Genomic DNA, 56,055 nt, shown 5'->3' with positions numbered 1-56,055 from the left:
GGGTCGGACAACTGGCCTGTAATTTTGCCAAGATTTCCAAGAATCTCCTGGGTGCGACGGACGATGAAAACAGGTTGACCGCGCCATTCAGCAATCATCTGCTGTCCTGCTTCGATCTTGCTGATATTCACCTTGACCGGTGCACCCGCGGCTTTCGCCTTGGCACTGGGAAACCATGACCCCACGAACGGGACCGCAGCCCCCACCGCTCCTGCTGCGCCAACCACAGATGTGGCCGCCACGAGGAAGCGACGCCGGCCTGCATTCACGCCGTCATTGCTCATTCCGTCCTCTCCCATCAGCTTTGTGGCCTGTTAAATCAGGCGTCTACTTAAATAAAATTTAGCTGTTATAAATTTTGCCGAATGGTAATGAAAAACCCTTCATTACACAAGGGAATTGCGTTTAGACAAAAAGCCGCAGCCCTTGTATTTCGCGGCTTTCACGGATGAGTCACGTTGTCACACCTAATAGCCACCTACATAATAGCCGCCCATAAAAAAACGCCCAGCTCCGTGAGGAGGCTGGGCGTTCTTTTTGAACGAAGTGCGAATTAACGCTTCGAGTACTGCGGACGCTTACGCGCTTTACGCAGACCGACTTTCTTACGTTCAACTTCGCGAGCATCGCGAGTAACGAAGCCAGCTTTGCGCAGAGCGCCACGCAGGATTTCGTCATACTGCATCAGAGCGCGGGTGATACCGTGGCGGATTGCGCCAGCTTGACCACTCACACCACCGCCAATCACGGTGACGTAGATGTCGAACTTCTCGACAGTCTCAGTCAATTCCAGCGGCTGACGAACTACCATGCGGGCAGTTTCACGGCCGAAGAAATTTTCCAGCGAACGGTTGTTGATGGAGATATTGCCAGTACCCGGACGCAGGAAAACGCGTGCGGTTGCGGTCTTGCGACGGCCAGTGCCGTAATTTTGAGTCGCCGACATAATCAACTATTCCGTTAAAACTTCAGTTCTTGGGGCTGCTGAGCAGTATGAGGGTGTGCAGTGCCCGCATAGACTTTCAGCTTACGATACATGTCGCGACCCAGCGGGTTCTTAGGCAGCATGCCTTTGACCGCGGTCTCGATCACGCGCTCAGGAGCTTTGGCGATCAGCTTTTCAAAGTTGATCGACTTGATCCCGCCCGGAAAACCGGAGTGTGAGTAGTAGATCTTGTCGGTGGTTTTAGCACCAGTAACGCGGATTTGCTCAGCGTTGATAACGACGATGTAGTCGCCAGTGTCAACGTGCGGAGTGTATTCCGGTTTGTGTTTGCCACGCAGACGGCTGGCGATTTCAGTAGCCAGACGACCGAGGGTCTGGCCAGCAGCGTCGACGACGAACCAGTCGCGCTTAACTGTTTCCGGTTTAGCAGTATAAGTTTTCATTAATTAGCCTCAGGGGCCGCCCTGATAAATTGAGACGGCGGATCTTACTGAATAGTGCGTACTTTGACAAGGTCAAAGGCAGCCGAAAACAGTCGTTATCGAGGGCTCGGGTCGACACGTTCGGTTTACGGCAAGATTTCTCAGGCAAATGGCGCATCACTTCCACTGCAAAGAGCCGCGAAATTATGCAGATTGCGAAAAAAATTTCAACCTGCTTTTATGTTTCCCTTACCAAAGGAGACGCAAATGGATTATCGCCAGCTCGGCAGAACCGATCTCAACGTCAGCGCAATCTGCCTCGGCACCATGACCTGGGGCGAGCAAAACAGCGAAGCTGAAGCCTTTGCCCAGATCGAACGAGCCAAAACGGCGGGGATCAATTTCCTCGATACCGCCGAGATGTACCCCGTCCCGCCAAAACCGGAAACCTACGCCAGCACCGAGCGCATCATCGGCAACTGGTTCAAGAAACAGGGCGACCGCGCCGACTGGATCCTGGCCAGCAAGATCGCCGGCCCCGGCAACGCCATCGAACATATTCGCGGCGGCAATCTCAAGCACAACCGCGAACACATCGTTGCCGCCCTCGACGCCAGCCTGGCGCGCCTGCAAACGGATTACCTTGATCTGTACCAGCTGCACTGGCCGGAACGCAGCACCAATTTCTTCGGCAAGCTGGGCTACACCCATTCCGATGAAGACTTCACCCCTCTGGAAGAAACCCTCGAAGCGCTGGACGAACAGGTCAAGGCCGGCAAGATTCGCCACATCGGCCTGTCCAACGAAACGCCGTGGGGCACCATGAAGTTCCTGCAACTGGCCGAAAGCCGCAGCTGGCCTCGTGCGGTGTCGATCCAGAACCCGTACAACCTGCTCAACCGCAGCTTTGAAGTCGGTTTGGCGGAAGTCGCCATTCGCGAACAATGCGGCCTGCTGGCTTATTCGCCACTGGCGTTTGGCATGCTGTCAGGCAAGTACGAAGGTGGCGCGCGTCCGGCCAAGGCGCGGCTGAGCCTCTACAGCCGCTTCACGCGCTATTTCAACCCACAGTCCGAGGCAGCGTGCAGTCGTTACGTGGCTTTGGCCCGTGAGCACGGCCTGGAGCCGACGCAGATGGCGCTGGCATTCGTTACCCGCCAGCCTTTCGTGACCAGCAACATCATTGGCGCCACCACGCTTGAGCAACTGGACACCAACATCGCCAGTTTCGAGCTTGAGCTGTCCGAGGAAGTGCTGGCCGGGATCGAGGCGATCCATAAGGATCATCCGAATCCTGCGCCGTAAGTCAGTTTGAATTGTTGGAGCGACCGGGGTGGCGATCCACCTTGCCCGCGAACCAAGCGCCTCGGTGGGCCAGATCCACCGCGTTATCGTTCTTCGCGGGCAAGCCTCGCTCCAACGGCTATCTAGCCCTACAAACTGCGCGCCACAATCTCCTTCATGATTTCGTTCGTGCCCGCATAAATCCGCTGCACCCTCGCGTCCGCCCACGCCCTGGCGATCGGGTATTCCCACATGAAACCGTAGCCGCCATGCAACTGCACGCATTCGTCGAGCACCTTGCATTGCAGGTCGGTGGTCCAGTATTTCGCCATCGCCGCAGTTGGCACATCCAGTTTTCCCTCCAGATGCAGCTCCAGACAGCGATCGACAAATACCCGACCGATCTGCACCTCGGTGGCGATTTCCGCCAGCTTGAAGCGGGTGTTCTGGAAATCGGCAATCGCTTTACCGAAGGCCTTGCGCTCACGGGTGTATTCCAGCGTCCATTGCAGCGCAGCCTCGGCTGACGCCAGCGCGCCAACTGCCACGGTCAAACGCTCCTGGGGCAATTCCTGCATCAGGTAAGCAAAGCCCATTCCCGCCTGACCAAGCAGGTTTTCCCTGGGCACGCGAACATCCTGGAAGAACAATTCCGACGTGTCCTGAGCCTTCATCCCTACTTTCTCAAGGCGCTTGCCCTTGGCGAAACCCGGCGTGTCGGCTTCGACCAGAAACAGGCTGGTGCCCTTCGCGCCAGCCTTGGGGTCGGTCTTGGCGACGACGATGACCAGATCCGCCAGATAGCCGTTGGTGATGAAGGTTTTCGAGCCGTTGATCACGTATTCATCGCCATCCAGCACAGCGGTGGTTTTCACGCCTTGCAGGTCGGAGCCAGCGCCGGGCTCAGTCATGGCGATGGCCGTGACCATTTCGCCTGAAACCAGTTTCGGCAGATATTTCAGCTTCAGCGCTTCGCTGCCGTAATGCAGGATGTAAGGCGCGACGATGTCCGAATGCAGGGAAAATCCGATGCCGGTCAAACCCAGGCGCCCGATCTCCTCGATCACCACGGCACTGTAGAGAAAGTCCGCCGCCATGCCGCCGTACTCTTCCGGCAGATGCGAACACAGCATCCCCTGCTCGCCCGCCTTGCTCCAGAGCTGGCGGTCGATATAGCCCTGCTTTTCCCATTGAGCATGGAAAGGCACGGCCTCCTGCTCAAGAAATTTGCGCACGCTGTCGCGAAAAAGTTCGTGCTCTGAGCTGAACAGGGTTCTGGGAATCATGCGGCACCTGAAGGATGAGAAAGCCGGGATTGGCTTGCAGAGCCTATGCCCATGACGCGAGCGAGGACACTGGACACATCCGACAAAAAATAAGACGATCCAGCCGCTGCTTGACCACTTTCCCATATAAGAACAACAGAATATGTCGACCCAATCTTCCGCCCCGCTGCGGCGCGTCAGCATCCTGGCCATTGACGGGGTATTTGCCTCGACCTTGATGCAGGCCAAGGATTTTTTTCACCTCGCCAGCCTGCGCTACAGCAAACAGCTGGGCCTGGGCCGGACGCCTGCGTTCGAAACCCGCCTGGTCAGCCCGGATGGCAAATCCGTGCGCAGCTTCAGCGATGTCATCCTGCCCGTCGACGGCGATCTCGCCCAAAGCGATGTGATCGTGATCCCGGCCTTTTGGGATGACTTTGATGCGCTGCTTCAGCGTTATCCGCAAATCCTTCCCTGGCTGCGTGAGCAACATGCCAATGGCGCAGTCTTGTGCGGCGAAGCCAGCGGCGTGTTCTGGCTGGCGGAATCGGGCTTGCTGGATGGCAAGGAAGCGACCACTTACTGGCGTTTCTTCGAGCAATTCAGTCAGCGCTTTCCCACTGTTTTGCTCAATCAGGAGAAACACCTGACAGACGCCGACAACCTGTATTGCGCAGGCGGGACTACTTCGGCGTGTGATCTTTATATTTACCTGATCGAACGGTTCTGCGGCGCCAACGTCGCCCAGGCCGTGGCGCGGGACATTCTGTATGAAGTGCAGCGCAATTATTCGCCGGGACGTATGGGATTTGGCGGCCAGAAGCTGCACCAGGACGTGATGATCCTGCAGATCCAGCATTGGCTGGAAGAGCACTTCGCCGACAAGTTTCGTTTTGAGGATGTCGCCCGGGAACACGGCATGAGCATTCGCAACTTCATGCGCCGCTTCCAGAGCGCGACGGGAGACAAGCCCCTGCATTACTTGCAGCGCCTGCGCATCGAGACCGCCAAGGGCCTGCTCTCCGGAACCCGCAAGAGCATCAAGACCATCAGTTATGAGGTGGGCTACGACGATGCGAGCTTTTTTGCGCGCCTGTTTCGCCAGCACACTGAACTGTCACCGAATCAGTATCGGCAGCAGTTTCAGCAGGCTGCGTGAGCGGCTTGCTGAAACCATAGGAGCGGCCTGTAGGACTCGGCTCGTAGGACCGGCTTCAGCCGGGAGAGAGTTGGTATATTAGGCTCCCGGCTAAAGCCGGTCCTACGTGCCGGTCATAAGAACCGATCCCACAAACCAGCCATGCGATCCGTCAGGGCTTGTGCGCCCGCGACAGGAACTCGTGGGACTGCATTTCCAGCAGGCGACTTAGCGTGCGCTGAAATTCGAAGTTCAGGCGTCCGCCGGTGTACAGGTCCTTGAGTTCCACTTCAGCCGAGATGATCAGCTTGACGTTGCGGTCGTAGAACTCGTCGACCATGTTGATGAAGCGGCGGGCGATGTCGTCGGTGGTGACGTTCATCTGCTCGACGCCGCTGATCAGCACCGCATGGAAAATCTTGCCCAGTTCGATGTAATCGTTCTGGCTGCGCGGCCCGTCGCAGAGCTCGCGAAAATCAAACCAGGCCACGTCGTCACAGGTACGAACGGCGCGAATTTCGCGGTTCTCGATCATCAACACATCATTTTCGATGGCTTTGGTGCATTCCGGCGTCAGGGCGCGGAAGCTTTTGCGCAGGCTTTCCTGAGCAGCGTCATCAAGGGGAAAGTGGAACAACTCGGCTTGCTCAAGATGCCGCAACCGATAATCCACGCCGCTGTCGACGTTGACGATTTCGGTGTTCTGCTTGATCAGGGCAATCGCCGGCAGGAAACGCGCGCGTTGCAGGCCATCCTTGTAGAGGCCGTCCGGGACGATGTTCGAGGTGGCAACCAGAGTCACGCCGTTCTTGAACAGCTCTTCCATCAGCGTACCGAGGATCATGGCATCGGTGATATCCGAAACGAAAAACTCGTCGAAACAGATCACTCGCGCCTCGTCGGAAAAACGCTTGGCGATGATCGTCAGCGGATTTCTTTCGCCCTTGAGGGTGCGCATTTCTTCATGCACGCGCTTCATGAAGCGGTGGAAGTGGGTGCGGACCTTGTCTTCGAACGGCAAGGCTTCGAAGAAGGTGTCGACCAGATAAGTCTTGCCCCGCCCTACGCCGCCCCAGAAGTACAAACCCTTGACCGGAGCCTGCTCCTTCTTGCCGAACAACTTGCCGAACATACCCGGTTTGCTGGTGTGCGCGGCGACCAGGTCGTCGTACAAACGCTGCAAATGGCGCACGGCAGTTTCCTGCGCGGCGTCATGGAAAAAGTCGGGGCGCTTCAGATCTGCTTGATATCGTTCTAGGGGGGTCATATTCGTTAGCAAGGCAACAAAAACGGGCCGTCACTGTAGCGACGGCCCGACAGAATGGCAATCAGTCCTGTTGGGGGGTCAGGGCCGTTTTCAGGCTTTCGATGGCTGCATCCCGGGCCGTGGCATCGGCAAATGCCGGGCTGTCGGCCACACATTGGCCATCAAGCCACAAAGTGAAGCTCTCGCCCTCAGCGCGAATGTCGAGCGCGCCGCCCTGCTGCAACTGTTTGCTGGCAGCGCCTGCAGCCTTGCCGTCGGCAAAATTGCGCGACAACAACAGCTGTTCGCCATCGGCGGCGAGCAGACGGAAGCGGAAGCTGCCATCGTCTTCACGGAAGCTGACGAAGCGCGCGCCCTTGGCGGCTTTTTTCTTCTCGGCGGTCGCTACCTGAACGTTGCTGCGGAACGAGCGCAAGCCGACGGCTTCGCGCAATTCGCCAAGGAACGGCGTCGCAACACTGCGGGCCTTCTGGGCGCCTGCGAGCAGAATGTCTTCCAGATCGGCGGGACGCTCGATCAGACGATGGTAGTTTTCGCGCGCTTCGCCCAGCTGACTGTCCAGCAGGGTGAACAAGCGATTCTTCGCCTCGCCCCAGCCCAGGCCCTGCAACAACTCGGAACGGAACTCAGCGTTCTGCTCAGGCGTTGCGAAGGCCTGATAGAGGGTGAACAGGTGCGAGTTGTCCGGATCCTTGGCTTCACCCGGCGCGCGGGAGTCGGTGACGATGCGCGAAATCGCGTCTTTCAGCTCTTTGGCATTGCTGAACAACGGGATCGTGTTGTCGTAGCTTTTCGACATCTTGCGCCCGTCCAGACCCGGCAGCGTGGCAACGCTTTCCTCGATCAGGGCTTCGGGCATGACGAAAAACTCCTTGCCCTGGCCGAACAGGTGATTGAAGCGCTGGCCGATATCACGGGCCATTTCCACGTGCTGGATCTGGTCGCGACCGACCGGCACCTTGTGGGCGTTGAACATCAGAATGTCCGCCGCCATCAGCACCGGGTAGCTGTACAAGCCCATGGTGATGCCGGCGTCCGGGTCTTCGCCGGTCTCGACGTTCTTGTCCACCGACGCTTTGTAAGCGTGAGCGCGGTTGAGCAAGCCCTTGGCCGCCACGCAGGTCAACAGCCAGGTCAGCTCCGGGATTTCCGGGATGTCGGATTGGCGATAAAACGTCACGCGGTCCACATCGAGGCCCGCAGCCAGCCAGGTCGCGGCGATTTCCAGACGCGAGCGCTGGATGCGCAGCGGGTCATCGCATTTGATCAAGGCGTGGTAGTCAGCCAGAAAATAGAACGAATCAGCACCGCTCTCGCGGCTGGCAACGATGGCCGGGCGAATAGCGCCTGCGTAGTTGCCCAGGTGAGGTGTGCCGGTGGTGGTGATACCGGTCAGGATACGAGTGGTCATGGCGGGTCGCTTATCGGGCTGTCATCAATTCGAAAGGCGCGGCATGACCAGATCCTTGAGATCGGTCAGCTTGCCGTGAAAAAAGTGTCCGCATTCTGCCACTTTCAGCAGCTCATGTGGACGCGGCAGCGCTGCGGACCAGTCATACACCACTTGCGGATCGATGACTTCGTCGGTTTCCGGCTGGATCAGGGTCAGCGGGCAGTTCTGCGGCAGCAGATCCTGGTGGCGCAGGCGCATGACCGCAGGCGCGATCATGAACAGATGTTTCAGCTGTTCGCCACCGGCCTCAAGACGCCCACCCAGGGTTGCCGCGACGTAGCCGCCAAAGGAAAAGCCGAACAAGGTGATCGGCAGGTCGGGCTGCTGCTCGCGCAACCAGCGGGCCACGGCGACAGCATCTTCGACCTCGCCCGCACTGGCCTCGGAGGTGCCAGCACTGGCGCCGACACCGCGATAATTGAAGCGCAGGGTACTCAAACCCGCGTCGCGAGCCGTGCGTTGCAGGGTCGAGACGACTTTATTGAGCATGGTGCCGCCCTGTACCGGGTTAGGATGGCAAATCAGCGCCAGGCCTTTGGCGTCCGCCAGATCCAGGTAAAGCGCTTCGAGCTGGCCCACTGGGCCATCAATCAAAACAGGGGTTTCGCGCATGAGCAAAAATGAACTCCGTGACCTCGAATTGGGTCGACTCGTCTAGCTGATTGTCTGCCGGTTACGTATCCGTGAGCGTGTCGCGGTATACAGAGCAGGTTCGAGCCGTTAACGTAAAGCAAAGCCGTTTATAGAGGAAGGACTCGTGGAACACTCGCTCTTAGTTTGGTTGTTGCCGACCCTTGCGCTGGTCGCCGGTGTGGTTATCGGTTTCCTGGTCGCACGTCTGCTGCCCAACACCGCCCCCAACGGTACCCAGCGCCAGCTGGATGACGTTCAGGAGCGTTTCGATAATTATCAGAACGAGGTGGTCACTCACTTCAACAGTACGGCTAATCTGGTGCAAAAGCTGTCCCAGAGCTATCAGGAAGTTCAGGAACACCTCGCCGAGGGCGCCAATCGTCTGGCCCTCGATGAACAGACCCGCCAGCGCCTGCTCGCTGCGCTGCACCCGGAGGCCAATACAATCCAGCGTGATCGTCTGACGCCGCCACGTACCGCAGCAGAGCCGCCAAAGGACTACGCTCCGAAAATGCCGAATGCCCCAGGCATGCTGGATGAGCATTACGGTTTGAAAAAATAATTCGCGACACGCTGCACACAAAAACCCTGCCATTGAAATGAATGGCGGGGTTTTTTGTGTGTGGTCTGGCGTGGGAGCGAGCTTGCTCGCGAAGAGGCCGGAACATCCGCCACACTTTTCGAATCTGAAAAAGCTTCGCGGGCAAGCCTCGCTCCAACAGGATCAAGGCCACAAACAAAAAACCCGCCATCATCTGGCGGGTTTTTGGTTACAGCGTCAGATCAAGGATCAGATCGCGCCACGGCTGCGCAGCAGTTCCAGCACTTGCTTGACGCTTTCCTCAAGGTTCAGCGACTGCGTGTCGATGACCAGATCGGCGTTGAGCGGCACGTCGTACGGGAAGGACTCACCGGGAATGTTGTCGCCATCGGCGGCATACAGACCTTGTGGGTCGCGCTCGCGGCAGACACTTGGCGACGCCTGGACGTAAACGGTCAGCAGACGATCAGCACCGATCAGCGACCTGGCCTGCTCGCGACCTTCGGCATCCGGAGCGACGAATGCTGCCAGCGTCAGCAGGCCCGCTTCGTTGAACTGACGCGCCACGTGAGCGGCACGACGCCAGTTCTCGGTACGTCCGGCACGATCCTGCGGCAGACCCTTGTTCAGGTCGTGACGCAGGTTCTGGCCATCGAGCACGAACACCGCGCGCCCCATGTCGAACAGCTTGCGCTCGACCGCGTACGCCAAGGTGCTTTTGCCAGCGCCGGAAAGGCCGCTGAACAGCACGGTGGCCGGTTGCTGGCCGAAGCGCTGGGCACGCTCTTCGGTCGCTACATGGGCAAGCTTGCCGTGGTGATTGGCGCTGCTGCTGCCCACCGCTTTGGCGATGATCATGCCTGCCGCGACGGTGCCATTGGTCAAGCGATCAATGACGATGAACGAACCCGTGGTGCGGTTGCTGTCGTAGCCGTCCAGAGCGATAGGCGAATCAAGGCTGACCTTGACGCGACCAATCTCGTTGAGCTGCAACGAGCTGGCCGCGCCTTCCGCCAAGGTGTTCACATCCACGCGGTGCACGATGCTGGTGATCGAACCCGGCACGTAACTGGTCGCACGCTTGATGTCGTACTTCTTGCCCGGCAGCATTGGTTCTTCGGCCATCCACACCAACATGGCATCGAACGCGTCGGTAACCTGCGGCACGTTGTCGGCATGCACCAACAGGTCGCCACGGGAAATATCGATCTCGTCTTCCATGGTCAGGGTTACCGCCTGACCAGGACCTGCGTGCTCCAGCTCGCCTTCGAAGGTAACGATGGATTTCACGCGACTGCTCTTGCCCGACGGCAGCACGACGACTTCGTCGCCCTTGTGCACGATGCCGCTGGCCAGAGTGCCGGCGAAACCACGGAAGTTCAGGTTCGGACGATTGACGTACTGCACCGGGAAACGCAGGTCGGTGTAGTTGCGGTCGTTGGCGATCTCGACGGTTTCGAGGATTTCCATCAGCGACTGGCCGGTGTACCAGGGCGAACGCTCGCTCTTGTTCACCACGTTATCGCCCTTGAGCGCCGACATTGGCACGAAGGCCATGGTCGTCGGCTTGAAGGCGATACCTTCGGCGAACTTCAGGTAATCAGCCTTGATCGACTCGAAAACGCTTTCGTCGAAGCCGTTGAGGTCCATCTTGTTGATCGCCACAACGATGTGCTTGATGCCCAGCAGCGAGGCAATGAAGCTGTGACGCCGCGTCTGGGTCTGCACGCCGTAACGGGCGTCCACCAGAATGATCGCCAGGTCGCAGGTCGATGCGCCGGTGGCCATGTTGCGGGTGTACTGCTCGTGGCCCGGTGTATCAGCAATGATGAACTTGCGCTTGGCGGTGGAGAAATAGCGGTAAGCCACATCGATGGTGATGCCCTGCTCGCGCTCGGCCTGCAGGCCGTCGACCAGCAGCGCCAGATCCACGTCATCGCCGGTGGTGCCGGATTTCTTCGAGTCACGGGTGATGGCTTCCAGGTGATCTTCGTAGATCATCTTGGAGTCGTGCAGCAGACGGCCGATCAGCGTGCTCTTGCCGTCATCGACGTTGCCACAGGTCAGAAAACGCAGCATTTCCTTGCGTTCGTGCTGGCCCAGATAGGCGAGGATGTCCTCGCTGATCAAATCAGATACGTGCGACATGACAACCCCTTAGAAATAACCCTGACGTTTCTTTTCTTCCATCGACCCTGCGCCATCGTGATCGATGACCCGGCCCTGGCGTTCGGAAGTTCGCGTCAGGAGCATTTCCTGAATGATGTCGGTGAGGCTGGTGGCCTCGGACTCGACTGCGCCCGTCAACGGGTAGTCGCCAAGTGTGCGGAAACGGACTTTCTTCTTGACGATGCGTGCCTTGTCCTCATCGCTGAGGTGATTGAGCAGGCGCTCGTCGTCGATCATGATCCAGGTGCCGTTCATCTCGATAACGTCGCGCTCGGCGGCGAAATACAGCGGCACAATCGGGATGCCTTCGAGGTAGATGTACTGCCAGATATCCAGTTCGGTCCAGTTGGACAGCGGGAATACGCGGATCGACTCGCCTTTGTTGACGTTGCCGTTGTACACATTCCACAGCTCGGGACGCTGGTTTTTCGGGTCCCAGCGATGCTTGCTGTCACGGAACGAGTACACGCGCTCTTTGGCACGAGACTTTTCTTCGTCACGACGCGCGCCACCAAACGCGGCATCAAAGCCGTATTTATCCAGGGCCTGCTTGAGACCTTCGGTCTTCATGATGTCAGTGTGCTTGGAGCTGCCGTGGGTCAGCGGGTTGATACCCTGCGCGACGCCATCGGGATTGACGTGAACGATCAGGTCCAGGCCCAGTTCCTCGACCATGCGGTCGCGGAAACGATACATTTCCTGGAATTTCCACTGGGTATCCACGTGCATTACCGGAAACGGCAACTTGCCCGGGAAAAACGCCTTGCGCGCCAGGTGGAGCATGACGGCAGAGTCTTTACCGACGGAGTACAGCATCACCGGATTATCAAACTCGGCGGCGACCTCGCGGATGATGTGGATGCTTTCCGCCTCCAGCTGTTTCAGATGCGTCAGTTTGTCGACCATGGCTACTCACGGATTGCATTCGTTATTGACCGGGCAGACGCCCGGGACGGCCAGCGGGCCGTGTTCGAGGCGGCACTCTAGCACAGCGCCTGCTTCTATTCAGGAGACGGGATAGATCGAAACGATCTATGGATATACCGCCTCGTTTGGGTGATCAGATCGGATTGGGGCAGTCGATGAACAGATGCTCCAGTGCAAAGCGCCGGGCCAGATAATCGCCCAAAGCCTGGACACCGTAGCGCTCGGTCGCGTGATGCCCGGCGGCGATAAAACTGATGTTGTTCTCCTGGGCGCTGTGAAACGTCTGCTCCGAGGCTTCGCCGCTGAGGAACAGATCGACGCCAGCCAGCACCGCCTGATCGATGTAGCCCTGCCCGCCGCCAGTACACCAGCCAACCCGTCGAATCATCTCGCTGCCTTCGATCAGCAAGGGTTCGCGCCCCAGCGCCTCCTGAACGCGCCGGGAAAAATCCCGAGGCGTCATCGGCTCGGCCAAGGAGCCGACCAGGCCAATGACCTTAGAGTTTTCCGGATCGAGCGGCCCTTCGACGGTGATGTCCAACTGCCGCGCCAACTGCACGTTATTGCCCACGTCCGGATGCAGGTCCAGGGGCAAGTGATAAGCCAGCAGGCTGATGTCGTGCTTGAGCAGCGTTTTCAGGCGGCGCTGCTTCATGCCGGTCACGCAGGGATTTTCGCCTTTCCAGAAATAACCGTGGTGCACGAGGATCAGATCGGCCTGGGCATCTACCGCAGCATCCAGCAGCGCCTGACTGGCGGTGACGCCACTGACGATGCGCATGACTTGCGGGCGGCCCTCGACTTGCAGACCATTCGGGCAGTAGTCCTGGATGCGGGCGCTGTTCAGATAGCGATCGGCTTCTTCTACTAGGGTGCTCAGCGCAACAGCCATGAAAGACTCCTGAATATTCGGTTCAGAGCGGATAGTGTCCTGACTCGGGAAAACGTAGACTTTCGTACAGCTTATTTCCGAGACAGGACAGCAACTGCTCGTATAATGCCGCCCATTATGGCGCAGATGGGCGACCAGCCGCAGCGTCGAACCACTTTCAGGACTGCTCAATGTTCAAAGCACTGCGGTTTTTCGGCTGGCCGTTGCTGGCCGGTGTGCTCATCGCTCTACTGATTATTCAGCGCTACCCACAATTGGTCGGCTTGCCCAGCCTTGATGTGAATCTTCAACAGGCGCCACAGACCACCAAGGTTCAGCAAGGACCCGTGTCCTATGCCGACGCAGTGAGCATGGCTGCGCCTGCGGTGGTCAACCTGTACACGACCAAGATGGTTAACAAGACCAGTCATCCACTCTTCGAAGACCCACAATTCCGACGCTTCTTCGGCGATAACCTGCCCAAGCAGAAGCGCATGGAATCCAGCCTTGGCTCGGGCGTCATGATGAGTCCGGAAGGCTACATCCTGACCAACAACCACGTGACCACCGGCGCGGACCAGATCGTCGTGGCACTCAAGGACGGTCGGGAAACCATCGCCCGGGTGATCGGCAGCGATCCGGAGACCGACCTTGCGGTGCTCAAGATTGACCTGAAGAACGTGCCAGCAATCACCATTGGCCGCTCTGACAGCATTCGCATCGGCGATGTCGCGCTGGCTATCGGCAACCCGTTCGGCGTCGGCCAGACCGTGACCATGGGCATTATCAGCGCCACGGGCCGCAATCAGCTTGGCTTGAACACTTACGAAGATTTCATCCAGACCGACGCCGCCATCAATCCGGGCAACTCCGGCGGTGCACTGGTCGATGCCAATGGCAACCTGACCGGTATCAATACCGCGATCTTTTCCAAATCCGGCGGTTCACAGGGCATTGGCTTTGCCATTCCAACCAAGCTGGCGATGGACGTCATGAAGTCGATCATCGAACACGGTCAGGTGATTCGTGGCTGGCTGGGCATTGAAGTGCAACCCTTGACCCAGGAACTGGCAGAGTCGTTCGGTTTGAAGGATCGTCCAGGCATCGTTGTCGCGGGTATTTTCCGCGATGGACCTGCACAGAAAGCCGGCCTGCAACTGGGGGATGTAATCCTGAGCATCAATGGCGAGCCCGCCGGCGACGGACGACGCTCGATGAATCAGGTTGCCCGCACCAAACCCAGCGACAAGATCGACATTCAGGTCATGCGTAACGGCAAGGAAATGAAGCTCAGCGCCGAAGTGGGCATGCGCCCACCTCCGGCGGTGACGCCGGTTGAGCAGGACTAAGCTCTCGAATTAGCGCTTCATTGCGTAGGACCGGCTTTAGCCGGGAGCGCGTCCTCCCGGCTAAAGCCGGTCCTACAGATACTTCGCTTGCAACCTACAACCCCGCCAACCCGTCCAGCAGCGCCTGATTCTGCTCTGGCGTGCCAATGCTGATGCGCAGGAATTGCACGATGCGTTCCTGCTTGAAGTGCCGCACGATCACGCCTTGTTCACGTAACTGCGCCGCCAGCCCTGCTGCGTCGTGGTCGGGGTGACGGGCAAAGATGAAGTTCGCCGCCGAAGGCAATACCTCGAATCCTTTACCCTGCAACGCCACGATCAGCGCTTCACGGCTGGCGATCACTGCATTGCGGGTGGCGTCGAAGTGCTCACGGTCCTCGAACGCCGCCGTCGCGCCGACAATCGCCAGGCGATCCAGCGGGTAGGAGTTGAAGCTGTTCTTGACCCGCTCCAGCGCTTCGATGAGATCCGGATGGCCAACCGCCAGACCAACGCGCAAGCCCGCCAGCGAGCGCGACTTGGACAACGTCTGGGTCACCAGCAGGTTTGGATAACGCTGTACCAGACTGATCGCGGTTTCGCCGCCAAAGTCGATATACGCCTCGTCCACTACGACCACTGAATCCGGGCTGGATTTGAGCAGTTTTTCCACAGCCTCAAGGGCCAGCAGGCAACCCGTTGGCGCATTCGGATTAGGGAAAATGATGCCGCCGTTAGGCTTGGCATAATCCTCGACGCGAATCTGGAAATGTTCGTCCAGCGGCACGGCGTCGAAATCGATGCCGTAGAGTCCGCAATACACGGGATAGAAGCTGTAGCTGATGTCCGGGAACAACAGCGGTTTGTCGTGGCGGAAAAACGCGTTGAAGATATGCGCCAGCACTTCGTCGGAACCGTTACCGAGAAAAACGTGGCTGGCCGGCACGCTGTAATAACTGGCCACTGCCTGCTTGAGCAGATCGCTGTTTGGGTCGGGATACAGGCGCAGGTCATCGGTCAGCTCGGCACGCATCGCCGACAGGGCCTTTGGTGATGGACCGTACGGATTTTCATTGGTGTTGAGTTTGACCAGCTTGGTCAGCTTCGGCTGTTCGCCCGGCACATAAGGCACCAGATCATTGACGAACGCACTCCAGAATTTACTCATCTCAGTTCCCCTGCCCTTCAGTGCTGTCGATGATTCGATATTCGGCGCTGCGCGCGTGAGCGGTCAGAGACTCGCCTCGAGCCAGCACTGAAGCCGTCTTGCCCAGTTCAGACGCGCCCTGCTCCGAGCAATAAATGATCGAGGAGCGCTTCTGGAAATCGTACACGCCCAGCGGCGACGAAAAGCGCGCAGTGCCCGACGTTGGCAGGACGTGGTTCGGCCCTGCGCAATAATCGCCAAGGGCTTCGGACGTGTGACGGCCCATGAAGATCGCGCCCGCGTGGCGGATCAGCGGCAACCAGGTTTCCGGATCGGCTACCGACAACTCCAGGTGTTCTGGCGCAATACGGTTGGCGACTTCAATCGCCTGCTGCATATCCACCACTTTGATCAACGCACCACGGCCATTGATCGACTTGTCGATGATCTCGGCACGCTCCATGGTCGGCAGCAATTTAGCGATGCTGGCGGCGACTTTATCGAGGAACTCGCCATCCGGGCTGACCAGAATCGCCTGGGCGTCTTCATCGTGTTCGGCCTGGGAAAACAGGTCCATGGCAATCCAGTCCGGATCGGTCTGGCCATCGCAGACCACGAGAATTTCCGAAGGACCGGCGATCATGTCGATGCCGACCTGACCGAACACGTGGCGCTTGGCCGTTGCGACATAAATGTTGCCGGGGCCGACGACTTTATCGACCTTGGGCACGCTTTCCGTGCCATAGGCCAATGCGGCAACCGCTTGTGCGCCACCGATGGTAAACACCCGGTCAACGCCGGCAATACAGGCCGCGGCCAGCACCAACTCGTTGATTTCGCCACGCGGAGTCGGCACGACCATGACCACTTCGGTGACGCCCGCCACTTTCGCGGGAATGGCGTTCATCAGGACCGATGAAGGGTAAGACGCCTTGCCGCCCGGCACGTAGAGCCCGGCACGATCCAGCGGCGTGACTTTTTGGCCCAGCACCGTGCCATCGGCCTCGGTGTAGGTCCAGGAGTCCTGTTTCTGCTTTTCGTGGTACATGCGCACCCGATCCGCGGCCTTTTCCAGTGCTTCGCGCTGGGCCGGGGTGATGCGCGTCAATGCCAGTTCCAGACGCTCGCGAGGCAGGATCAGATCCGCCATCGAAGCGACCTGCAAACCATCAAAGCGCTGCGTGTACTCAACCAATGCGGCATCGCCACGTTCGCGCACAGCCTTGATGATTTCCAGCACGCGCTCGTTGACCGAATCATCGGACACACTTTCCCAGCTCAGCAGATGATCCAGATGATGTGCGAAATCAGGGTCAGCGGCGTTGAGTCGGCGAATTGCAGTCGGTGCGGTCATAGCGAGAGCCTCATAGGAATGGCAAAAACTCAGGCGCCCTAAACTAGCAGTCGATCCGCTTGGGCACCTGAGAATTCTGGCTATGAGGCGGATAGACGGGCGCGACTCAAGGTCGCGCGGGTAAGTCAGCCGCGGTGTCGTGACTCCACTGCGTTGCGCAGGGTGTCGATCAGCGCCTGGATGCGGGCGTGCTGCATTTTCATCGAAGCCTTGTTGACTACCAGACGCGAGCTGATCATGGCGATCAGTTCCTGCGGCTCCAGGCCATTGGCACGCAGCGTGTTGCCGGTGTCCACAACGTCGATGATCTTGTCAGCCAGGCCAATCAGCGGTGCCAGTTCCATCGAGCCGTAGAGCTTGATGATGTCAACCTGACGGCCCTGCTCGGCATAATAACGTTTGGCAACATTGACGAACTTGGTCGCCACGCGCAGACGCCCTTTGGGTTCAACGGCGCCAATGGCACCGGCCGTCATCAGCCTGCACTTGGCAATCTGCAGATCCAGCGGCTCGTATAAGCCCTGGCCGGTGTATTCCATCAGCACATCTTTACCGGCGACACCCAGGTCGGCAGCGCCATGCTCGACATACGTCGGCACATCAGTGGCGCGCACGATCAACAGGCGCACATCGGCCTGGGTCGTGGGGATGATCAGCTTGCGGCTCTTGTCCGGATTCTCGGTCGGCACGATGCCTGCTTCAGCGAGAAGCGGCAGCGTGTCGTCAAGGATACGGCCCTTGGACAGTGCGATGGTCAACATGGAAACGTCAGTCCTTATCAGGAAACTTTTGTCCGGACGCAAACGGCGCCGAACAACCCTCACGCGAAGAACACCAGGCATGAGGTGGAACGAATCAAAAATCACACAAGTGTCGAATTACAACCCTGATGCATAACCGAACTGATTCGGCCAGGCATCAGGGATGTCTGAAGTCTACTAGCCCGGAACGCGACGAATCTTGGCGCCCAGCATTTGCAGCTTCTCTTCGATGCACTCGTAACCACGATCTATGTGGTAGATGCGGTCGATCAGAGTGTCACCCTGGGCAACCAGAGCCGAGATCACCAGACTGGCCGATGCGCGCAGGTCGGTCGCCATGACTGGCGCGCCTTTGAGAATCTCGGTGCCGGTCACGATTGCGGTATTACCCTCAACCTGGATCTGCGCGCCCATGCGGTGCATTTCGTACACGTGCATGAAGCGGTTTTCGAAGATGGTTTCGATCACGGCGCCAGTGCCTTCAGCGATGGCATTAAGCGAAATGAACTGCGCCTGCATGTCAGTCGGGAACGCAGGATACGGCGCTGTCCGAATGTTGACGGCTTTGGGCCGCTTGCCGTGCATGTTCAGTTCGATCCAGTCGACGCCGGTGGTGACTTCGGCACCCGCTTCCTGAAGCTTGAGCAACACCGCTTCGAGGATCGTCGGATCGGTATCCTTGAGCTTGACGCGACCGCCAGTGGCCGCAGCAGCAACCAGGTAAGTACCGGTTTCGATGCGATCCGGCATGACCTTGTAAGTCGCCGAACCCAGGCGCTTCACGCCATCGATGGTGATGGTGTCAGTGCCGGCACCGTGAATCTTGGCACCCATGGCAATCAGGAAGTTGGCGAGGTCGACCACTTCAGGTTCGCGGGCAGCGTTCTGCAGAACGCTGCGACCGTTGGCCAGGCTGGCGGCCATCATGATGTTCTCGGTACCGGTCACACTGACGGTATCGAAGAAGAAATGGGCTCCGCGCAGGCCGCCTTCAGGCGCCTTGGCCTTGATGTAGCCGCCTTCCACGTCAATGATCGCGCCCATGGCTTCAAGACCACGGATGTGCAGGTCAACCGGACGCGAGCCAATGGCGCAACCGCCAGGCAACGCAACTTCGGCTTCACCGAAACGGGCAACCATCGGACCGAGCACCAGAATCGAGGCACGCATGGTTTTCACCAGTTCGTACGGCGCGATCAGGGTCTTGATGGTACGGGCGTCAATTTCAACGCTGAGCTTTTCGTCGATCACAGGCTCGATGCCCATGCGACCAAACAGCTCGATCATGGTGGTGATGTCGTGCAGGTGTGGCAGGTTCTGTACGGTGACCGGTCCGTCGGCCAGCAATGTAGCGGCAAGAATCGGCAGGGCAGAGTTCTTCGCCCCGGAGATGCGGATTTCGCCGTTAAGACGAACGCCGCCAGTAATAATCAGTTTATCCATAAGAATCTCGACGCCAATTGGCTCAGGTGCGCTCGGCCCATGCAGCGCGGCTGAAAAATTTCATAGTGACCGCGTGGATGCTGCCATCGGCGATCCAGGGGTTCAAATGAGCATAGATCTGCTGCTGACGCTTGACGGGGCTAAGTGTAGCCATCTCGTCACTGATCACGTTGAGCTGGAAGTTGCAGCCTTCGCCTTCAACTTCGACCTGGATCTCAGGCAACTTCCCTTCAAGGAAGCTCTTAACTTCTACGGCGTGCATGCTTAACCTCGATTGGCGACCTACGCGCGCGGGTCGGCCATCATACAAAAAAGCCCACTCAATGCGAACCCCGCAACGCGGGACCCGGACGAGGGGCTCATTCAATGGACATCATTCAATGGTTGCCGAGCAACTCGGTCAACTCTGACACCTGGGCAATCTTGCGCATGTCTTCAGGCATCGCGCGAACGGTGACCGACTTGCCTGCGTCCTTGGCGTCCCGCATGAATGCGAGCAACAAAGCGAGGCCGACACTGCTGGACTTCTCGACACCGGCGCAGTCGAGCACTACGGTTGGCAGCTCGCTCGACTTTATCAGTGCCGAACCCTGCTTGCGCAGGGCCGGACCGGAGCGATAGTCGAGCACACCGGTCAACTGCAGCTCACCCGGTGCGCCAAGTCGAATGGCGGACTCAGTCATTGCGCAGCCTGACCGGCAGCGTCAGGCGCCTTTTCCTTGGCCTTGGCCACTTCGCCAGCCCAATTATTGATGGTTTCATCAAGGTTGTTGCCGTTGCGCTGCATGGCGTCGGAGAACTGATCACGGAACAGCTTGCCGATGTTGATGCCGTTGATGATCACGTTGCGCACTTTCCACTCGCCGCCAAGCTTGACCAGAGTGTAGGACACCGGGTAGTTCGCCCCGTTGTTGCCCTTGACCAGCATGTCGACGCTGGTGCGGTCGTCACCTTCGGCTTTTTCCGGGGAAACGGTAATGCCTTGGTTGTTGTATTCCAGCAAGGCATTGCCATAGAACTGCATCAGGCTGCGCTTGAAGTTTTCCTGGAAGCGCTGCATCTGGGCCGGCGAAGCCTTGTGCGAATACTTGACGGTCATGATGCTTCTGGAAATGCCGTCGGCATCCACCACAGGCCCGACAATGCGATTGAGTGCATCGTAGAAGGCGCTGGGATTGGTTTTGTACTGTTCTTTGTTGGTCGCCAGGTCAGCGAGCAATTCCTTGGTGGTGCGATCCACCAGGTCATGCGCGGACGGTGTAGTAGCCGCATTGGCCAGCATCGGTAGCAACGCCAGTAATACCAGCAGGCCACGGCGCAAGGTTGAGATCATGTAAAAGCTCCTCATTTGGCGTCTTTACTCACGGTATTGAGCAGGAATTTTCCGATCAGGTCTTCCAGCACCAGCGACGACTGCGTGTCATGGATAGTACCGCCATCCTTGAGCAGGCTTTCATCGCCGCCCACGCTGATACCCACATATTTCTCACCCAGCAAGCCGGCAGTCAGGATCGACGCAGTGGAGTCCACCGGAAGGTTATTGACCTTCTTCTGGAGTTCCATGGTCACCCGACCGGTGAAGGTATCGCGATCAAGATCGATCGCTGTCACCTTGCCAATCGTGACGCCGGCCATGCTTACCTTGGCTCTGACAGTCAAACCGGCAATATTGTCGAAATTTGCATAAAGTTTATACGTTTCGCTGGTGGCGCTGCCGCTTAGACCGCTGACACGCAGGGCCAGCAATAGCAAAGCCAGTATCCCGGCCAGCAGGAACAGGCCGACACCGGTTTCGATGGTGCGGTTTTGCATCAGAAATCTCCAAACATCAAGGCGGTCAAGATAAAGTCCAGGCCCAGTATGGCCAACGAGGCGTATACGACTGTTTTGGTAGTGGCGCGACTGATCCCTTCTGAAGTGGGCTCGCAATCGTAACCCTGGAACACGGCGATCCAGGTCACCACAAACGCAAAAATCATGCTTTTAATGACACCGTTGACCACGTCACCGGTGAAAGAAACGCTGTTCTGCATGTTCGACCAGAACGAACCTTCATAAACGCCGAGCCAGTCGATGGCGACCCAGGAGCCGCCCCAGATGCCGACCACGCTGAAAATCATGGCCAGGATCGGCAGGGAGATGAACCCGGCCCACAAGCGCGGTGCAATGATGTACTTGAGTGGATCGACACCAATCATTTCCAGGCTGGATAGCTGCTCGGTGGACTTCATGTTGCCGATCTCGGCGGTCAGCGCGGAACCCGCACGACCGGCGAACAGCAACGCAGCCACTACCGGCCCAAGCTCACGCAGCAGGGTCAATGCAACCATCTGGCCAACGGCCTGTTCCGAGCCGTAGCTGGAGAGGATGCTGAAACCCTGCAGCGCCAGAACCATGCCGATGAACATGCCGGATACGACGATGATCGCCAGGGACATGACACCGACCGAATGCAGCTGTTTGACCAGCAATTGAAAGCTGCCACCGATCCCGCCACGGCCGAACAGGGCATGGACAAGAAAAATCCCTGATCGTCCCAATACGGTGACGATATCGATGGCGGAGCGCCCAAGCAGGCGTATCCGCTCTAGTAATGACTTGCTGCGCATCAGCGCTTCCCCAAAAGATCTTCGCGATAATCCGGCGCCGGATAATGAAACGGCACGGGGCCGTCTGGATCGCCGGTCATGAATTGACGGATACGAGGGTTGTCCGAGCCCATCAGCTCTTGCGGAGTCCCCTGCCCCAGCACCTGGCCATCGCCCACCACATACAGATAATCGGCAATGCTGGCGGTCTCGGCCAGATCATGGGAAACGACCACGCTGGTGATCCCCAGCGCATCGTTGAGCAGCTTGATCAGCCGCACCAGGACGCCCATTGCAATCGGGTCCTGGCCCACGAAAGGCTCGTCGTACATGAGGATCTGTGGATCCAGCGCGATTGCCCGCGCGAGCGCTACACGTCGCTTCATGCCGCCGGAAAGCTCGTCCGGCATCAATTCGATGGCGCCGCGCAGCCCCACTGCCTGCAATTTGAGCAAAACAATGTCACGAATCATTTCTTCCGGCAGTTCAGTATGAACACGCAAGGGAAATGCCACGTTTTCGAACACGTCGAGATCGGTGAACAAGGCGCCGCTTTGAAACAGCACACCCATGTGCTTGCGTGCGTCAAACAGATCGCTACGCGACAGCTTGGGCAGGTTCTGGCCGTTGACCCATATTTCGCCGGCAGTCGGACGCAGCTGTGCGCCCATCAGGCGCAGCAGGGTTGTCTTGCCACTGCCCGAAGGCCCCATGATGCCGGTGACTTTGCCACGGGGAATACGAATATCGACATTTTCGAAGATGCTGCGCGTACCGCGCTTGAAGGAAACGCCCTTCAGCTCGATCGCGTAGGCGTTATCGGCACTCATCAAAGCTCCTTGCGCTACAGACTCACTCTCAGCTGCCTGATCCCTTGGCGGGAGGCATGCTGTCTAGGTGGGCCGAACAGGCCGCGAACTATACCACTGCACTATCACACTGCCCAAGCGAGAACCGGAGGAATCAATATCACGACAAATAATTTGCGCCGTTTCCTACAAAGTTGTAGGCAGTTGCGGATGTGTTCACGGGTCTGACAACAAAGTGTGACGATCAAGCGTGAGGGAATTGCGCATTACCGTTATAATCGCCGCCTTTTAGAAGGCGGAACGATTTTCCCCATGAGCCAGTCCAGCGACCTGATCCAGTCAGCACAACGCACCATTCGCCTCGAACTAGAAGCCGTAGAAGGCTTGCTCAGTCATATCGATGCGGATTTCGTCCGCGCTTGCGAGATGATTCTTGCGAGTGAAGGGCGCGTTGTCGTGGTCGGCATGGGCAAGTCCGGGCACATCGGCAAGAAAATCGCAGCCACGCTGGCCAGTACCGGCACCACCTCGTTCTTTGTGCATCCGGCTGAAGCCAGCCATGGCGACATGGGCATGATCACCGCCAATGACATCATCCTGGCGCTCTCCAACTCCGGCACCACAGCCGAAATCGTGACCTTGCTGCCGCTGATCAAGCGCCTTGGCATCAAGATGATCAGCCTGACGGGCAATCCGGCATCGACGCTGGCCAAGGCCGCTGATATCAACCTGAACGCCCGCGTTGAGCACGAAGCCTGCCCGCTGAACCTGGCCCCGACGTCGTCGACGACGGCGGCATTGGTGATGGGAGACGCGCTGGCCGTTGCCTTGCTGGAAGCACGCGGCTTCACTGCCGAGGATTTTGCCTTCTCTCATCCGGGCGGCGCCCTGGGCCGACGGCTGCTGCTCAAGGTCGAGCATGTCATGCACACCGACGACGAGCTGCCCAAGGTGCTGCGTGGCACGCTACTGCGTGATTCATTGATGGAAATGACCCGCAAGGGCCTGGGCATGACCGCGATTCTCGAAGCCGATGGACGACTGGCGGGGATATTCACCGATGGCGATTTGCGCCGCACGCTGGATCGCCCGATCGACATCCGCCTGACCACCATTGATGAAGTCATGACACTCCATGGCAAGACTGCGCGCCCCGAGATGCTGGCGGCCGAAGCCTTGAAAATCATGGAAGACCACAAGATTGGCGCGTTGATCGTCGTCGACGAAAACGACCACCCCGTCGGCGCATTCAACTTGCAGGATCTTCTGCGCGCGGGCGTCATGTAATGGGAGACGTGACCATGACCACTGATTTGCTGCAACGCGGCAAGAACATCAAGCTGGCGATTTTCGACGTCGATGGCGTGCTGACTGACGGCCGTCTTTACTTCCTGGAAGACGGCAGCGAATTCAAGACTTTCAATACGCTGGACGGCCAGGGCATCAAGATGCTCATCGCCTCCGGCGTCACCACTGCTATCATCAGCGGCCGCAAGACTCCGATTGTCGAGCGTCGAGCCAACAGCCTGGGCATCGCGCACCTGTATCAGGGTCGTGAAGACAAGCTGGTTGTTCTGGATGAATTGCTCGGCCAACTCAATCTGAGTTACGAACAGGTCGCTTATCTGGGGGATGATCTGCCAGACTTGCCAGTCATCCGTCGTGTCGGACTGGGCATGGCAGTTGCCAATGCCAACGGTTTCGTACAGCAACATGCCCATGGCGTTACCAAGGCACGTGGTGGCGAAGGCGCGGCCCGCGAGTTCTGCGAACTGATTCTCAGCGCCCAGGGCAACCTTGAAGCAGCCCACGCCGCCTACTTATAGAAGCTATTTATGTTCAGTAAAAAAATTCGCTCGTTTCTGATCTTCGGTGTGCTGGCAGTACTGCTCGCCGCTGCCGGTTATTGGAATATCAGCCCTGAAAGCTTCATGGATCAACCCGTGACTTCGGTGGACGAAAGCGCCATCGATTTCTACGCGATCAACGCCCACAGCGTTCAGTACCTGCCGGATGGCAAGCTGCAGTACGAGATGACGGCAGACAAGGTCGAGCACCTGAAGGCCACCGACGTCACGCTACTGACCACGCCGGACCTGCAAATGTACCGCGGCACGCTTTATCCGTGGCACATCCAGAGCAAGCAAGGTGAAGTTTCCCCTGGCGGCACTCAGGTCGAATTGATCGATTCGGTTCGCGTAGCACGAACCGATGATAAAAACCGTACGACCATTATCACCAGTAGTCGAATGACCGTATTCCCACAGAAGCAATATGCGCAGACCGAGCAAGCCGTTAGAATCGACGGCGCGGGCGGTGTGACCACGGCCAAGGGAATGAAAGCGTATTTGAACGACGGCAGGATGGACCTGCTGTCCAACGTAAGAGGACAGTATGAGGCTCGTTAAAACCCTTCCTTTCTTGCTCGGCCTGGGCGCAGCACTGGGAAGCGCGAGCGCCTGGTCCCTGCCAACCGACCGCGATCAACCGATCCATATTCAGTCTGACGATGCGCAGCTTGATGACAAAAAAGGCGTGGCCACCTACAAGGGCAACGTCATCATCACGCAAGGCTCGATGAAGATCACCGGCAACACCGTGACCATTACCCGTAACGCTCAGGGCGAAGTCGACGTGTTCACCTCCGTTGGCAACCTGGCTTATTACGAGCAGAAGCCCTCGGTGGACAAGCCAATCGTTCAGGCCTACGCCATCACCATTCAATACTATGCGGCGCAGGATCGCATCGTATTGATCGACAAGGCCAAGGTCATCAATGACGGCAACACGTCCGAAGGCGAGAAAATTGTCTACGACACCGTGAAGCAGATCGTCAGCGCTGGCCGTGCCAATGGCAACAAGGTCACCGCACCTCGTCCGCGTATCGACATGGTTATCCAGCCGAAAAAGAAACCCGACCAGCAGAAGGCCCAGTAAATGGCGACGCTGAAAGCCCAGCATTTGGCTAAAAGCTACAAGGGCCGTCAGGTCGTACGCGATGTGAGCCTGTCGATCGAGAGCGGCCAGATCGTTGGCTTGCTCGGGCCTAACGGCGCCGGCAAGACCACCTGCTTCTACATGATCGTCGGCTTGGTGCAGGCGGATCAGGGCCGCGTCCTGATCGATGACCTGGACGTCAGCCATCAGCCCATGCACGGCCGCGCGCGCGCAGGTATCGGTTACCTTCCCCAGGAAGCATCGATCTTTCGCAAGCTTTCGGTAGCCGACAACATCATGGCAATCCTTGAGACCCGCAAGGAGCTGGACGGCCCGGCGCGTCGCAAGGAACTGGAAAACCTGCTGCAGGAATTCCACATCAGCCATATCCGCGACAACCTGGGCATGAGCCTGTCCGGTGGTGAACGTCGCCGGGTGGAAATCGCCCGCGCCCTGGCCACTTCGCCAAAATTCATCCTGCTCGACGAACCCTTCGCCGGCGTGGACCCGATTTCGGTAGGTGATATCAAGCAGATCATTCATCACCTGAAAGCCAAGGGTATCGGCGTTCTGATTACCGATCACAACGTTCGCGAAACCCTGGATATCTGCGAAACCGCTTACATCGTCAACGATGGGCAACTGATCGCCGAAGGCGATTCGGAAACCATTCTGGCTAACCAGCTGGTGAAAGAGGTTTACCTCGGTCACGAGTTCCGCCTGTAATTGCTGCGGTGTCTCGCTTCCCCAAGCGAGCAATGCCCGAGTGTTTTCAATGATGCAGCATTAATTGCCATCACACTCTAGGCAAACACTTCGGTTTCAGGCATATAATTTGCTTATGTAGGCGCCCCGGCGCCCTGATAGTGGATGGCGCATGTGCGCCGGCGAATAAGGTGTTAGCCCCAGCCATGAAACCATCGCTAGTCCTGAGAATGGGCCAGCAGCTGACGATGACGCCGCAGCTGCAACAGGCCATCCGCTTACTCCAGCTTTCGACTCTGGATCTCCAACAGGAGATTCAAGAGGCGCTGGAATCCAATCCTATGCTGGAACGCCAGGAAGAAGGCGACGATTTCGACAACGCCGATCCACTGGCTGACAATATCGAGCAAAAGCCCAATCCCGATGTTCAGGAGCCGACTTATCAGGAATCCGCCCCGACGGTAGACAACCTGGAAGAAGGCGAATGGAATGAGCGCATTCCCAACGAACTGCCGGTCGACACCGCCTGGGAAGACGTCTATCAGACCAGCGCCAGCAGCCTGCCCAGCAATGAGGACGACGAATGGGATTTCACCACCCGCACATCCGTCGGTGAAAGCCTGCAGAGCCATTTGCTCTGGCAGCTGAATCTGGCGCCGATGTCCGACACTGACCGCTTGATTGCCGTGACGCTGATCGACTGCATCAACAATCAGGGTTATCTGGACGAAACACTCGAAGAAATTCTCGACGCCTTTGATCCCGAACTCGACATCGAGCTCGACGAGATTGAAGCCGTTCTGCACCGCATTCAGCAATTCGAGCCCGCCGGTATCGGCGCGCGCAATCTCAGCGAATGCCTGATGCTGCAATTGCGTCAGTTGCCCGCCAAGACCCGCTGGCTCGCCGAGGCCCAGCGTCTGGTCAGCGACTTCATCGACCTGCTGGGAAGCCGCGATTACGGCCAGCTGATGCGCCGCATGAAGCTCAAGGAAGACGAGCTGCGCCAGGTCATCGAACTGGTGCAGAGCCTCAACCCACGGCCGGGCTCGCAAATCGAATCCGCCGAAGCCGAATATGTCGTCCCCGACGTTATTGTGCGCAAGGATAACGAACGCTGGCTGGTCGAGCTCAATCAAGAGTCGGTGCCTCGCCTGCGCGTCAACCCGCAATACGCCGGGTTCGTACGCCGCGCCGATACCAGTGCCGACAACACCTTCATGCGTAATCAGTTGCAGGAAGCCCGCTGGTTCATCAAGAGCCTGCAGAGCCGCAACGAAACGCTCATGAAGGTCGCCACGCAGATCGTCGAGCATCAGCGCGGCTTCCTGGAATACGGCGACGAAGCGATGAAGCCGCTGGTCCTGCATGACATCGCAGAAGCGGTCGGCATGCATGAATCGACAATTTCCCGTGTGACCACGCAAAAATTCATGCATACGCCACGTGGTATCTACGAACTGAAATATTTCTTTTCGAGCCACGTAAGCACGTCCGAGGGCGGTGAGTGTTCGTCCACAGCGATTCGCGCGATCATCAAAAAACTGGTTGCCGCTGAAAATCAGAAAAAGCCGTTGAGTGACAGCAAGATCGCTGGTTTACTGGAGGCACAAGGCATTCAGGTAGCTCGTCGCACAGTGGCTAAATACCGCGAATCACTTGGGATCGCGCCATCGAGCGAGCGCAAGCGACTGATGTGACGATCGAGGCCGTGTAAAACGCAGCGAGCGAAGCCCGCACTCGTTTTTATGCAGCCCCGCCTGAAGCCACAGCGTTCCAGTGGCAGGTATTTCAGCCTGCCTCTTTATGCACTGGCAACGAAGGAGAAGCTGTATGCAAGTCAACATCAGTGGACACCAGCTTGAGGTTACCAAACCCCTACGCGAATACATCGAGCTAAAACTCAAGAAGCTCGAGGGGCATTTTGACAAGATTACCAATGTGCAGGTCACGATGGCGGTCGAGAAACTGAAACAGAAGATCGAAGCCACGCTGCATATCCACGGTGGGGAGGTCGTAGCAAACGCAGAACATGACGACATGTATGCGGCGATCGATTTGCTCACTGACAAGCTGGACCGACAATTGCTAAAGCATAAGGAAAAGCAGCAGAACATCCTTAAAGGTGCGACAGCTCGCTAACACCCCCAACCCATGATCCGACTCGAAAACATCCTGACTCCCGGCCGCTCACTCGTGAACGTGCCGGGCGGCAGTAAGAAACGCGTACTTGAACAGATTGCCAATCTGATCGGCCGAGAAGTGCCAGATCTGGATTCGCAAACCGTGTTCGAAAGCCTTGTTGCCCGCGAAAAGCTCGGTTCTACCGGCTTTGGCAATGGCATCGCCATCCCGCATTGTCGCCTGAAGGGTTGTCACTCTCCCATCAGTGCGTTGTTGCACCTGGACGCACCTGTTGATTTCGATGCCATTGATGGTGCGCCTGTGGACCTGCTGTTTGTCTTGCTGGTTCCGGAAGCGGCCACCGATGCACACCTGGAGCTATTGCGCCAAATCGCCAGCATGCTTGATCGCAAAGAAGTGCGTGACCGTCTGCGCAGCGCTGAAAGCAATGAAGCGCTTTATCAGGTGGTACTGGACGAGCAGAACGGGCATTAACCATGCGCATGATTATCGTCAGTGGCCGTTCAGGCTCCGGCAAGAGTACGGCCCTGGATGTATTGGAGGACAACGGCTTCTACTGCGTTGACAACCTCCCAGCCGGGCTGCTGCCTGAGCTTGCTGAACGCGCGCTGATCAATACGGAACTGGCCGAGCCGCTGCTCGCTGTCTCCATCGACGCGCGCAATCTGCCAAGCCACCTGACCCGCTTCCCGCAAATGCTTGAAGAAGTACGCTCGCGCAACATTCAGTGCGATGTGCTTTATCTGGATGCTGACGAAGCAACCCTGTTCAAGCGTTTCTCTGAAACCCGTCGCCGCCATCCGCTGAGCACCGCAAATCGCTCGCTCGCCGAGGCGATTCGGGACGAAACCACGTTATTGGGCCCGATCATCGATCTCGCCGACCTGAAGATCAACACCACGCACCTTAATCTCTATCAGTTGCGTGACACGCTGAAACTGCGCCTACTGAACAAGCCGGAACCGGGCACTGCGTTCCTGATCGAGTCGTTTGGCTTCAAGCGCGGTATGCCGGTGGATGCCGATCTGGTTTTCGATGTCCGCTGCCTGCCCAATCCTTACTGGAAGCCGGAACTGCGCGAACAATCAGGCCTCGACCAGCCGGTTATCGACTACCTTGCTGCGCAGCCCGACGTCGAGGAAATGTTCCAGGACATTTTCACCTACCTCAACAAATGGCTACCCCGCTTCGCTGCCAGCAATCGCTCCTATGTCACCATCGCCATTGGCTGCACCGGCGGGCACCACCGCTCTGTTTACCTGACCGAGCGCCTCGGCCAGGTCCTGCATCAATCCCTCAAGAACGTTCAGGTCCGTCACCGCGACCTAAGCTGAAAGGACTTTCACTGCGATGCCCGCTCGTCAAATAACAATCATCAACAAGCTCGGCCTCCACGCCCGCGCAGCCGCCAAATTCGTCGGCGTGGCCGGAAGATTCCCTTGCCAGATCAGAGTAGGCCGCTCGCCTGAAAGCATGGTCGATGGCAAAAGCATCATGGCCGTCATGATGCTGGCCGCCGGCAAAGGCATGGAAATCTACCTGTCGACCGAAGGCGAACAGGAAGACGCTGCGCTGGATGGCCTGGTCGAGCTGATTGACAACAAGTTTGATGAGGGTGAGTGATTAGCGCCTTGTCGCACTCAGCTCAGCTCAGCTCAGCTCGCAAAATTTTCGATCTTTATCTGCCCGTCCGGGAAGGTAGCAACGATCTGGATTTCCTAACGCTCAATGCCGTGACTTCACTCAGCTTGTGTAGCGGAATCTGCTGCAAATGATGCTCGTAAAGCTTGTCAGCAAGCTCCAGTCCTTGACGCGACATACGCATCTGCAGCTCGGAAAATTTCTTCGCCATTGTTCAGTACATCCTTTTTTTCCTGCGCGGTGCAAGGTGATTGGATGACGAACTATGAAACTCACCGAACATAAAAACCAACAGAATAAATCTGTTAATCCTGAAGGAAAATTCTGGATTTGTTGCCTCTTTTTTCGTGCCAAAAAAAAATCCGAAACCTTGTTCAGGTTTCGGATTCCAGAGGCAGCATTCGTCAGACTTGAGTTGAATCAGCCCTTCTTCACAAACTCCGACTTTAGCTTCATCGCGCCGATGCCGTCGATTTTGCAGTCGATGTCGTGATCGCCGTCGACCAGGCGGATGTTCTTGACCTTGGTGCCGACCTTGACCACCAGCGAGGAGCCTTTGACTTTCAGGTCTTTGATCACAGTAACGGTATCGCCGTCTTGCAACGTGTTACCCACTGAATCCTTGATGACCTTAACGTCGTCGGCGGCTTCGGCAGTTCCTTCGGCGGACCATTCGTGTGCGCATTCCGGGCAGATCAGCATGGCGCCGTCTTCGTAGGTGTATTCGGAATTGCATTTCGGGCAGGCAGGTAAGCTCACGGTCATTCTCGCGTCGAAGGATAAAAACCATGGATTATAAGGGGTTTTTCCCAATGCCGGGGGACGAATCCCCGCAAGCATTCATCGACGGCGTGTTCAGACCAACGCGGTATCCATCACCATCATCAGGCAAAAGCCGGAAATCAGCCCAAGGCTGGCGATCTTGTCGTGCCCGTTGCGGCGGGATTCCGGGATGATTTCCTGCGTCACTACCAGCAGCATCGCACCCGCCGCAAAGGCCAGGCCCAGCGGAAGCAACAACTCGGCGATGGCTACCAACCAGGCACACAGCAAGGCGAACACTGGTTCTACCAGACCGGATGCGGCACCGATGAGGAACGCCTTGAAGCGCGACATCCCGGCGCCTGCCAGTACCAAGGCGATAACCAGCCCTTCTGGCACGTCCTGAATGGCGATACCCATGGCCAGGCTGTCGGCATCGGGCAGACCGCCACCCGCTGAGACACCAATGGCCATGCCTTCAGGAATGTTGTGGGCGATGATCGCGATGACGAATAGCCAGATGCGTGGCGCAATGGCCGGCAGCTCCGAGCCACTGAACGGCGAGCCTTTCGACACGCTGTGATCGACTACGAACAGGCCAATAGCCCCGAGAAAAATCCCCAGGCTGACCATCCCGCCCGCACCCCAAGGGGAATATCCAAGGCTTTCGGCGGCGCTCAGGCCCGGCACGATCAGCGAAAACGCTGTCGCGGCGAGCATCACTCCGGCACCGAAACCCAACAGACCGTCGGAAACCGCCACTGGCATGTTACGAATAACCAGCACCGGCACTGCGCCCAACGCAGTGCCCAAGGCGCATATTGCGCCGCCTTCAAGGGCTCGCATCAAACGTGGCTCAAGGTTCAGCCAGCTCAGGCCTTGCGAGACCAACAGCGCCGTGCCGGCCAGCAGCAGAATCGAACCCAATGCCAGGCGAAACAAGCGCCCGCTGCTGATCGTGACTATTTCCGTGCGCATAAACTGCCTTGGATCGGTGGTGGATAATCAGGCCACAGCAGCCTGGTAACGACGGGAGACTTCTGCCCAGTTGATGACGTTATAAAACGCGTTGATGTATTCCGGACGACGGTTCTGATAGCGCAGGTAGTAAGCGTGCTCCCACACATCCAGGCCCAGGATTGGCGTATTGCCGTTCATTAGCGGGCTGTCCTGATTGCCGCTGCTCTCGACCACCAGCCTGTTTTCAGGGGTAACACTCAGCCAGGCCCAGCCGCTGCCGAAGCGGGTCAACGCGGCTTTGGTAAACGCATCCTTGAACTGCTCGAAACCGCCCAGTTGCTCATCAATGGCCTTGGCGACTTCGCCTTCAGGCAAACCACCGCCTTTTGGCGTCATGACCGCCCAAAACAGCGAATGGTTGGCGTGTCCGCCGCCCTGATTGATCACTGCCGGACGCAGCTTTTCCGGCAACTGCTGCACCGCTGCCACCAGCTTGTCGATCGGCCATTCAGCCCATTCGGTGCCTTCAACGGCAGCGTTGAGGTTGTTGATGTAGGTCTGGTGATGCTTGGTGTAGTGGATTTCCATGGTCTGCGCATCGATGTGCGGCTCCAGGGCGTCGTAGGCGTAAGGCAAGGCAGGCAAGGTAAACGGCATATCAATGTACTCCGTGGGAATGGCCGAAAGTGGTGGCGGCGTTGCGCTGCAATGACACCCGCGCGTGCTCGCCGCCGCTGCTCAGCAGCCGATGGGTCCGAGGGTATTCGCCGTGTTCACTGATGAAATTCAGCAGTTCGGCGTAGGTTTTGCTGCTGTGGCGCAGCGCCGCTTTGCGCAGCGCTGGCGTGAAATGCGCGTCCTGCATGACGTGCAGCAACCGCTGGTGGATCGCACAGAGGTATTCCGCGCTCTCCTCCGGCTGCTTCAGGCTCAGATGCAGGTCGGCCAGGTTGTGATGGGAAATGACGCACGCCGCCACGGCTTCGTCAGGGTTCGGCCAGCGGTCGAACAACACTTGAGCCAGCGCCAGCGCCTGTAGATACAACTCACGGGCGTCAACCAGTTCACCGAGATTGAAACAGCGATTGGCATGTTCGATAGTGCGTTTCCAGTGCTCCATGGCGCGACTCCTCAAGCAGTGGCTGGCAAGCGTCAGATCCCGCCAGCGGTCAGTTTTTCCGGATCGAGCAGCGTTTCTATCTGGCTACGCTGCAAGTCGGTGTGTTCAAGGGCGACATCAATGATCGGCCGCCCTTGCTTGTAGGCGGTCTTGGCGATCTCGGCGGCCTTTTGGTAGCCGATGATCGGATTCAAGGCAGTCACCAGGATCGGATTGCGCGACAGCGCTTCCTTGAGCTTGGCTTCGTTGACCTTGAAGGTGGCGATGGCTTTGTCGGCCAGCAGACGACTGGAGTTGGCCAGCAACTCAATGCTGCTCAGCAGGTTCTGGGCGATGATCGGCAACATCACGTTCAGTTCGAAATTGCCCGACTGGCCAGCAACAGTGATGGCTGCGTCGTTGCCGATGACTTGTGCGGCAACCATGGCGGTGGCTTCCGGGATCACCGGATTGACCTTGCCAGGCATAATCGACGAACCCGGCTGCAAGGCCTCCAGCTCGATTTCACCCAAACCTGCCAGAGGCCCGGAATTCATCCAGCGCAGGTCATTGGCAATTTTCATCAGCGACACCGCCGTGCCTTTGAGCTGGCCGGATACCGCGACGGCGGTGTCTTGCGAGCCGATCAGCGCGAACAAATCCTTGCCCGGCACAAACTCAACATTGCTCAGACGGCTCAAGTGCGTGCTGAAGCGCTTGGCGAACTCAGGGTGCGCGTTGATCCCGGTGCCCACCGCCGTGCCGCCCTGCGCGAGGGCTTGCAGGCTTGGTAGCAAACCTTGCAGGTGTTCGATGTTGGCGCGGATTTGCTGCGCCCAGCCGTTCAACACCTGACTCATGCGCACCGGCATGGCGTCCATCAGGTGCGTGCGGCCGGTCTTGATGAATGGATGAACCTCGACCGCCTTGCGCTCGATCACTTCGACCAGATGGCTCAGCGCTGGCAGCAGTTGCTCGTGCAGCGCCAGCGCGGCGCTGACATGAATCGTGGTGGGGATGATGTCGTTGCTGCTTTGCCCGCAGTTCACGTGATCGTTCGGATTCACCGCTTCACCCAGAACACGGCTCGCCAGGGTCGCGATGACTTCATTGGCATTCATGTTGGTGCTGGTGCCGGACCCGGTCTGGAACACATCCACCGGGAAGTGCGCCATGTAATCCGACGCCAGCAGATCCTGGCAGGCGGTGACGATGGCCGAGCTCTGCGCTTCGGAAATCTGCTCCAGCTCAAGGTTGGCGTGGGCTGCGGCGGCTTTGGCGAGCAGCAATGCCCGGACGAACTGAGCGGGCATGCGCAGATTGCTGATAGGAAAGTTATTCACCGCACGCTGAGTCTGCGCGCCATACAGAGCCTCGGCCGGCACCTGCAACTCGCCCATGCTGTCGCGTTCGATACGGGTATTACTCATCGGAATATCCTTGCACCAGTTCAGTAAGAGAAATCGAGGGTTGCAGTACGCAGGTCGCCAGTTGCTGGGCCAGCGCGTGGAAGCGTTGCTGCTCTGCGCAAGACTTGGCGAGCGCCTGCAGGTCGCGCAACGGACGCCAGGCCTGATCGACGCACAAGCAGCGCCAACGCCAGGGCAGAACCGTGTCGCGGGCGGTATCCAATAAGGTGCGCAAGGAGGTTTCAGCGATCATTGCGCGAGGCGTGGCCGTGAAACGCGCCAGATAGCGGCCTTCGGCCAAGTAATGGTCGATCAATCGCGGCTCGTCAGGATCGAGGGCGCAACGAACCCTGAGGCTCAAGGCGCGCCAGTTTTCCAGGTGCGGCGGCAACGTGTGCAAGGCAGGACGCATGAAACTCGTCTCATTTACGTAATGATATTCATTATTAAATGATATTGAGAATCAAAACAACCCTAAGGGGAAGTGGATATAGATCTGTTGGAGCGAGGCTTGCCCGCGAATCAGGCGCCTTGGTAGGCCAGACCTATCGCGTTATCGTTCTTCGCGGGCAAGTCGGAACGCCGCCCGCTCGCTCCAACGAATAGCATTTCAATTCAGAGGGTTAGGTGTTGTTTGATGAGAGCCAACTTGTTGGCGAGACGAATATTGCCTCGCGAACAAGTTCGCTCCTGCAGCCGTTCAAGAGAGGTGGATCAGCTACCCGCAACCGTCATTTTTTCGATCAATACTGAACCGGTGCGGATGTTGCTGCGCAGCTCCAGGTCGTTACCGACCGCGACGATCTGTTTGAACATGTCGCGCATGTTGCCCGCAATCGTGACTTCCTGGACCGGGAACTGGATTTCGCCGTTCTCGACCCAGAAACCCGCTGCGCCACGGGAATAGTCGCCGGTGACCATGTTCAAGCCGCTGCCCATCAGCTCAGTGACCAACAGGCCGCGCCCCATGCGACGCACCAGCGCTGCCTGATCTTCGCTGCCGTGGGTGACGAACAGGTTATGCACGCCGCCAGCGTTGGCGGTGCTTGGCAGGTTCAGCTTACGGCCCGAATAGGTGCTGAGGATGTAGGAAACCAGCTCGCCGCCCTCGACGAAAGGTTTGGCGTAAGTCGCCAGACCGTCACCGTCAAAGGCTGAACTGCCCATGGCGCGCATCAAGTGCGGACGCTCGTCGATGGTCATCCATTCCGGGAACAGCCGCTGGCCCATGGCGCCTTCGAGGAAAGACGACTTGCGGTACAGGTTGCCACCGGAAATTGCCGCAAGAAAACTGCCGAACAGACCACCGGCCAACTCTGCGGAAAACAGCACCGGTACTTCACAGGTCGGCACCGGCCGTGCGCCGAGACGGCTTGCTGCGCGCTCTGCGGCCTTGCGACCGATGCTTTGCGCGTCGGCGAGCAATTCGCCCTGACGGCTGACGTCGTACCAGTAATCGCGCTGCATCTGACCTTCGCCTTCAGCAATCATTACGCAGCTCAGGCTGTGCCGGGTCGACGCATAACCACCGATAAAACCATGGCTGTTGCCATAGACACGGCAACCCTGATGCGTGCTGAGCGTGGTGCCGTCGGCATTTTTGATCCGGCTGTCGGCATCGAACGCGGCGGCTTCACACAGCAAGGCTTTCTCAATGGCCTGCTCCGGGGTGATGTCCCAAGCGTGATACAGATCGAAATCCATCTGCTCCTTGGCCATCAGCGCGGCATCGGCCAGGCCCGAGCTTTCGTCTTCGGAGGTGTGCTTGGCAATCGCCAGCGCCGCCGCGACGGTTTCGCGAATGGCGTCCGCGCCGCTGGCCGAGGTGCTGGCCGAGCCTTTGCGCTGGCCGACGTACAAGGTAATGCCGAAACCCTGGTCGCGATTGAACTCGACCGTTTCCACTTCCCGCTGGCGAACCGAGGTCGACAGGCCCTGCTCCAGCGATACCGCAACTTCGCAGGCGCTGGCGCCCTGACGCTTGGCTTCGGCGATGATTTGTTCCACTTGTTCCTGCAGTGCGGGCAAGGCCTGTGGGCCAACGCTTTGTGATGCACTCATGACTTTCTCCATCAAATTCTGCTTTCGGCACAGGCCGAGTACCGACCGGGCCGGACAAGCGGCCCCCGACTGGTTATCATGGCGGCGTTTATTTGCGGACTGCCCCCATGGTTGATTCTTACGACGACTCCCTCGACGGGGAGAAAAGCAAAACTCAGGTCAAACGCGAGCTGCATGCTCTGGTTGATCTTGGCGAACGCCTGACGACGCTCAAGCCTGACTTGCTGGCCAAGCTGCCGTTGACCGACGCCTTGCGCAAGGCCCTGGCCGATGCGCCCAAGCACACGGCCAACATTGCGCGAAAACGGCACATCATGTTCATCGGCAAGCTGATGCGCGATCAGGATCAGGACGCCATTCTGGTGTTGCTTGATCAACTCGATGCCTCCACTCGCCAATACAACGAACGTTTTCATGGTCTGGAACGCTGGCGTGATCGCTTGATCGCGGGCGATGACGCCGTTCTGGAGAAGTTCGTCGGCGAATACCCGGAAGCGGATCGCCAACAACTGCGTTCCTTGATTCGCCAGGCTCAACACGAGCTTGCGCAAAACAAGCCGCCGGCCTCCAGCCGTAAAATCTTCAAATACATTCGTGAACTGGATGAGAAGCTGCGCGGCTTGCGCTAGCTTCAAGTCGCGGGGCGGACTGTTTGACGGTCCGCCCCGGCTTCACCCTTAACCGCCCGTGCCGCCTACCGTGATCGCATCGATCTTCAGGGTCGGCTGACCCACGCCTACCGGAACCGACTGGCCATCTTTGCCGCAGGTGCCGACGCCGCTGTCCAGCGACAAGTCATTGCCCACCATCGACACCTTGCTCATCGCCTCCGGGCCGTTGCCAATCAACGTCGCGCCTTTGACCGGTGCGGTGATTTTGCCGTCTTCGATCAAATACGCTTCGCTGGTGGAAAAGACGAACTTGCCGCTGGTGATGTCGACCTGGCCGCCGCCGAGGTTGGCGCAATAGATCCCGCGCTTCACCGAGGCAATGATTTCCTGCGGATCGCTCTGCCCGGCCAGCATGTACGTGTTGGTCATGCGCGGCATCGGCAAGTGCGCATAGGATTCGCGGCGACCGTTACCGGTCCGCGCCACGCCCATCAGCCGTGCGTTGAGTTTGTCTTGCATGTAACCCTTGAGGACGCCGTTTTCGATCAGCGTGGTGCATTCGGTCGGCGTACCTTCGTCATCGACGCTCAGCGAACCACGACGACCGGCCAGCGTGCCGTCATCAACGATGGTGCACAGCTTGGACGCGACCATTTCACCCATGCGCCCGCTGTACGCGGAGCTGCCCTTGCGGTTGAAATCGCCTTCCAGACCATGGCCCACGGCTTCGTGGAGCAACACGCCCGACCAACCGGAGCCCAGCACCACTGGCAAAGTACCGGCCGGTGCCGGAATGGCTTCCAGGTTGACCAGCGCCTGACGCAACGCTTCACGGGCGTAACCCATGGCGCGGTCGTCGCTGAGGAAATAACGGTAATCAGTACGCCCTCCGCCGCCATGCCCGCCGCGCTCGCGACGGCCGTTCTGCTCGACGATCACGCTGACGTTGAAGCGCACCAGCGGGCGTACATCGGCGGCCAGACTGCCATCGGTGGAGGCTACAAGAATGCGCTCCCAAACCCCGGCCATGCTCACGGTCACCTGCTGGATACGCGTATCCAGGGCACGAGTGGCGATATCGACACGCTTGAGCAGTTCGACCTTCTCCGCGCGAGTCATGACTTCCAGCGGGTTGTCCGGCGCGTACAACTGGGCAACGTCCTGGGTCGTGAACGCCTGAACGGTGCCGTTCTGGCCGGCACGGGAAATCGAACGCGCCGCGCGCGCCGCCGTGCTCAAGGCTTCATGGGTAATCGCGTTGCTGTAGGCGAAGCCGGTTTTCTCACCCGATTGCGCCCGCACACCAACGCCTTGATCGAGATTGAAACTGCCTTCCTTGACGATGCCGTCTTCCAGCGACCAGGACTCGGAAATCTGGCCCTGGAAATACAGGTCAGCCGCGTCGATACCCGGGCCGGCCAGCTCGCCCAGCACCGATTGCAGGCTGTCGAGGGTCACGCCGCCGGGGGCCAGAAGGTGTTCGCTGACTGAGGACAAGTCGCTCATATTCACTCCGAGGTCTGCACAGGCCGCAATGCGTCCTGCGAAAAAAAGCGCCGGTGACTGGACACCGGCATCCGCGCCCGTATGGACGCCTGTTCATCAATGTCGCGTTCGCCCAGCAGCACGGCTTCACCCTGCGCCTGCTCGGCCAGCACTCGACCCCAGGGGTCGACGATCGCGGCGTGCCCATAAGTTTCCCGAGGCCCTGGATGGACCCCGCCTTGCGCGGCCGCCAGCAGGTAACACTGGGTCTCAATAGCCCGCGCCCGGATCAGAATGTCCCAATGCGCCGCACCGGTAACGGCGGTGAAGGCCGACGGTGCAGTAATCAATTCGGCGCCCGCTTCACGCAAGGCGCTGTACAGCTCCGGGAAGCGCAGGTCGTAACACACGCTCAAACCCAGCCGACCTACCGGTGTGTCGGCAACCACCACATTGTTGCCATGAGCGTAGTCATCGGACTCCCGATAGCGGCCCCGGTTGTCCGCCACGTCTACATCGAACAGGTGCAGCTTGTCGTAACGCGCGACCTGTTCACCGTGTTCATCGATCAACAAAGAGCAGGCGGTGACTTTGCCGTTCGGCTGATCACCTGGCGGCAGCGGCAAAGTGCCGGCAACTATCCATAACTTGAGGTCGCGAGCGGCCAGTTTCAACCACGGAAGGATCGGACCTTGCCCTTGAGCCTCGGCGCGACCGATATCGGCGACGTCGCGACGGCCCATGGCAGCGAAGTTTTCCGGCAATACCGCCAGGCGTGCGCCCGAGGCTGCGGCCTGCTCCAGCAAACGGCGCGCCTGGTCCAGATTGCCCAGGACATCGCTCTGGCTGACCATTTGAATCACGGCAAAAGACATGGCGCACTCCGCTGATGACAGGCCACCACTGTACTCCATGGCGTGTTATTGAGGTTTCTCAAAAGGCTTGTCGAAGGTGATCTTCGGTTCTTTCCACGGGCCTTCGACCTTGTACTGCACGCTGGCAAACCGCGCGACCCGATCACCCAGCAGCTTGTCGACCAGGAATAGCGCGCCGCCAATGGCCGGAGCGCCGACGATCAGCGCCGCAATCGGCAGATTGTTGGTCACCGGCAAGGTCACCAACAGCTTGGCGTCGACCCGGTCCTTGACCATGTCCAACGTGCCGTCCAGCTCCAGATTGCTCGACGGTCCGGTCAGGGTAATCGGCTTGCGGGTCACGTAGACGCCATCACTGGACACCAGCAACCCTTTCACCCGGTCATAGCTCAGGCCTTTGCCGAGCAAGTCCGAGAAATCCAGGCGCAGACGGCGACCAATGGAGTTGAAGTTAAGCAGACCGAATACCCGCAGCGCTGCGGCTCCACCTTCCACTTCGACGAACTGGCCGCTGCGCAAGGTTGCGTCCAGGCTGCCGGAGAAGCGCTTGAGAGCGACCCAGGCCGGAGAGCCGGGCCAGCGGCCATCGACGTTCAATTCGAAATCTTCACTGGTGACCGTCGGCGCAAATCCCCAGCCTTTGAGGACATCGGCGAGATTCTTGCCATCCAGACGGCCCTTGTACCAACTGCCGCTAGAGCCCGGCGCGCCTTCCCAGACGCCTTCACCTTGCAACAGCATGCCTTTGAGACCCATGTCCATATCCAGAAAGCGAATGCCGGTTGCGGTCGGCCGGGTCTTCAGCGACCACGCGCCAACTAGCTGCTCACCCTGAAACACCTGGGTGATCTTGATATTCATCGCCGGAATTTTGGTCGGGTCGACATCGGCCAGCGGGTCTGGCGCGTTTTCGATGACTGCGGCATTCGGATCAGCAGCGGGCAGACGCACGTAAAGCAGGTCAATGCCAATGGGCGCGGTTTTCGCATCGGGAATGCTCGCGCTGCCCTTGATCAGCTGGCTGTCCAGCGACAACCCCCAGGCCGTGTCGCTGCGCTTGAGCTGGACACTGGCTTGATCGAGGGTGGTGCCCATGGCGGTGAGCTTGCCGATTTGCAGGTCCACATTGTTGACCAGCTGTTTGGCGCTGCCGCCCGGATCATTGCCAGCGTAACGTTCGACCACGGCTTGCCATGGCGCCACATCCAGTTCCGACAGCGAACCGCGCACGCGCAGCCCCTTGGCGTCAGGAACGATGGCGCCGCCGTTGCCGAGGAACAATTCGCCACGCCCGTCCGCCAGTTTGCCCACGGGAGAGGCAAACGCCAGATTGGCGAGGTTCGCGTAAGCGAAGCCATAACGGCGCTCGGCGCCTTGCAAGGTCATGCGGAATTCGCTGTCACGGCTTTCATCGGCGGCTTTGCCGAACGGTGCCGGCAAATCGATGACCACGCCTTTGAGGCTGGAATTGATCTTCAACTGGCTGTCATTGCTCAGCGTCAATTGCAGCTGATACGGCAGATCGCCCGACACCGGCAGCGCCTGGGTCACGCCCAGCCATTCGGTAAGTTTGGGCACCGTGATCTGGCCATTGGCGACCACTTGGGTGATGTTTGCGCCAGGCTTGCCCTCGGCAGCGATTTCCGCCGTCACCGGACGATCAAAGGCTTGCGCCCGCACGCCCTTGCCGCTCAGGCCCTTGGCGTTATCAAAACGGAAATCACCCTTGAGCCGAGTCAGCTCCAGCACCGGATCGCTAAGTTTCAGCCGCGCCCCGTCGGTACTGAAATCCACCGCGATCTTCGGTTCCTGGCCTTTGACCAGCGGAATATCCAGCTTCAGTTTGCCTTGCAGCGGACCCTCGCCTTGCCAGCCGGCAAAGGTGCTGGCGGTACCGATGGGCGCTTCCTGGAGAATCTTCACGCCATCGGCCAGACCACCGGCAAAGTCACCGTCCACCAGCAAATGACTGTCCTGCCCTGCCGGCACATGCGGGATATTCACCAACACGTTGCTGACTTGGGTATTGAGCAACTGGCCTTTGCTGGCCTTGATGCGCACGCCGCTGTTTTCGACGTAGACCTTGCCGTTGACGCCGGTGAGTTGCGGCCAGCCCGGCTGGAACGCCAGGGTCGCGTCACGCACTTTGAAGAACAGACTGATCACCCGCGCGGTGTCTGGCGCGCCCTTGTTCAAAGAGCCTTGATACTGGAAGAAACCCTGGTCGACCTTGCCAGCCAGAATCGCCGTGCGCAGCCATTCGTCCAGCGCAGGGCTGAGGACCGCCGGCAGGTATTTGCTGGTATAGCTCCCGTCGCCATCGACCATGCCGACCCGCAGGTCCATGTAGTCTTCCTGGTTATGATCGAAATGCAGGCGAATCAGGAAGTCGGCAGCGATCTTGCCTTCGTCGCCGAGGACCTTGATGTAAGGCGCAATCAATGTGAAACCCTGATCATCCAGACGCCAGGTCAAACGCGCATTGGCTTTCGGATAGGTCCAGGGTTTGGCGAAGATCGGGTCCAGATGCAGCATGAAATCTTCGCTGGCCAGACGCAGTTCGCCCTGACCGAGATCGCCGCTGATCGCACCGCTGACATTCCCGGCAGCCGGTGCGCCGTGATACGCATTGAAACCGACCTTGTCCAGATTGGCGGCGAAACTCAGGCGTTTGTCGCCGGTGGCCTGCGGGCGGAAATCAAGCAACACGTTGCGCAGACCACCGGTGACCTTGAGGCTGTCGATGACGACCATCAGCTTGTCCGGCAGCGGTGCCAGTGAATCAATCAACGGCGTGACCGGCGTCAGGTCCAGACGATCGGCCTGAACATGCCAGAGTTCTCCGTTGTCGGCCGTGGCGGCCTGCTGGTTGAGTTGAACCCGGCTTTCCCAGCGCTTGGCGCCCAGGTCCATGGCAAGGGAACCCAAGGTTACGTCGAAACCTGTTTCGTTGCGTTTGAACCAGGCATTGAGGGCCAGATTGTTGATCGTCGAAGCCTTGCGTTCGGCATAGCCCGCCTTGACCTGCGGAGCATTGAGCCGCGCCACAGCGCTCTGAACCGTACCCTTGCCCCAACTCAACCAGAATTCGCCGCCCGCTTTCAGCATGGAGACGTTCCACTCGCGGGTCAGGGTTTTCGGCAGCCATTGCGCCCATTCGCTCTGCGGCAGGCTCAGATAAACATCGGCCTCGCCTTCCTGCCATTTGCTGGCCTGGATGCGCGAACGCAGGTTCAAAGCTACGGGCTGGCCGTCCGGCAAGGTCAGCCGCGCATCGAGACGCTGATGATAACTGCCAGTGGCGAGGCTGAGGTTCACGTAAGTCAGCGTGAGTGGCGCCTGGCCGAACGGCTGCAGGGTAATCTGACTGTTGAGCAGCGACAGACGCGACACCATCTGCATCTGGGTCAGGACCTGTTGCGGATCGAAAGGCTTGTCATTGCTGACCGGCAAACCCTGCAGCGCCCAGCGCCCATCCTGATCCTGCTTCAAGCTCACTTGCAGGCCGTTGACCTCCAGATGCGCGATACGCACTTCACGGGCCAGCAGGCTTGCCCACACGTCAGGCACCGCGCGGATCTGATCCAGGCGAACCGTGGCCGTCCCCTCGCCCAGCATCACATCGTGAGCGACGAAGATCGGTGCAAAACCACTCCAGCTACCTTCCAGACTGCCGATTGCCAAGGGCATGCCCAGCGCGGCGCGCGCCTTGCTCTCGACCTCAGCGCGGTATTCGGAAATCAGCGGCGTGAGCTGCCGTCCAACACTGACATACAGCGCAGCCAGGACCAAAACCAGCGCGCAGAGCATCAGCCCCCAACGTGTCAGGGTGGCAAAAAAACGTGTCAGACGCTCCATGTCCAAGAGCCTCCGCGCCGGGGTCCGCAAAGTTCAGCTTGCGTGAAATGGGCCCGGCTCAATCGTGCAGGTGCGAGTACGTCCGGGTTTTGCTCATTTGCCACGCATAATTCTCGTTATAAGGGCGTCCTTGCCGCTGGCCCTACGGCACTGTTCTAGATACATGTTCACTACGTGCAAGGTCAGAGCAACACCACGTCGTATTGTTCCTGCGAATACATGGTTTCTACTTGAAAACGAATGGTACGACCAATGAAGCCTTCCAGTTCCGCAACGTTTCCCGACTCTTCATCGAGCAGTCGATCCACGACACGCTGGTTGGCCAGCACCCGATAACCCACCGCTTGATAGGCCCGCGCTTCGCGCAGGATCTCGCGGAAGATTTCGTAACATACGGTTTCCGGGGTCTTCAGCTTGCCACGGCCCTGACAACTGCTGCACGGCTCACACAAAACCTGTTCAAGGCTTTCGCGGGTACGCTTGCGAGTCATCTGCACCAGACCCAGCTCGGTAATGCCGATGATGTTGATCTTGGCGTGGTCACGCTCAAGCTGTTTTTCCAGCGTACGCAGAACCTGGCGTTGGTGCTCGCCGTCTTCCATGTCAATGAAATCGATGATGATGATGCCGCCCAGATTGCGCAGGCGCAGCTGGCGGGCAATCGCGGTTGCCGCTTCCAGGTTGGTCTTGAAGATGGTTTCTTCGAGGTTGCGATGGCCGACGAACGCACCGGTATTGACGTCGATGGTGCTCATTGCCTCGGCCGGATCGATCACCAGATAGCCACCCGACTTGAGCGGGACTTTGCGCTCCAGCGCCTTCTGGATTTCATCCTCGACGCCGTACAGATCGAAAATCGGCCGTTCACCCGGATAGTGTTCCAGGCGATCGGCGATTTCCGGCATCAGTTCGGCAACGAATTGTGTGGTTTTCTGGAAGGTTTCCCGCGAGTCGATGCGGATTTTCTCAATGCGCGGACTCACCAGATCGCGCAAGGTGCGCAGTGCCAGGCCAAGGTCTTCGTAGATCACGCTGGGTGTCGAGGCGGTCTTGATCTGCTCGCCGATCTGATCCCAAAGCCTGCGCAGGTAGCGAATGTCCATGAGGATTTCGTCGGCACCGGCACCTTCGGCAGCCGTGCGCAGAATGAACCCGCCCGCTTCCTTGATACCTTCGAGGGCAACGCAATCGGTCACGACTTTCTTGAGTCGCTCGCGTTCGGCTTCATCCTCGATTTTCAGGGAAATACCGACGTGCGCCGTGCGCGGCATGTACACCAGATACCGCGAAGGGATCGACAGCTGCGTGGTCAGGCGCGCGCCCTTGCTGCCGATCGGGTCTTTGGTGACCTGCACCACAAGACTCTGACCTTCGTGGACCAGCGAGCTGATGCTTTCCACCGACGGGCCTTCGCGCATGGAAATTTCCGAGGCGTGAATGAACGCCGCCCGGTCCAGGCCGATATCGATGAATGCGGCTTGCATGCCGGGCAATACTCGCACGACCTTGCCTTTGTAGATATTGCCGACGATGCCGCGACGCTGGGTCCGCTCGACGTGGACTTCCTGCAGAACACCGTTTTCCACCACCGCCACGCGCGACTCCATCGGCGTGATGTTGATCAGGATCTCTTCACTCATGACTTGTCACCTTCCAGGCATTGCCAACAGGGTATGCCGAAACGGCCAAGCAGTTCTGCGGTTTCGCACAGCGGCAGCCCAACCACAGCGGAATAACTGCCTTGCAAGCCCTCGACGAAGATCGCCGCCAGACCCTGGATAGCATAGCTGCCAGCTTTGTCCCGAGGTTCGCCGCTGGCCCAGTAAGCTTTTGCTTCATGTGTCGCGATACTGCGAAAACGTACGCGGCTGCTGACGGTTCGGGTTTCGCAGCGTTGCCGGTCGATCACCGCGATGGCGGTGAGCACTTCATGCTCGCGCCCGGACAGCGCCGCCAGCATGGCCAGCGCATCGGCTTCGTCTACCGGCTTGCCGAGAATCAGGCCATCGAGCACCACGGCGGTGTCGGCGCCCATGACGCAAGCGTCATCGTCAGTCAAACCATCGTCGCCCAGCTGCGCAAGCCCGGCCTCGGCCTTGCCGCGCGCCAGACGCTCGACATAGGCCACGGCGGGCTCGTTGGGTAATGGGGTTTCGTCTATCTGCGCGCTGAGCACAGTGAAGGGCACGCCGATCTGAGTGAGTAATTCACGGCGGCGCGGTGAGCCAGAAGCCAGATGAAGCTGGGGCATGAGGACATCTCCGTGTCGATGAGGGTGAACGCCATCCTGATACAACCGCGCTCACCCGAAGGCTGGTTAGTTGATTCGCAACCGCTTGCGCAACCCGCGCAGGCCATAACTGACCCAAGGCCACAACAGCGCACTCACCAATGCGGGCAGCACCAGCGCGAGCGTCGGCTGGCGGTTGCCGGTCAAGGCGCTGAGCCACAGCTGTGCCAGTTGCGCGAGACCGAACACGACCAGGAGAACGAGGCATTGCTGCCAGATGGGGAACATTCGCAGGCGTTGATGCAAGGTCATGACCAGAAACGCGATCAGACTGAGGATCAACGCATTCTGACCCAGCAGCGTGCCGTACAGCACGTCTTCCATCATGCCCAGCATCCAGGCGGTGGTCATGCCGACTTTGTGAGGCAGCGCCAGAATCCAGAAGGTCAGCAGCAGCGCCAGCCACAATGGCCGGAAGATTTCCATGAACTGCGGCAGCGGCGAAACGCTCAGCAGCATGCCAATCGCGAAAGTGAGCCAGACGACCCACCCATTGCGGGCCGGGGCATGACTAACCATCGATTCTCTCCCGAGTGGTGGCGGGCGCGGAGGCCGGTGGCTTTGTAACGGCCGGCGGCGCAGCCGGCGTTGCCGGCGTTGCCGCAGGCTTGGCCGGCGGCTTGCTGGCGGGTTTGCTGGCCGGTTTGGGTGCGGTAGTCGCAGGAGTTGCCGGCGAATGCGTCGGCGCAGCGGCTGGCGCAGCAGTACCTGGCTTCACTGGCGTCGTCGCGGCTGGGGCAGCGCCCGGTTTGACCGGTGCAGTGGCGGCCGGAGTTGCGGTCCCGGCGCCTTGGGTTGCAGCAGGCTCGGCGGCTTTTTCGGCGGACTCCTGAGCTTGGGCGGCTTCGGCGGCGCGCTCTTCCGGAGAGCGTCCATCGGAGAACACCAGCAGCAGGTAACGACTGCGATTCAACGCTGCGGTCGGCACGGCACGAACGATGGCAAACGGTTGGCCGGAATCGTGAATCACTTCCTTGACCGTCGCCACCGGATAACCGGCCGGGAAACGCTGGCCGAGACCAGAACTCACCAGCAGATCGCCTTCCTTGATATCCGCCGTGTCCGCCACGTGCCGCAGTTCCAGGCGCTCCGGGTTACCGGTGCCGCTGGCAATGGCGCGCAGGCCGTTACGGTTGACCTGCACCGGAATGCTGTGGGTCGTGTCGGTCAGCAACAGAACACGGGAGGTGTACGGCATCAGCTCGACGACTTGCCCCATCAGGCCACGGGCATCGAGCACCGGCTGGCCGAGGACCACGCCATCGCGCTCGCCTTTGTTGATGATGATTCGATGGGTGAACGGGTTCGGGTCCATGCCGATCAGCTCGGCGACTTCGACTTTCTCGTTGACCAGCGCCGAGGAATTGAGCAACTCGCGCAGACGCACGTTCTGCTCGGTCAGGGCGGCCAGTTTTTGCAGGCGCCCTTGCAGAAGCAAAGCTTCGGTCTTGAGTTTTTCATTTTCGGCGAGCAGTTCGGTCCGGCTGCCAAACTGGCTGGCGACGCCTTGATAAAGGCGTTGCGGCAGATCGACTACCCAGTAGGACTGCATCAGGACCAGCGACATCTGGCTACGTAGCGGTTTGAGCACGGTAAACCGGGCATCGACCACCATCAGCGCTACCGATAACACGACCAGCACCAACAGGCGCACGCCCAGCGACGGGCCTTTTGTGAAAAGCGGTTTAATAGGCCGCTCCTCCAGGGCAAGATTTCAATTGGCTGTGCTTATTCATGCGGCATTGAACCGGCCTGGACAGATGAGAAAGTGAACACCGGATTTCGGCGTCAGCCTAACGCATACAGGTAGCCAAAGCGCTACCTGTAAACATAAGGCTGCCTGAAGTGCTGCCAGCAATCACTCGCTGGAGAGCAGATCCATGGTGTGCTTATCCATCATTTCCAGCGCACGGCCACCGCCACGCGCTACACAGGTCAACGGGTCTTCGGCAACGATCACCGGCAAACCGGTTTCCTGGGCCAGCAATTTGTCCAGGTCGCGCAGCAAGGCACCACCACCGGTCAACACCAGACCGCGCTCGGCGATGTCCGAAGCCAGCTCCGGCGGCGATTGTTCCAGGGCGCTTTTCACGGCCTGAACGATGGTCGCCAGGGATTCCTGCAACGCTTCGAGCACTTCGTTGGAATTCAGTGTGAAGGCACGTGGAACGCCTTCGGCCAGGTTGCGGCCGCGCACGTCGACTTCACGTACTTCGCCGCCCGGATAGGCGGTACCGATTTCCTGCTTGATGCGTTCAGCAGTCGACTCACCGATCAGGCTGCCGTAGTTACGACGCACGTAAGTGATGATCGCTTCGTCGAAACGGTCGCCGCCAACCCGTACGGATTCGGCGTAAACCACACCGTTCAGGGAGATCAGGGCGATTTCAGTAGTACCACCACCGATATCGACAACCATCGAACCGCGCGCTTCTTCAACCGGCAGACCGGCGCCGATGGCAGCAGCCATTGGTTCTTCGATCAAAAATACTTCACGTGCACCGGCACCGAGCGCCGATTCGCGAATGGCGCGACGCTCAACCTGAGTGGATTTGCACGGAACGCAGATCAGCACACGAGGGCTTGGCTGCAGAAAGCTGTTTTCGTGAACCTTGTTGATAAAGTACTGCAGCATCTTTTCGCACACGCTGAAATCGGCAATCACGCCGTCTTTCATCGGGCGAATGGCCGCGATGTTGCCAGGCGTCCGGCCGAGCATGCGCTTGGCTTCCATCCCGACAGCAACGACGCTTTTCTGGTTTCCGTGGGTCCGAATGGCCACAACTGATGGTTCATTCAGAACGATACCGCGCTCACGCACGTAGATAAGGGTGTTGGCAGTGCCCAGGTCGATAGACAGATCGCTGGAAAACATGCCACGCAGTTTCTTGAACATGGGAAAGGGACCCTAGGGAACGCGTGGGTAAAAAAGTGCGGCAAACTCTAACAACGACAGGGATTTTGGGCAAGGAGCCAATATGTTAAATTAGCGGCTTTTCCGAGCATGACCCTAGACGTTCGCGGCCTTATGACCGTAGAAATGCGATAGTGTTCGCCAATCTAACACACAGATCCGTTCCGTAAGCATTCCACTGGAGAACCCCATGGCGCTTGATCGCTCCGACGTGGAAAAGATCGCTCATCTGGCCCGACTTGGCCTGAATGACGCCGATATCCCGCGTACTACCGAAGCATTAAATAATATTCTTGCGCTGGTTGATCAGATGCAAGCCGTCGATACCACCGGCATCGAACCGCTGGCGCACCCGCTTGAAGCGTCGCAACGCCTGCGCGAAGACGTTGTTACCGAGCAAAATCATCGCGAGACTTACCAAGCCATCGCACCAGCGGTCGAACACGGCCTTTATCTGGTTCCGAAAGTCATCGAGTAAGGGAATGAGCCTGCAATGCATCAAATGACTCTGGCCGAGATCGCCCGCGGACTCGCCGAAAAAAAGTTTTCTTCTGAAGAATTGACCCGTGTCCTGCTCGCACGCATCACGCAGCTCGACCCGCAGATCAACAGCTTCATTACCCTCACCGAAGACCTGGCCATCACCCAGGCGCAGGCCGCTGACGCACGTCGCGCCGCCGGTGAGAACAATCCTTTGCTCGGCGCGCCACTGGCCCACAAGGATCTGTTCTGCACCAAAGGTATCCGCACCAGCTGCGCGTCGAAGATGCTCGACAACTTCAAGGCGCCGTATGACGCCACGGTGGTTGCCAAACTGGCCGCAGCGGGCACCGTGACCCTCGGCAAGACCAACATGGACGAATTCGCCATGGGTTCGGCCAACGAGTCGAGCCACTATGGCGCGGTGAAGAACCCGTGGAACCTCGAACACGTACCCGGCGGTTCGTCCGGCGGTTCGGCTGCAGCTGTTGCTGCCCGATTCCTGCCCGCCGCAACCGGCACCGACACCGGTGGCTCGATTCGCCAGCCCGCCGCGCTGACTAACCTCACCGGCCTGAAACCGACGTATGGTCGGGTTTCCCGCTGGGGCATGATCGCCTACGCGTCGAGTCTCGATCAGGCCGGCCCGCTGGCCCGCTCGGCCGAAGACTGCGCGCTGCTGCTGCAAGGCATGGCCGGTTTCGACCCGCAGGATTCCACCAGCATTGACGAGCCTGTGCCCGATTACAGCGCCAGCCTCAATCAGTCGCTCAAAGGCTTGCGCATCGGCATCCCGAAAGAATACTTCGGCGCAGGTCTCGACCCGCGTATCGCCGAGCTGGTTCTGGAGAGCGTCAAGGAGCTGGAAAAACTCGGCGCCGTCGTCAAGGAAGTCAGCCTGCCGAACCTGCAACACGGCATCCCGGCTTATTACGTGATCGCGCCGGCTGAAGCCTCATCCAACCTGTCGCGTTTCGACGGTGTGCGTTTCGGCTATCGCTGCGAAGACCCGAAAGACCTGACCGATCTATACAAGCGCTCCCGCGCCGAGGGTTTCGGCCCTGAAGTACAACGCCGGATCCTGGTCGGTGCCTACGCGCTGTCCGCTGGTTATTACGACGCGTATTACCTGCAAGCGCAGAAGATCCGTCGCCTGATCAAGAATGATTTCATGAGTGCCTTCACTGAAGTCGACGTGATTCTCGGCCCGACCACGCCCAACCCGGCATGGAAAATCGGCGCCAAGAACAACGATCCGATTTCCGAATACCTGGAAGACTTCTACACCATCACCGCCAACCTCGCGGGTCTGCCGGGCTTGTCCATGCCAGCGGGTTTTGTCGAAGGTTTGCCGGTCGGCGTGCAGTTGCTTGCCCCGTACTTCCAAGAAGGCCGCCTGCTCAACGTCGCCCACCAATACCAGCAAGTCACTGACTGGCATTTGCGCGCGCCGACAGGCTTCTAAGGAGAAACACACATGTCATGGGAAGTTGTCATCGGGCTGGAAATTCACACCCAGCTGTCGACCCAATCGAAGATTTTCTCCGGTAGCTCAATCACGTTTGGCTCCGAGCCCAATACTCAGGCCAGCCTGGTCGACCTGGGCATGCCGGGTGTCTTGCCGGTGCTCAATAAAGAAGCCGTGCGCATGGCCGTCAAGTTCGGCCTGGCGGTAGATGCCGAAATCGGCAAGCACAACGTGTTCGCCCGCAAGAACTACTTCTATCCGGATCTGCCCAAGGGCTACCAGATCAGCCAGATGGAATTGCCGATTGTCGGCAAGGGCCACCTGGATATCACCCTTGAAGACGGCACGGTCAAGCGCGTCGGCATTACCCGCGCGCACCTTGAAGAAGACGCCGGTAAAAGCCTGCACGAAGACTTCAGCGGCATGACCGGCATCGACCTCAACCGCGCTGGCACTCCGCTGCTGGAAATCGTTTCCGACCCGGACATGCGTTCGGCCAAGGAAGCCGTGGCGTATGTCAAAGCCATGCACGCGCTGGTTCGTTACCTGGGCATCTGCGACGGCAACATGGCCGAAGGCTCGCTGCGTTGCGACTGCAACGTGTCGATTCGTCCAAAGGGCCAGGTTGAGTTCGGCACCCGCTGCGAGATCAAGAACGTCAACTCGTTCCGCTTCATCGAGAAGGCGATCAACAGCGAAATCCAGCGTCAGATCGACCTGATCGAAGACGGCGGCAAGGTCATCCAGCAGACTCGCCTGTACGATCCGAACAAAGACGAAACCCGCGCCATGCGCAGCAAGGAGGAAGCCAACGACTACCGTTACTTCCCCGATCCTGACCTGCTGCCGGTGATCATCGAAGACTCGTTCATCGAAGAAACTCGCGCCACGCTGCCGGAACTGCCGCCACAGAAACGCGAGCGCTTCCAGGCACAGTTCGGCCTGTCGGCCTACGACGCCAGCGTCCTGGCGTCGAGCCGTGAGCAAGCCGACTACTTCGAGCAAGTGGTCAGCATCAGTGGCGACGCCAAACTGGCGGCCAACTGGGTCATGGTCGAGCTGGGCAGCCTGCTGAACAAGCTGGGCCTGGAAATCGAACAATCCCCGGTCCGCGCCGAACAATTGGGCGGCATGCTGTTGCGCATCACCGACAACACCATCTCGGGCAAAATCGCCAAGACAGTTTTCGAGTCTATGGCGCTAGGTGATTGCGTAAGCATTGGTATTAACAGTGCTGACGAAATCATTGAGCAGAAAGGCCTGAAACAGGTCACGGACAGCGGCGCCATCGAATCGATGCTCGACGAAATGCTCGCCGCCAACGCGCAGCAGGTCGTGGATTATCGGGCAGCGGACGAGGCCAAGCGCGGCAAGATGTTCGGTTTCTTCGTCGGCCAGGCCATGAAAGCCTCCAAGGGCAAGGCCAACCCGCAGCAGGTCAATGAACTGCTGAAGAAGAAGCTGGAAGGCTGATTCAGATAGCGGCGATCGATCCGTAGGACCGGCTTTAGCCGGGAGCACACCCTCCCGGCTAAAGCCGGTCCTACGGACACACGCGTCTGCACATTGAAGGACCAAACCATGCTGCGGCTTCTCGCCTCTTGCGCCCTGCTCTCCTTGCTCGCCGGTTGTGCGACGGGGATCATCGATCCTCATGGTTACGATGAAACCGGCGGCGCTTCGTATTACGGCTCGCAACATCACGGCAATCACACTGCCAGCGGCGAGCGCTTCGATCAGAATTCACTGACCGCAGCACATCGGCGGCTGCCCTTTGGCACCCGCGTCAAAGTAACCAATCTGGACAATGACAAGTCGGTGGTCGTGCGTATCAATGATCGCGGCCCGCACACCCGTGGCCGATTGATCGATTTGTCACGCGCAGCGGCTGCACAACTGGGTATGCTGCGCAGCGGAACCGCTCAGGTCCGTGTGCAAGCCCTCGAATAAGGACGCCCGGAATTCTCCAACTCTCAGCCCTGCCATTACCGAGCCTGATCCAATGGATCAGCGGCCTGCTGCTGCTGGTCATCGGCGCCGAGTTGTCGGTTCGCGCCGCAGTCAGTCTCGCCACTACCCTTGGCATTCGCCCACTGTTCATCGGCTTGACCTTTGTGGCCCTGGGCAGCAGCGCTCCGCAAATGGCGGTTGGCCTGCAAGCGGCCTTCACCTCCAGCCCGGACATCGCCGTGGGCAGCGTGGTGGGCGGCAATATTTTCAATGTGCTGGTTACGCTGGGCCTGTGCGCACTGGTCATCCCGCTGCGCGTCACCCGGCAACTGGTGCGCCTGGAAATCCCCTTGATGGTTGCCGCCAGCGCCATGGTCTTCCTGCTGTCGTTGAACGGCGAGCTCGGTGTGATCGACGGCGTGACGCTGCTGCTGGGATTGCTGGCTTATCTGCTGATCGTGCTGCGCCAGTCCGGCCAGGGCTTTGCTTACCGGCAATCAGCCAGCAAAGGTCGCTCGCCCAAGGCCTGGCCGATTCTGCTGCGCGTGACGGCATTGGTCTGCGGCATTGCGTTGCTGGTGTTTGGCAGCCATCTGCTGGTGGCCGCATCGGTGGTCATCGCCCTCGACCTGGGTTTGTCCGAGCGCATCATCGGCTTGACGGTGATCGCGGTCAGCACGTCCCTGCCAGGATTGACCACGTCATTGATTGCCGCTTTTCGCGGCGAACGTGACATCGCCGTCGGCAACGTGATCGGCAGTAATCTGTTCAATCTGCTGGGGGTTCTGGGCGTCACTGCGCTGCTCACGCCCGTGCCGTTGTCGGTATCGCCCAATGCGCTGGATTTCGATCTGCCGGTGATGCTCGGCGTTGCAGCCTTGTGCTTGCCGCTGTTCTATTCCGGCTATCGCATCACGCGCTTCGAAGGCCTGCTATTGCTGGCGTTGTACCTGGCTTATGGGCTGCACATCGTGTCGTTTACCACCGGCATGCCGCTGGCTGACACGCTGGAGCGGCTGATGGTGCGCTTCGTCCTTCCCGTGCTGGCGGTCTTCGTGGTGTACAGCACGATCAAGGCGTGGCGGCGCCAGCACTAGACGCTAGATCCAGCCGCCCCATTGCAAAATAAAGATGCCGATATTGGTCGTCACCGCCGCTGCCAGCGTAGTGATGACGATGATCGCTGCCGCCAGCTCGTGATTGCCGTTGGCAGCACGGGCCATGACGTAACTGGCCGCTGCCGTGGGGCTGCCGAAGTACAGAAACAGAATCCCCAGTTCCGCGCCGCGAAAGCCGCACAACCAGGCCGCCAGCGTGCAGATCACCGGCAGCGTGACCATTTTCATCATGCTCGCGCTGATCGCCAGGCTGCCACTTTTGCGCAGCGACGTCAGTGACAACGTGCCGCCGATGCAGATCAACGCCAGCGGCAAGGTCATCTGCGCCAGGTAATTACCCGACGTCTCGAACCAGTGCGGCAAGCCGATCTTGAAATATGCGAACGGCGATGCCAGCAGCACGCTGATGATCAGCGGATTACAGAGCACGCTTTTGAACACGCTCCAGGGATCGGATTTGATCACCGGGCTGTACACCGCGAGCACGATGGTCGACAGCGTGTTGTAGAACAGGATCACCAGCGCCGCGAGGATCGCCCCCAGCGAAATGCCGTAATCGCCGTACATGCTGGCGGCCAGCGCGAGACCGATGACGCCGTTATTGCCGCGAAAAGCGCCTTGCACGAAGATACCGCGCTCCACCAGCGGCACCCGCCAGATCGCCCAGCCCCATGAGAATGCAAAGCCGAACAGGGTGGCGGCGGTAAAAAATATCAGCAGCGATGGCTGCAAGGCGGCATGCAGGTCCGCATGGATAATCCCCAGGAACAGCAAGGCCGGCATGGTGACGTTAAACACCAGGCTCGACGCCGTCATGATGAAGCCGTCATCAATCCAGCCGATGCGCTTGAGGATCACGCCCAGAAACAACATGGCGAACACTGGCGCGGTGATGTTCAGGGTTTCGAGAAAAATGGAAAGCATGCCCAGAACCCTGTCCCGTCGTTAGGTAGCTAATGATAAGCCACCGCTGACGTGAGTGTTGCAAGGAATCGGAATTAACCGAAACCGTACAGCCTGCGTAGGATGGGATTTATCCCCGAAGGCGTCGGCACAGCCACCAGAATCGGCTGACAGTACCGGCCTCTTCCCGGATAAATCCGGTCCTACGAAAGCGCCTTCAGGACAACTCCCGCGCGGGCACCAGCTTCTTCTCGAACACCGAAACTCCGTCCAGATCTCGCAACGTCACGGTCAGCTCGGCGCTCTGGCCGTCGATGTTCACTTCGCCAAAGAACTGAAACCCGGCGAAGGGCGAGGTGTTCTGCGCGGGCGGGGCTTTCTGGAACACCAGCTCAGGGCCGAAGGTCTTGTCCAGCGGATTGGGCCCGAAGCTGCCGGCGTTCAACGGGCCGGCGACGAACTCCCAGAACGGGTCGAAATCCTGGAACACCGCGAGGTCCGGTTGATAGTGATGCGCCGCGCAGTAATGCACATCGGCGGTCAGCCACACGCAATCGCGGACCTTTTGCGCCCGCAGAAAACCCAGCAGCTCGGCGACTTCCAGTTCGCGCCCCAATGCTGGGCCGTCGTTGCCGTTGGCGATGGCTTCCCAACGCCCGACGCCCGGACTCACCTCGCCATCCGGTACGCCGAGGCCGATCGGCATATCGGCCGCAATCACTTTCCACTGCGCGCCGGAAGCCTTGAGTTCAGCCTTGAGCCAATCCAATTGTTGCCGACCGAGGAATGCAGTGTTCGGCTCCGGTTTCTCGTCGAGGTTGGCATCATTGCCACCGCGATAACTGCGCATATCCAGCACAAACACATCCAGCAACGGCCCATAACTGAGCTTGCGATAAATGCGCCCGCCGCTGTCAGCCTGCTGCAATCGCATCGGCGCGTACTCAAGAAACGCCTGTCGCCCACGGGTAGCCAACAGTCGAATATCCTTTTCCTTGTAGCGATCATCCAGTTGCTTGCTCGGCGACCAGTTGTTGGTGACTTCGTGATCGTCCCATTGCCAGATTTGCGGCACCTCGGCATTGAAGCGCCGCAGGTTGTCGTCCAGCAGGTTGTAGCGGTAAGCGCCGCGATATTCATCGAGGGTTTCCGCGACTTTGCTTTTCGCTTCGGTGGTGATGTTGCGCCAGATGCGTCCGCCTTCGGTGACGACTTGCGCCGGAACCGGGCCATCGGCATAGATGGTGTCGCCGCTGTGAATGAAGAAGTCCGGCAGACGCAGACGCATGGCTTCGTAGATACGCATGCCGCCGATGTCAGGATTGATGCCGAAGCCTTGTCCGACCGTGTCGCCACTCCAGACGAAGCGCAAATCCCGGCGCTGTTGTGGCGCACTGCGCAAATGACCGAACCAGGGTTCACTGGTGACGCCCGACTGAGCATCTTCGAATTGCACGCGGTAGAAAATCGCCTGATCGCTGGGCAATTCGCTGAGTTCGACGCGCGCCGTGAAGTCGGTACGCTGATCCGCCAGGGCGGAAACCACCCGACGGGGATTGGTGAACATGCTGCGCGTGTCCCATTCGACGACCATCCGCGCAGGCCGGTCGCTGCGGCTCCAGACCACGGCGCGGTCGCCCAGCAAGTCGCCGGACTGCACGCCATCGGTGATTTTCGGACGATCCTGAACCGCAGCGATGACCGCCGGGGCCAGGCCCGGTAGAAGCAAACCGGCGCCTGCGACCTGGATGATGCGACGACGGGTGAGATCGAACTGAGTCATGGCGGGCCCCTTTGGTGATTTAGCCAAAAGGGGAAAGCTAGCAGGGCAATGTTGGGTGAATGTGACAGCGATGATCCGGCCTCTTCGGGGACAAGTCCCCTCCTACCGGTTGTGCTGGGTTCGGTAGGACCGGACTTGTCCGGGAATGCGCCGGGGCTGCGGAGTAAGACCTTCAGCGCTTGCACCGGCCTCTTCGGGGACAAGTCCCCTCCTACCGGTTGTGCTGGGTTCGGTAGGACCGGACTTGTCCGGGAA

At 58.9% G+C, this 56,055-nt stretch carries 57 protein-coding genes (1 of these 57 only partly in view); 20 read left to right on the top strand and 37 right to left on the bottom strand.

All coding sequences use genetic code 11. The annotated features are described in order from the left end of the window. The 3 genes from petA to rplM form a co-directional block, all read right to left on the bottom strand. Positions 1-284, bottom strand: the beginning of a protein-coding gene (gene petA / locus AFK24_RS08975; RefSeq protein ID WP_020292947.1) for a ubiquinol-cytochrome c reductase iron-sulfur subunit. The gene continues 310 nt to the left of window position 1, outside the view; only the first 284 of its 594 coding nucleotides appear in the window; the start codon lies at positions 282-284; its stop codon lies off the left edge, out of view. A gap of 269 nt (positions 285-553) precedes the next feature. Beyond that, complete coding sequence (gene rpsI / locus AFK24_RS08970) at positions 554-946, bottom strand: 30S ribosomal protein S9 (RefSeq protein WP_065832912.1); 393 nt, start codon at positions 944-946, stop codon at positions 554-556. A 14-nt stretch (positions 947-960) separates the two neighbouring features. Continuing rightward, a complete protein-coding gene (rplM, locus tag AFK24_RS08965) occupies positions 961-1,389 on the bottom strand; it encodes a 50S ribosomal protein L13 (RefSeq protein WP_020292945.1) in 429 nt (142 codons plus the stop codon). Positions 1,390-1,635: 246 nt separating this feature from the next. Here rplM and AFK24_RS08960 point away from each other — a divergent pair, with 246 nt between their 5' ends. Next, positions 1,636-2,673, top strand: a complete 1,038-nt coding sequence (locus AFK24_RS08960; RefSeq protein ID WP_065832911.1) for an NADP(H)-dependent aldo-keto reductase — start codon at positions 1,636-1,638, stop codon at positions 2,671-2,673. Between the two features lie 128 nt (positions 2,674-2,801). On the opposite strand, the gene AFK24_RS08955 is transcribed toward AFK24_RS08960, so the two are convergent. Beyond that, a complete protein-coding gene (locus AFK24_RS08955) occupies positions 2,802-3,938 on the bottom strand; it encodes an acyl-CoA dehydrogenase family protein (protein ID WP_065832910.1) in 1,137 nt (378 codons plus the stop codon). A 217-nt stretch (positions 3,939-4,155) separates the two neighbouring features. Here AFK24_RS08955 and AFK24_RS08950 point away from each other — a divergent pair, with 217 nt between their 5' ends. Next, positions 4,156-5,076: a GlxA family transcriptional regulator gene (locus AFK24_RS08950; protein WP_170826305.1), complete on the top strand. Its 921-nt coding sequence runs from the start codon at positions 4,156-4,158 to the stop codon at positions 5,074-5,076. Between the two features lie 151 nt (positions 5,077-5,227). Here the strand turns inward: AFK24_RS08950 and zapE are convergent, their stop codons facing one another. The 3 genes from zapE to AFK24_RS08935 all read right to left on the bottom strand — a co-directional run bounded on the left by zapE (position 5,228) and on the right by AFK24_RS08935 (position 8,387). After that, positions 5,228-6,322, bottom strand: a complete 1,095-nt coding sequence (gene zapE / locus AFK24_RS08945) for a cell division protein ZapE (RefSeq protein ID WP_020292941.1) — start codon at positions 6,320-6,322, stop codon at positions 5,228-5,230. A 61-nt stretch (positions 6,323-6,383) separates the two neighbouring features. Beyond that, the gene (locus AFK24_RS08940) at positions 6,384-7,733 is read right to left on the bottom strand and encodes a tryptophan--tRNA ligase (protein ID WP_065832908.1); all 1,350 of its coding nucleotides are present in this window, start codon (positions 7,731-7,733) and stop codon (positions 6,384-6,386) included. A gap of 24 nt (positions 7,734-7,757) precedes the next feature. Next, positions 7,758-8,387: an alpha/beta hydrolase gene (locus tag AFK24_RS08935; RefSeq protein WP_065832907.1), complete on the bottom strand. Its 630-nt coding sequence runs from the start codon at positions 8,385-8,387 to the stop codon at positions 7,758-7,760. Between the two features lie 145 nt (positions 8,388-8,532). Between AFK24_RS08935 and AFK24_RS08930 the strand changes: the two genes are divergently transcribed. Then, entirely contained in the window at positions 8,533-8,970 is a 438-nt protein-coding gene (locus AFK24_RS08930) for a YhcB family protein (protein ID WP_065832906.1), read from the top strand. Positions 8,971-9,198: 228 nt separating this feature from the next. Here the strand turns inward: AFK24_RS08930 and cysN are convergent, their stop codons facing one another. The 3 genes from cysN to AFK24_RS08915 form a co-directional block, all read right to left on the bottom strand. Next, positions 9,199-11,097: a sulfate adenylyltransferase subunit CysN gene (gene cysN / locus AFK24_RS08925; protein ID WP_065832905.1), complete on the bottom strand. Its 1,899-nt coding sequence runs from the start codon at positions 11,095-11,097 to the stop codon at positions 9,199-9,201. A gap of 9 nt (positions 11,098-11,106) precedes the next feature. Continuing rightward, a complete protein-coding gene (gene cysD / locus AFK24_RS08920; protein WP_065832904.1) occupies positions 11,107-12,024 on the bottom strand; it encodes a sulfate adenylyltransferase subunit CysD in 918 nt (305 codons plus the stop codon). Positions 12,025-12,178: 154 nt separating this feature from the next. Next, complete coding sequence (locus AFK24_RS08915; protein WP_065832903.1) at positions 12,179-12,937, bottom strand: Nif3-like dinuclear metal center hexameric protein; 759 nt, start codon at positions 12,935-12,937, stop codon at positions 12,179-12,181. Positions 12,938-13,107: 170 nt separating this feature from the next. Here AFK24_RS08915 and algW point away from each other — a divergent pair, with 170 nt between their 5' ends. Further along, complete coding sequence (gene algW / locus AFK24_RS08910; RefSeq protein WP_065832902.1) at positions 13,108-14,265, top strand: Do family serine endopeptidase AlgW; 1,158 nt, start codon at positions 13,108-13,110, stop codon at positions 14,263-14,265. A 94-nt stretch (positions 14,266-14,359) separates the two neighbouring features. On the opposite strand, the gene hisC is transcribed toward algW, so the two are convergent. From hisC to AFK24_RS08860, 10 genes are all read right to left on the bottom strand, one after another. After that, a complete protein-coding gene (gene hisC / locus AFK24_RS08905; protein WP_065832901.1) occupies positions 14,360-15,412 on the bottom strand; it encodes a histidinol-phosphate transaminase in 1,053 nt (350 codons plus the stop codon). Position 15,413: 1 nt separating this feature from the next. Continuing rightward, the gene (gene hisD, locus AFK24_RS08900; RefSeq protein WP_065832900.1) at positions 15,414-16,745 is read right to left on the bottom strand and encodes a histidinol dehydrogenase; all 1,332 of its coding nucleotides are present in this window, start codon (positions 16,743-16,745) and stop codon (positions 15,414-15,416) included. 125 nt (positions 16,746-16,870) lie between these two features. Next, on the bottom strand, positions 16,871-17,506 hold the full coding sequence (gene hisG / locus AFK24_RS08895; protein ID WP_020292931.1) for an ATP phosphoribosyltransferase: 636 nt from the start codon (positions 17,504-17,506) through the stop codon (positions 16,871-16,873). A gap of 177 nt (positions 17,507-17,683) precedes the next feature. Next, the gene (gene murA / locus AFK24_RS08890) at positions 17,684-18,949 is read right to left on the bottom strand and encodes a UDP-N-acetylglucosamine 1-carboxyvinyltransferase (RefSeq protein ID WP_065832899.1); all 1,266 of its coding nucleotides are present in this window, start codon (positions 18,947-18,949) and stop codon (positions 17,684-17,686) included. A gap of 22 nt (positions 18,950-18,971) precedes the next feature. After that, positions 18,972-19,211 carry a BolA family protein gene (locus AFK24_RS08885; RefSeq protein ID WP_065832898.1) on the bottom strand — a complete coding sequence of 80 codons (240 nt, stop codon included), beginning with the start codon at positions 19,209-19,211 and terminating at the stop codon, positions 18,972-18,974. Positions 19,212-19,326: 115 nt separating this feature from the next. Then, positions 19,327-19,632: an STAS domain-containing protein gene (locus AFK24_RS08880; RefSeq protein ID WP_065832897.1), complete on the bottom strand. Its 306-nt coding sequence runs from the start codon at positions 19,630-19,632 to the stop codon at positions 19,327-19,329. Further along, positions 19,629-20,282 carry an MlaC/ttg2D family ABC transporter substrate-binding protein gene (locus AFK24_RS08875; protein WP_065832896.1) on the bottom strand — a complete coding sequence of 218 codons (654 nt, stop codon included), beginning with the start codon at positions 20,280-20,282 and terminating at the stop codon, positions 19,629-19,631. The genes AFK24_RS08880 and AFK24_RS08875 overlap by 4 nt, the downstream gene beginning before the upstream one ends. A gap of 11 nt (positions 20,283-20,293) precedes the next feature. Continuing rightward, entirely contained in the window at positions 20,294-20,761 is a 468-nt protein-coding gene (mlaD, locus tag AFK24_RS08870) for an outer membrane lipid asymmetry maintenance protein MlaD (protein ID WP_065832895.1), read from the bottom strand. Then, positions 20,761-21,558 carry a lipid asymmetry maintenance ABC transporter permease subunit MlaE gene (gene mlaE, locus AFK24_RS08865; RefSeq protein WP_065832894.1) on the bottom strand — a complete coding sequence of 266 codons (798 nt, stop codon included), beginning with the start codon at positions 21,556-21,558 and terminating at the stop codon, positions 20,761-20,763. The genes mlaD and mlaE overlap by 1 nt, the downstream gene beginning before the upstream one ends. Then, positions 21,558-22,367 carry an ATP-binding cassette domain-containing protein gene (locus AFK24_RS08860; protein WP_047572000.1) on the bottom strand — a complete coding sequence of 270 codons (810 nt, stop codon included), beginning with the start codon at positions 22,365-22,367 and terminating at the stop codon, positions 21,558-21,560. Before AFK24_RS08860 ends, mlaE begins: the two co-directional genes overlap by 1 nt. 291 nt (positions 22,368-22,658) lie before the next feature. Between AFK24_RS08860 and AFK24_RS08855 the strand changes: the two genes are divergently transcribed. From AFK24_RS08855 to AFK24_RS08810, 10 genes are all read left to right on the top strand, one after another. Further along, positions 22,659-23,633, top strand: a complete 975-nt coding sequence (locus tag AFK24_RS08855; protein ID WP_065832893.1) for a KpsF/GutQ family sugar-phosphate isomerase — start codon at positions 22,659-22,661, stop codon at positions 23,631-23,633. Between the two features lie 14 nt (positions 23,634-23,647). Further along, positions 23,648-24,172 (top strand): 3-deoxy-manno-octulosonate-8-phosphatase KdsC, encoded by a 525-nt coding sequence (kdsC, locus tag AFK24_RS08850; RefSeq protein WP_065832937.1) that lies wholly within the window; start codon positions 23,648-23,650, stop codon positions 24,170-24,172. A gap of 9 nt (positions 24,173-24,181) precedes the next feature. Beyond that, positions 24,182-24,754: an LPS export ABC transporter periplasmic protein LptC gene (gene lptC / locus AFK24_RS08845; protein ID WP_065832892.1), complete on the top strand. Its 573-nt coding sequence runs from the start codon at positions 24,182-24,184 to the stop codon at positions 24,752-24,754. After that, on the top strand, positions 24,741-25,283 hold the full coding sequence (gene lptA, locus AFK24_RS08840; RefSeq protein ID WP_065832891.1) for a lipopolysaccharide transport periplasmic protein LptA: 543 nt from the start codon (positions 24,741-24,743) through the stop codon (positions 25,281-25,283). The genes lptC and lptA overlap by 14 nt, the downstream gene beginning before the upstream one ends. Next, positions 25,284-26,009, top strand: a complete 726-nt coding sequence (gene lptB / locus AFK24_RS08835; RefSeq protein ID WP_065832890.1) for an LPS export ABC transporter ATP-binding protein — start codon at positions 25,284-25,286, stop codon at positions 26,007-26,009. A 185-nt stretch (positions 26,010-26,194) separates the two neighbouring features. Then, a complete protein-coding gene (locus AFK24_RS08830; protein ID WP_065832889.1) occupies positions 26,195-27,688 on the top strand; it encodes an RNA polymerase factor sigma-54 in 1,494 nt (497 codons plus the stop codon). Positions 27,689-27,821: 133 nt separating this feature from the next. Beyond that, positions 27,822-28,130, top strand: a complete 309-nt coding sequence (gene hpf / locus AFK24_RS08825; protein WP_065832888.1) for a ribosome hibernation-promoting factor, HPF/YfiA family — start codon at positions 27,822-27,824, stop codon at positions 28,128-28,130. Positions 28,131-28,142: 12 nt separating this feature from the next. Then, on the top strand, positions 28,143-28,607 hold the full coding sequence (ptsN, locus tag AFK24_RS08820) for a PTS IIA-like nitrogen regulatory protein PtsN (RefSeq protein ID WP_065832887.1): 465 nt from the start codon (positions 28,143-28,145) through the stop codon (positions 28,605-28,607). A 2-nt stretch (positions 28,608-28,609) separates the two neighbouring features. Next, positions 28,610-29,467: an RNase adapter RapZ gene (gene rapZ, locus AFK24_RS08815; protein ID WP_065832886.1), complete on the top strand. Its 858-nt coding sequence runs from the start codon at positions 28,610-28,612 to the stop codon at positions 29,465-29,467. A gap of 16 nt (positions 29,468-29,483) precedes the next feature. Then, positions 29,484-29,756: an HPr family phosphocarrier protein gene (locus AFK24_RS08810; RefSeq protein WP_065832885.1), complete on the top strand. Its 273-nt coding sequence runs from the start codon at positions 29,484-29,486 to the stop codon at positions 29,754-29,756. A 438-nt stretch (positions 29,757-30,194) separates the two neighbouring features. On the opposite strand, the gene AFK24_RS08805 is transcribed toward AFK24_RS08810, so the two are convergent. The 7 genes from AFK24_RS08805 to pmbA form a co-directional block, all read right to left on the bottom strand. Then, positions 30,195-30,539, bottom strand: a complete 345-nt coding sequence (locus tag AFK24_RS08805; protein ID WP_044901604.1) for a zinc ribbon domain-containing protein YjdM — start codon at positions 30,537-30,539, stop codon at positions 30,195-30,197. A 90-nt stretch (positions 30,540-30,629) separates the two neighbouring features. After that, positions 30,630-31,514 carry a ZIP family metal transporter gene (locus AFK24_RS08800; protein ID WP_065832884.1) on the bottom strand — a complete coding sequence of 295 codons (885 nt, stop codon included), beginning with the start codon at positions 31,512-31,514 and terminating at the stop codon, positions 30,630-30,632. A 27-nt stretch (positions 31,515-31,541) separates the two neighbouring features. Then, the gene (locus tag AFK24_RS08795; RefSeq protein WP_065832883.1) at positions 31,542-32,153 is read right to left on the bottom strand and encodes a superoxide dismutase; all 612 of its coding nucleotides are present in this window, start codon (positions 32,151-32,153) and stop codon (positions 31,542-31,544) included. 1 nt (position 32,154) lies between these two features. Further along, on the bottom strand, positions 32,155-32,616 hold the full coding sequence (locus AFK24_RS08790) for a hypothetical protein (protein ID WP_065832882.1): 462 nt from the start codon (positions 32,614-32,616) through the stop codon (positions 32,155-32,157). 32 nt (positions 32,617-32,648) lie between these two features. After that, positions 32,649-34,025 (bottom strand): class II fumarate hydratase, encoded by a 1,377-nt coding sequence (locus AFK24_RS08785; RefSeq protein ID WP_065832881.1) that lies wholly within the window; start codon positions 34,023-34,025, stop codon positions 32,649-32,651. Beyond that, entirely contained in the window at positions 34,018-34,416 is a 399-nt protein-coding gene (locus tag AFK24_RS08780) for a FagA protein (protein WP_065832880.1), read from the bottom strand. Before AFK24_RS08780 ends, AFK24_RS08785 begins: the two co-directional genes overlap by 8 nt. Positions 34,417-34,718: 302 nt before the next feature. Further along, positions 34,719-36,065: a metalloprotease PmbA gene (gene pmbA / locus AFK24_RS08775; RefSeq protein WP_065832879.1), complete on the bottom strand. Its 1,347-nt coding sequence runs from the start codon at positions 36,063-36,065 to the stop codon at positions 34,719-34,721. 107 nt (positions 36,066-36,172) lie between these two features. Here pmbA and yjgA point away from each other — a divergent pair, with 107 nt between their 5' ends. Then, on the top strand, positions 36,173-36,694 hold the full coding sequence (gene yjgA / locus AFK24_RS08770) for a ribosome biogenesis factor YjgA (protein WP_065832878.1): 522 nt from the start codon (positions 36,173-36,175) through the stop codon (positions 36,692-36,694). A gap of 48 nt (positions 36,695-36,742) precedes the next feature. Here yjgA and tldD read toward each other — a convergent pair whose 3' ends face one another. From tldD to mreB, 8 genes are all read right to left on the bottom strand, one after another. Next, positions 36,743-38,182 (bottom strand): metalloprotease TldD, encoded by a 1,440-nt coding sequence (gene tldD / locus AFK24_RS08765; RefSeq protein ID WP_065832877.1) that lies wholly within the window; start codon positions 38,180-38,182, stop codon positions 36,743-36,745. Positions 38,183-38,184: 2 nt separating this feature from the next. After that, a complete protein-coding gene (locus tag AFK24_RS08760; RefSeq protein ID WP_065832876.1) occupies positions 38,185-39,036 on the bottom strand; it encodes a carbon-nitrogen hydrolase family protein in 852 nt (283 codons plus the stop codon). Positions 39,037-39,081: 45 nt separating this feature from the next. Further along, the gene (locus AFK24_RS08755; RefSeq protein WP_065832875.1) at positions 39,082-42,894 is read right to left on the bottom strand and encodes a YhdP family protein; all 3,813 of its coding nucleotides are present in this window, start codon (positions 42,892-42,894) and stop codon (positions 39,082-39,084) included. A 182-nt stretch (positions 42,895-43,076) separates the two neighbouring features. Beyond that, on the bottom strand, positions 43,077-44,534 hold the full coding sequence (gene rng / locus AFK24_RS08750) for a ribonuclease G (protein WP_065832874.1): 1,458 nt from the start codon (positions 44,532-44,534) through the stop codon (positions 43,077-43,079). Continuing rightward, positions 44,531-45,145: a Maf family protein gene (locus tag AFK24_RS08745; RefSeq protein ID WP_065832873.1), complete on the bottom strand. Its 615-nt coding sequence runs from the start codon at positions 45,143-45,145 to the stop codon at positions 44,531-44,533. The genes rng and AFK24_RS08745 overlap by 4 nt, the downstream gene beginning before the upstream one ends. A gap of 66 nt (positions 45,146-45,211) precedes the next feature. Further along, complete coding sequence (gene mreD / locus AFK24_RS08740) at positions 45,212-45,703, bottom strand: rod shape-determining protein MreD (protein WP_020292896.1); 492 nt, start codon at positions 45,701-45,703, stop codon at positions 45,212-45,214. Continuing rightward, positions 45,696-46,826: a rod shape-determining protein MreC gene (gene mreC / locus AFK24_RS08735; RefSeq protein ID WP_065832936.1), complete on the bottom strand. Its 1,131-nt coding sequence runs from the start codon at positions 46,824-46,826 to the stop codon at positions 45,696-45,698. The genes mreD and mreC overlap by 8 nt, the downstream gene beginning before the upstream one ends. Positions 46,827-47,042: 216 nt before the next feature. Next, on the bottom strand, positions 47,043-48,080 hold the full coding sequence (gene mreB, locus AFK24_RS08730; RefSeq protein WP_020292894.1) for a rod shape-determining protein MreB: 1,038 nt from the start codon (positions 48,078-48,080) through the stop codon (positions 47,043-47,045). Between the two features lie 208 nt (positions 48,081-48,288). Between mreB and gatC the strand changes: the two genes are divergently transcribed. From gatC to AFK24_RS08705, 5 genes are all read left to right on the top strand, one after another. Beyond that, positions 48,289-48,576, top strand: a complete 288-nt coding sequence (gene gatC, locus AFK24_RS08725) for an Asp-tRNA(Asn)/Glu-tRNA(Gln) amidotransferase subunit GatC (protein ID WP_020292893.1) — start codon at positions 48,289-48,291, stop codon at positions 48,574-48,576. 15 nt (positions 48,577-48,591) lie between these two features. Continuing rightward, positions 48,592-50,043 (top strand): Asp-tRNA(Asn)/Glu-tRNA(Gln) amidotransferase subunit GatA, encoded by a 1,452-nt coding sequence (gene gatA, locus AFK24_RS08720; protein ID WP_065832872.1) that lies wholly within the window; start codon positions 48,592-48,594, stop codon positions 50,041-50,043. Between the two features lie 12 nt (positions 50,044-50,055). Beyond that, the gene (gene gatB / locus AFK24_RS08715; protein ID WP_065832871.1) at positions 50,056-51,519 is read left to right on the top strand and encodes an Asp-tRNA(Asn)/Glu-tRNA(Gln) amidotransferase subunit GatB; all 1,464 of its coding nucleotides are present in this window, start codon (positions 50,056-50,058) and stop codon (positions 51,517-51,519) included. 108 nt (positions 51,520-51,627) lie between these two features. Next, complete coding sequence (locus AFK24_RS08710; RefSeq protein ID WP_065832870.1) at positions 51,628-51,996, top strand: septal ring lytic transglycosylase RlpA family protein; 369 nt, start codon at positions 51,628-51,630, stop codon at positions 51,994-51,996. Between the two features lie 44 nt (positions 51,997-52,040). Continuing rightward, a complete protein-coding gene (locus AFK24_RS08705; protein ID WP_065832869.1) occupies positions 52,041-53,093 on the top strand; it encodes a calcium/sodium antiporter in 1,053 nt (350 codons plus the stop codon). A 3-nt stretch (positions 53,094-53,096) separates the two neighbouring features. Here the strand turns inward: AFK24_RS08705 and AFK24_RS08700 are convergent, their stop codons facing one another. Continuing rightward, positions 53,097-54,038, bottom strand: a complete 942-nt coding sequence (locus AFK24_RS08700) for an AEC family transporter (protein ID WP_065832868.1) — start codon at positions 54,036-54,038, stop codon at positions 53,097-53,099. A 196-nt stretch (positions 54,039-54,234) separates the two neighbouring features. Then, complete coding sequence (locus AFK24_RS08695) at positions 54,235-55,800, bottom strand: alkaline phosphatase D family protein (protein ID WP_065832867.1); 1,566 nt, start codon at positions 55,798-55,800, stop codon at positions 54,235-54,237. Between the last annotated feature and the right edge of the window lie 255 nt (positions 55,801-56,055).

The sequence above is a fragment of the Pseudomonas syringae genome (assembly GCF_001698815.1).
GTDB classification, from domain to species: Bacteria; Pseudomonadota; Gammaproteobacteria; order Pseudomonadales; family Pseudomonadaceae; genus Aquipseudomonas; species Aquipseudomonas syringae_A.
This window is presented reverse-complemented; position numbering and strand designations above follow the sequence as displayed.

Bases quoted from the DNA above. Each gene is read 5' to 3' on its own strand.
- lptB (WP_065832890.1), top strand. From the start codon at position 25,284: ATGGCGACGCTGAAAGCCCAGCATTTGGCTAAAAGCTACAAGGGCCGT.
- cysN (WP_065832905.1), bottom strand. From the start codon at position 11,097: ATGTCGCACGTATCTGATTTGATCAGCGAGGACATCCTCGCCTATCTG.
- pmbA (WP_065832879.1), bottom strand. From the start codon at position 36,065: ATGAGTGCATCACAAAGCGTTGGCCCACAGGCCTTGCCCGCACTGCAG.
- mreB (WP_020292894.1), bottom strand. From the start codon at position 48,080: ATGTTCAAGAAACTGCGTGGCATGTTTTCCAGCGATCTGTCTATCGAC.
- AFK24_RS08860 (WP_047572000.1), bottom strand. From the start codon at position 22,367: ATGAGTGCCGATAACGCCTACGCGATCGAGCTGAAGGGCGTTTCCTTC.
- AFK24_RS08800 (WP_065832884.1), bottom strand. From the start codon at position 31,514: ATGCGCACGGAAATAGTCACGATCAGCAGCGGGCGCTTGTTTCGCCTG.
- hisC (WP_065832901.1), bottom strand. From the start codon at position 15,412: ATGAGTAAATTCTGGAGTGCGTTCGTCAATGATCTGGTGCCTTATGTG.
- rng (WP_065832874.1), bottom strand. From the start codon at position 44,534: ATGAGTGAAGAGATCCTGATCAACATCACGCCGATGGAGTCGCGCGTG.
- algW (WP_065832902.1), top strand. From the start codon at position 13,108: ATGTTCAAAGCACTGCGGTTTTTCGGCTGGCCGTTGCTGGCCGGTGTG.
- mreD (WP_020292896.1), bottom strand. From the start codon at position 45,703: ATGGTTAGTCATGCCCCGGCCCGCAATGGGTGGGTCGTCTGGCTCACT.
- gatB (WP_065832871.1), top strand. From the start codon at position 50,056: ATGTCATGGGAAGTTGTCATCGGGCTGGAAATTCACACCCAGCTGTCG.
- AFK24_RS08745 (WP_065832873.1), bottom strand. From the start codon at position 45,145: ATGCCCCAGCTTCATCTGGCTTCTGGCTCACCGCGCCGCCGTGAATTA.
- gatC (WP_020292893.1), top strand. From the start codon at position 48,289: ATGGCGCTTGATCGCTCCGACGTGGAAAAGATCGCTCATCTGGCCCGA.
- AFK24_RS08760 (WP_065832876.1), bottom strand. From the start codon at position 39,036: ATGTCTTTTGCCGTGATTCAAATGGTCAGCCAGAGCGATGTCCTGGGC.
- rpsI (WP_065832912.1), bottom strand. From the start codon at position 946: ATGTCGGCGACTCAAAATTACGGCACTGGCCGTCGCAAGACCGCAACC.
- mlaD (WP_065832895.1), bottom strand. From the start codon at position 20,761: ATGCAAAACCGCACCATCGAAACCGGTGTCGGCCTGTTCCTGCTGGCC.
- AFK24_RS08950 (WP_170826305.1), top strand. From the start codon at position 4,156: ATGCAGGCCAAGGATTTTTTTCACCTCGCCAGCCTGCGCTACAGCAAA.
- lptC (WP_065832892.1), top strand. From the start codon at position 24,182: ATGTTCAGTAAAAAAATTCGCTCGTTTCTGATCTTCGGTGTGCTGGCA.
- mlaE (WP_065832894.1), bottom strand. From the start codon at position 21,558: ATGCGCAGCAAGTCATTACTAGAGCGGATACGCCTGCTTGGGCGCTCC.
- AFK24_RS08855 (WP_065832893.1), top strand. From the start codon at position 22,659: ATGAGCCAGTCCAGCGACCTGATCCAGTCAGCACAACGCACCATTCGC.
- hisG (WP_020292931.1), bottom strand. From the start codon at position 17,506: ATGTTGACCATCGCACTGTCCAAGGGCCGTATCCTTGACGACACGCTG.
- AFK24_RS08880 (WP_065832897.1), bottom strand. From the start codon at position 19,632: ATGACTGAGTCCGCCATTCGACTTGGCGCACCGGGTGAGCTGCAGTTG.
- ptsN (WP_065832887.1), top strand. From the start codon at position 28,143: ATGATCCGACTCGAAAACATCCTGACTCCCGGCCGCTCACTCGTGAAC.
- AFK24_RS08940 (WP_065832908.1), bottom strand. From the start codon at position 7,733: ATGACCACTCGTATCCTGACCGGTATCACCACCACCGGCACACCTCAC.
- AFK24_RS08710 (WP_065832870.1), top strand. From the start codon at position 51,628: ATGCTGCGGCTTCTCGCCTCTTGCGCCCTGCTCTCCTTGCTCGCCGGT.
- rplM (WP_020292945.1), bottom strand. From the start codon at position 1,389: ATGAAAACTTATACTGCTAAACCGGAAACAGTTAAGCGCGACTGGTTC.
- zapE (WP_020292941.1), bottom strand. From the start codon at position 6,322: ATGACCCCCCTAGAACGATATCAAGCAGATCTGAAGCGCCCCGACTTT.
- yjgA (WP_065832878.1), top strand. From the start codon at position 36,173: ATGGTTGATTCTTACGACGACTCCCTCGACGGGGAGAAAAGCAAAACT.
- hisD (WP_065832900.1), bottom strand. From the start codon at position 16,745: ATGACCGCACCGACTGCAATTCGCCGACTCAACGCCGCTGACCCTGAT.
- AFK24_RS08780 (WP_065832880.1), bottom strand. From the start codon at position 34,416: ATGCGTCCTGCCTTGCACACGTTGCCGCCGCACCTGGAAAACTGGCGC.
- AFK24_RS08700 (WP_065832868.1), bottom strand. From the start codon at position 54,038: ATGCTTTCCATTTTTCTCGAAACCCTGAACATCACCGCGCCAGTGTTC.
- AFK24_RS08790 (WP_065832882.1), bottom strand. From the start codon at position 32,616: ATGGAGCACTGGAAACGCACTATCGAACATGCCAATCGCTGTTTCAAT.
- AFK24_RS08785 (WP_065832881.1), bottom strand. From the start codon at position 34,025: ATGAGTAATACCCGTATCGAACGCGACAGCATGGGCGAGTTGCAGGTG.
- AFK24_RS08955 (WP_065832910.1), bottom strand. From the start codon at position 3,938: ATGATTCCCAGAACCCTGTTCAGCTCAGAGCACGAACTTTTTCGCGAC.
- kdsC (WP_065832937.1), top strand. From the start codon at position 23,648: ATGACCACTGATTTGCTGCAACGCGGCAAGAACATCAAGCTGGCGATT.
- AFK24_RS08935 (WP_065832907.1), bottom strand. From the start codon at position 8,387: ATGCGCGAAACCCCTGTTTTGATTGATGGCCCAGTGGGCCAGCTCGAA.
- tldD (WP_065832877.1), bottom strand. From the start codon at position 38,182: ATGAGCGACTTGTCCTCAGTCAGCGAACACCTTCTGGCCCCCGGCGGC.
- AFK24_RS08810 (WP_065832885.1), top strand. From the start codon at position 29,484: ATGCCCGCTCGTCAAATAACAATCATCAACAAGCTCGGCCTCCACGCC.
- AFK24_RS08755 (WP_065832875.1), bottom strand. From the start codon at position 42,894: ATGGAGCGTCTGACACGTTTTTTTGCCACCCTGACACGTTGGGGGCTG.
- AFK24_RS08875 (WP_065832896.1), bottom strand. From the start codon at position 20,282: ATGATCTCAACCTTGCGCCGTGGCCTGCTGGTATTACTGGCGTTGCTA.
- AFK24_RS08960 (WP_065832911.1), top strand. From the start codon at position 1,636: ATGGATTATCGCCAGCTCGGCAGAACCGATCTCAACGTCAGCGCAATC.
- murA (WP_065832899.1), bottom strand. From the start codon at position 18,949: ATGGATAAACTGATTATTACTGGCGGCGTTCGTCTTAACGGCGAAATC.
- AFK24_RS08695 (WP_065832867.1), bottom strand. From the start codon at position 55,800: ATGACTCAGTTCGATCTCACCCGTCGTCGCATCATCCAGGTCGCAGGC.
- AFK24_RS08915 (WP_065832903.1), bottom strand. From the start codon at position 12,937: ATGGCTGTTGCGCTGAGCACCCTAGTAGAAGAAGCCGATCGCTATCTG.
- AFK24_RS08795 (WP_065832883.1), bottom strand. From the start codon at position 32,153: ATGCCGTTTACCTTGCCTGCCTTGCCTTACGCCTACGACGCCCTGGAG.
- AFK24_RS08885 (WP_065832898.1), bottom strand. From the start codon at position 19,211: ATGCACGCCGTAGAAGTTAAGAGCTTCCTTGAAGGGAAGTTGCCTGAG.
- AFK24_RS08805 (WP_044901604.1), bottom strand. From the start codon at position 30,539: ATGACCGTGAGCTTACCTGCCTGCCCGAAATGCAATTCCGAATACACC.
- AFK24_RS08830 (WP_065832889.1), top strand. From the start codon at position 26,195: ATGAAACCATCGCTAGTCCTGAGAATGGGCCAGCAGCTGACGATGACG.
- hpf (WP_065832888.1), top strand. From the start codon at position 27,822: ATGCAAGTCAACATCAGTGGACACCAGCTTGAGGTTACCAAACCCCTA.
- gatA (WP_065832872.1), top strand. From the start codon at position 48,592: ATGCATCAAATGACTCTGGCCGAGATCGCCCGCGGACTCGCCGAAAAA.
- rapZ (WP_065832886.1), top strand. From the start codon at position 28,610: ATGCGCATGATTATCGTCAGTGGCCGTTCAGGCTCCGGCAAGAGTACG.
- cysD (WP_065832904.1), bottom strand. From the start codon at position 12,024: ATGGTCGACAAACTGACGCATCTGAAACAGCTGGAGGCGGAAAGCATC.
- lptA (WP_065832891.1), top strand. From the start codon at position 24,741: ATGAGGCTCGTTAAAACCCTTCCTTTCTTGCTCGGCCTGGGCGCAGCA.